A 57,671-nucleotide genomic window follows, 5' to 3' on the forward strand; every position below is an offset into this window, starting at 1 on the left:
GCTTTTTCGAGATAGCCATAAGAAGCAGAAGCGGTTAGAGCAATTATCGGAATTGCTGTATCCTTGCCTCTGATGATAGAAGTAGCTTCGTATCCGTCCATAATTGGCATAGCCAAATCCATCAAGATAACATCGTATTTATCGACCTTGAATTTTTGGGTAGCCAACAATCCATTGAGAGCAATATCTACTTTTACATTCCAATGCGATAATATTTTTTCAGCTACTTTTACGTTAATCAAGTTGTCTTCAACGAGTAAAACATGCATTCCTTCTAAATTTTCCTCTTTATAATCGTGGTATAAAACATTATTATTCAAATCGGAACTATTGGTGAAATAAGGAACTTCTAGCACAAAACTGAAAGTAGAACCCACTCCTATTTCACTTTGTAAATTAATTTCTGAATTTAATAATTGCAATAATTTTTTTGAAATGATAAGTCCTAACCCAGTACCTCCAAATTTTCTGGTAGTACTCTTTTCAGCTTGTTCAAATTGCTGAAAAATTTGTTCAAATTTTTCTCTTTCAATTCCGATTCCATTATCAATAACCTGAACAACAAACTTAGAAATATCATTAGTTTTTTCTATTTGATGCACTTTTACTTGTACCAAACCATTTTTGGTAAACTTGATAGCGTTTGAAACTAAATTGGTTATAATTTGTCCAAGTCTAAGTGGATCACTGATAATATTTGAAGTGAAATCTTTATCAATATTAATTTCAATTATATTTGAATTCTCTTGCGATTTTACTTCTAATGATTTTCCGATTTGTGTTACCAATTCATGAAAGTCGAATGGAATATGTTCGATGTCAATTTTTCCAGCTTCAATTTTATTAAAATCAAGAATGTCATTTATCAGAAGGTAAAGATTTTGAGCTGAGTGTTTTAACACATCTATATTCTCTTCAAAACTGGCAAAAGAATTTTCTTTTTCCATGATGTAAATCAAACCAATAATAGCATTTAATGGCGTTCTGATTTCATGGCTCATAACGGAAAGAAAATCTGATTTGGCGTTGTTTGCTTTTTCAGCATTCTCTTTAGCCAAAAATAATTGATCCTCAAATTCTTTTTTTGAATCAATCTCCTTATTCAAAATAGTTATTAAATCAATCAAGCTGTCATCCCTTTCGAGTTTTATTTCACCATCACTTAGTTGTTTGATGGCAAAAATTAATTCATCGTGTATTTTTCTATTCTGTTCTAACTCCTCTTTAATTTTCGAATTAATTTGAAAATATTCTTTGTCATTTAATCGAGAAGACAGCTCCGATAGCTCGGCATCACGATCAAAACTCAAATAGGATAAATTAACGGCTTTGATAAACTGCTGCAAATCTGGATTATTTTGCAACAAATCTTGAGGCAAAAATTTCGCTATTTGACGTTTTAGTTGTCTATGAATATTTTCGTTTTCCATATAATTATGATTCAAAAATGGTCGTTAGTGTCATTGTTTGATTGTACAATTCACAGGCCACTTTATTTAGATTTGGAGATATTTCGCCGTATGAATAAAAACCACAAACTAATATTTTATCTCCAAAAACTTCTTTTACCGCTTCAATTTCTTCCTCAATTCTATTGCCTAAAACAATCTTTCTACCCACACAACTCACCAAAAAAGCCAATTCTGGTTGATGAATTTGATTTGTATGAATTGCTTCCGCAGCTTGATAGGAAGCGTCAATTAATTTATCAATGTTTCCTTTCATAAATCGAACTGTAGATCCAGTTGGAATATTTCCAGCAAAAGTCATTGATTTTTTTTCTTCATCTATAGATAAAATGGTTCTTACAATCGGTTCAGAATCTTGATTTTCTTTCATTGATAAAGGAAAATACAAAGAAGAACCGGGCAATTCATCGGCATATTTCCCAAGATATTCTTTATAAATTTCCAAGGCTGATCGATTTCCTATTTTATACAAAACATTTTTGTCGGAATGGGTTACTTCCCGCTCAGGACCAAAATCACTCCAACCGCCTTCAGAACCAAAACCAAAATGCAAAGCATCTCCATAAAAACCTATGGCTACAATTTTACCTGGAGAAGCATCACGATTTAAACCTACCACTGTTTTTTCGAAGTTGTATTCATCACCAGCTAATCCTCCAAATATTGGAACTAATTTTTTTGTTTGAAAAATCAATTCATTGATGAGTTCAGTACCGTTTATAAAACTTCCTTCAGAAATAATTAAAATTGATTTTAAATCATCACTCAAAAGTTCTCCTTTAATTTTATTACCAAGTTCTTTAATATCAGGATTTAATAAAATATCTATTTCAGTAACTTTTATTGACGATTTTTCAAACTGAATCGATGTTGCTACTAAACTATTCTCTACTAAATTGGTGTTTAATATTTGACCCGATGTTGAGCAAATCACAATTTGAGCATTGGGATATAATGCTCTTAATTTTTTATACGGCGATAAAGATTCTAGAAAAGTACGTTCTCCAAAAGCTAGAACTAAATTAGATTTTTGTGAATTAAAATTGTCGGTTGAATAAAGAACTGTTTCTAAATTATCTTTATCAACAATCACTTGCTGTAGCTTCATAATGATCATATTTAATTATTATAAAGTAACGAAATTGTTTTTAAAAAAACAAAAAAAACCTACAATTAATAATTATAGGCGTTTTTTAATTTTATATGATTAATTTTTCTTACACGTTAAACCTAAAATGCATTACATCACCATCTTTAACTATGTATTCTTTACCTTCTACCTTGAATTTTCCAGCTTCTTTACATTTAACTTCAGAACCATATTGAACGAAATCTTCATACCCAATTACCTCAGCACGAATAAATCCTTTTTCAAAATCAGTATGAATAACTCCTGCCGCCTGAGGCGCAGTAGCTCCAATATTGATCGTCCAAGCACGAACTTCCTTAACTCCTGCCGTAAAATATGTTTGTTGTTTTAATAATTTATACGCGGCACGAATCAAAACCGATGCTCCTGGCTCACTCAAACCCATATCCTCCAAAAAAACTTGGCGTTCTTCGTAACTTTCTAATTCGGTAATATCGGCTTCTGCTCCTACCGAAAGTATAATCACTTCGGCGTCCTCATCTTTTACTAATTCGCGAACTTGATCTACATATTTATTTCCACTCACTGCTGAAATTTCATCTACATTACAAACATACAAAACGGGTTTTGAAGTTATTAATTGGAAGCTTTCCATCAATTCTTCTTCTTCATATCCTTTTGGGATAACTGTTCTTGCCGATTTAGCTTGAAGCAATGTTTCTCTAATTCGGTTTAACAATCCTTCTTCGAGTTGGGCTTCTTTATTGCCAGTTTTAGCAGCTCGTTTTACTTTTTCCAAACGTTTTTCAACCGTTTCTAAATCTTTTAATTGTAATTCAATATCTATAGTTTCTTTATCTCGAATTGGATTCACATTGCCATCAACATGCACAATATTATCGTTATCAAAACAACGCAAAACGTGTATAATTGCATTACATTCTCTAATGTTTCCTAAAAATTGATTTCCTAAACCCTCCCCTTTACTGGCTCCTTTTACTAATCCAGCAATATCAACAATATCTACTGTTGCCATTTGAACACGCTCAGGATTTACCAATTCTTCTAATTTTTCAATTCTGGGATCAGGCACATTAACGACACCAATATTAGGTTCAATGGTGCAAAACGGAAAGTTCGCACTTTGCGCTTTGGCATTAGATAAACAATTAAATAAGGTTGATTTTCCAACATTGGGTAATCCTACAATTCCTGCTTTCATTATAGTTTGATTTTTTAAAGTGTGCAAATATAGCTTTTATATCTATTATTTAAAATTTCAGAAATTATTGAATTTCAAAAGTTAATTTGTATCCAAATCCTGTATCAAACCAATTGATAATAGAAGCCAAAGAAGAAATTCAAAAAATCACTATTTATAATCTATTAGGAAAAGATGTATTAGCAAAAAAACAAGTAAATAAAACGACTACAATACAAACTAGCGGACTTCAAAAAGGAGTTTATATTGTTAAAATGACTATCAATGGAAAAGAATCCATTTCAAAATTTATTAAAAAATAATCAAAACAATAAGTTAACCCGTTAGGTGTAATTCAATTTTTATGATTTTTTTTACCACATAGAAACATAGATTCTGAAAATTTTGAAAGTCGTTCCACTTAATTCGAGAAAAACATAGCTATTTGGAACCAAGAATTGGTCTATCAAACTCTTTATTCTATGAATCTATGTGGTTAAATTTTTTATTTAGTCAATAATTATTTTTTTTTATTAATTACACTCAATGGGTTAAGTTAATAAATATAAAAAAAGCCTTTTTTAGCTTTTTAATAAAAATGAAGAAATAATTCTTCCGAGGCTGTCAAATATTTTAAATTTATGTTAAATTGCAGACAATTGAAAAAATTTACTAAATCAATTTACTAAATCAATTTACTAACCAATTCACTCAAATTATGAAAAAAATTACATTATTAATGCTAATTCTAAATGTTTCGTATGTTGTAGCACAAGAAGTACCAAGCACAACCAAAGAAGCTGAAATTAAAGGACAAGAACTAAAAGATGTTGTAATCGTTGGTTCTAGAAACACCAAAAGAACGGTGGTTAATTCGGCTGTTCCAATTGATATTATAGATGTAAAAGCAGTAACAACACAAAGCGGAAAATTAGAAATTAATGAACTCCTTCAATATGTTGCTCCTTCATTTAATGCTAATAAACAATCTGGTTCTGATGGTGCCGATCACGTAGATCCAGCATCATTAAGAGGAATGGGACCTGATCAAACATTAGTATTAATCAACGGAAAAAGAAGACATCAATCTTCATTAATCAATTTGTTTGGAACTCGTGGTAGAGGAAATACAGGAACCGATTTGAACGCCATTCCTGCAGCTTCGATAAAACGGATAGAAATATTAAGAGATGGCGCTGCAGCACAATATGGATCTGATGCTATTGCTGGAGTTATAAATATTGTACTCAATGATAATGTTAACGAACTGACTGGTGCGATTACTTTTGGAGCCTATAATACAGATGCTCAAGGTGATTTTCCAGAAGGAACCACCAATACAAAATGGAATTATTTAGACAAAGATGGAAATGGGAATACCACTCGTAAAGCGCCAAATTTAGACGGACTTTCAACCAAAATATCAGCAAATTATGGTGTTAAACTAGGTCAAAAAGGTGGATTTGTAAACTTTACTACCGAATTATTAAATAAAGAAAAAACATTGCGTCCAGGATTTGATTTTAGAAAAGGATTTGGCGAGGCCGAAATTACCAGTTCAAATGTCATGGCCAATTTATCACTTCCTATTACAGATAAAATCGATTTTTATGCTTTTGGAGGAAGAAATCACCGTGATACTGATGCCTATGCTTTTACAAGAAATGGTGGCGCAAGAGTGGTAGAAGATATTTATCCTGGGGGATATACACCTAGAATTACATCGGTTATTGTTGACAACTCAATTGTTGCAGGTTTTAAAACTAAAACTGCAAATGGATGGAAAATTGATTTGAGCAATGCTTTTGGTAAAAATATTTTTGACTACACCATCAAAGGAACTCTAAATGCTTCGTTAGAAGCCGCTTCGCCAACAGAATTTGATGCGGGTGGTCATAGCTTAAGTCAAAACACAACCAATTTAGATTTTTCTAAAAACTACACTGACGTTTTAGAAGGTATGAATTTAGCCTTTGGTGGCGAATATCGTACTGAAAATTTTGAGATTTTTGCAGGAGAAACAGGATCGTATGCAACTTATGATATTAATGGTAACCCAATTACCAACCCACTAACTCAATTTGCTCCAATTGATGATATTTCTGGAGATCCAAGACCCGGAGGATCACAAGGTTTTCCAGGTTACAGTACAAAAAACGAAGTTGATGAATGTCGTTCTAGTTTTGCTGCCTATTTAGATACTGAGTTTGATATTACAAAAGAATTACTTCTCAGTGGGGCGGTTCGTTTTGAAAATTACAACGATTTTGGTAGTACATTAAATGGAAAAATTGCTTCAAGATTCAAACTTACTGAGAATGTCAATTTAAGAGGTTCTTTCAGTACTGGATTTAGAGCGCCATCTTTAGCTCAAATTTATTACAACACCAGTTTTACTAATTTTAGTAGTTCTGGAGCTTCGGAAGTTTTATTGTCAGCTAATAACAGTCCTGTTACCAAAGCATTTGGTATAGGCGAATTAAACGAAGAAAAAGCATTAAATGGATCTTTGGGATTTACCATAAAAGAAGGCGCATTTACCGCTACTATTGATGGGTATTGGGTAAAAGTGAAAGACAGAATCGTTTTGACAGGTTATTTTGATGCATCAACAAAAGGTTTGGGTGTTGATAATGCTCAATTTTTCACTAATGGTGTTGATACTGAAACTAAAGGAGTTGATTTTGTTTTAGCTTGGAGAAAAAAGATTGGAGAATCAAATTTTGGAGCTTCGTTAGTAGGAAACTTTAACGAAATGAAAATCTTAAAAGTAAATAACAAAGATTTAGATGAGCAAACCTTTTTTGGAGAAAGAGACAAAGCGTTTTTATTAGCTTCAGCGCCTGCCAGTAAATATGGCTTAAACTTTAATTACAGTAAAAAAAGGTTTGATGCCGGTGTAGCTTTTACAAGATATAGTGAAGTTAAATTATTAGACTATCAGGCGTATGAAGATGATGCCGATTATGGTTCTTTTGAAAACAAAATAGCAGCCGCAACCGACACTTACACTTCAAAAATTGTAACCGATTTAACTATGGGCTATAAACTATCGAATAACGTTAAATTAAGCCTTGGGGCCAATAACTTATTCAATATTTATCCAGACCAACAGGATGACTGGGTTGAAGCAGGAGGATATTGGGATGCCGTTCAAATGGGTTTCAACGGAGCTTATTACTATGCTAGATTAGGATTTAATTTCTAATCAAGTATTTCTACAAAAACAAAAAAATCCTGTTCGCCGTGGCGAACAGGATTTTTTTATACCAAAAGGCAATTTTCATCTATTCATTATGCAAGAAAGCTTGTCTGTTCAATAAAGTTTCTTCAGTTTCTACATGATTATCATCTGGAATACAACAGTCAACAGGGCAAACCGCAGCACATTGTGGCTCATCATGAAATCCTTTACACTCTGTACATTTTCCTGGAACAATATAATAAACTTCATCAGAAATTGGTGTTTGAGCTTCATCAGCATCTACTTCTTCTCCTGAAGGCAAAATTATTTTACCTTTTACTTTGGTTCCGTCTTTATATCTCCAATCATCTGCACCTTCATAAATTGCTGTATTTGGACATTCTGGTTCACAAGCCCCACAATTAATGCATTCGTCTGTTATTATAATTGCCATTTTTATTAGTCTTAATGTCGAATATCGAATGTCGAATGTCAATTATTTTTGACTTTATGACATTTGACTATCGACGTAATTATGATTACTTTTGTGCAAAATTACAATCAAAACTCTTCATATACAAATTACTTATGACACAAAACGATAAAAAAAAATGTTTTATTGAATTAGGAATGTTTTTAAGTCAATTTTCTGAGGAAGGAAATGTTGAAAAACCGAATGTTTTGAATAATAATTTATTCTTTGATGATTTTGCAAATTTAATACTGCTCTCCCAATCACATAACGGATGGTACACTCCTGAAAACATTTATTTTTCGATTCAATCGTGGGCAAATGCATTAACCGAAGAAAATATAAATCAATGGCTTAACCCCTATAATCTTCAAGAAAATAATCCTAAAAATATAGGACTCATTTTAGCTGGAAACATTCCCTTAGTTGGATTTCACGATTTTTTATCGGTGTTAATCACTGGAAATAGTGTTTTGATAAAAACCTCCTCAAACGATCAACATTTATTGCCATTTTTGGCAAAATATAGTATTGCAATCGAACCCAAATTGGCAAAAAAAATCACATTCGTTGAAGGTAAATTGCAGAATTTTGATGCCATTATTGCAACAGGAAGTGATAATACAGCGCGCTATTTTGAGTATTACTTCAAAGACAAACCCAGCATCATTAGAAAAAATAGAAATTCGGTGGCAGTCTTGAACGGGAATGAAACTTCAGACCAATTGAAGGCCTTAGGTGAAGATATATTTCGATATTTTGGTTTAGGGTGTCGAAATGTCTCAAAACTTTTTGTTCCGAAAAACTATTCGTTTACTGCTTTTTTTGAAGCTATTTTCGAATACCAAGACGTGATTCAATATGAAAAATACGCCAATAATTATGATTATAACAAGGCTGTTTTTTTGATGAGTAATTTTAAATTATTAGATAATGGTTTTTTGACACTCAAAGAAGATGCTAGCTATTCCTCTCCTATTTCTAGTGTTTTTTATGAATTTTATGAAGATTTGACTGATTTGCAATTAAAACTAACATCAGAACAAGATAAAATTCAATGCATTGTAAGTAATAATCTTATTGAAAACAGTATTGATTTTGGTCAAACTCAAAGACCTAATTTATGGGATTATGCTGACAATGTTGATACTATTGCGTTTTTGTTAACAACATAGTAAAAAAAATATTGAATTATTTCGGATTATATAATGCTTATTCAACTGCTATTTCCGAAATTTGCATTTTTAAAAATTGAATACCATCAAAACTATGAAAATACACAATTACAGCGCAGGACCATCTATATTACCTCAAGAAGTTTTTAAAAAATCTGCAGAAGCTATTTTAGATTTTAATAATTCAGGCTTATCTATTCTAGAAATTTCACACCGAAGCAAAGATTTCGTTGCTGTTATGGACGAAGCTAGAGCTTTGGCAATTGAACTTTTAGGATTAGAAGGCAAAGGATATCAAGCTCTTTTCTTAGCAGGCGGTGCTAGTTTAGAGTTCATAATGGCACCATACAACTTAATGAAAGTAGGCGGTAAAGCGGCATATCTTGATTCAGGAACTTGGGCAAGTGCAGCTATAAAAGAAGCTCAATTTTTTGGAGAAACCGTAATAGTTGCCTCATCAAAAGAATCAAACTACAACCATATTCCAAAAGGATATACTGTTCCTAGTGATGCTGATTATTTTCATTGCACCAGTAACAACACTATTTTTGGAACCCAAATGAAAGAATTTCCAAGTTTGGATATTCCTGTAGTTTGTGATATGAGTTCTGATATATTTTCAAGAGTTTTGGATTTTTCGAAATTTGATATTATTTATGCTGGAGCCCAAAAAAATATGGGTCCTGCAGGAACCACATTAGTAGTAATAAAAGAAGAAATTCTTGGTAAAAACGGACGTGCAATTCCGAGTATGCTTGATTACACAAAACATATCAAAGCAGAAAGTATGTATAACACACCTCCTGTTTTTCCAGTTTATGCAGCTTTACTCACCTTGAAATGGATAAAAGATAAAGGTGGTGTTGCAGCAGTTGAAAAACTAAATATCGCTAAAGCAACATTGTTATATTCAGAAATTGATAGAAACCCATTATTTAAAGGAGCTTCTGTAGTTGAAGATCGTTCTACTATGAATGCAACTTTTTTATTGAATGATGAAGAACACGCTCCTATTTTTGACGCTTTATGGAAAGAAGCTGGAATCTCAGGTTTGCCAGGGCATCGTTCAGTTGGTGGATACAGAGCATCTATGTACAATGCTATGAATATCGAAAGTGTGCAAGTATTGGTTGATGTTATGAAAGCTTTGGAAGGAAAAATATAGATTGCAGGTTGCAGATTGCAGGTTGCAGTTTTGAAATACAAAATACAATTTTACAATATACAAATTATAAAAAATGAAAGTATTAGCCAATGACGGGATTTCAAAAAGTGGAATTCTAGCTTTAGAAAAAGGAGGTTACGAAGTAATAACTACTAAAGTAGCCCAAGAACAAGTTGCCAATTTCGTAAACGAAAACAACGTAAGCGTGGTATTAGTAAGAAGTGCTACCAAAGTTCGTAAAGACATTATTGATGCTTGCCCAGGCTTAAAAATTATAGGTCGCGGTGGTGTAGGTATGGATAACATCGATGTGGACTATGCAAAAAGCAAAGGGATACATGTTATCAATACTCCAGCTTCATCATCAGAATCAGTAGCAGAATTGGTATTTGGACACCTCTTTTCAGGAGTTCGTTTCTTGCACGACTCTAATAGAAATATGCCTTTAGAAGGAGATTCTAACTTTGACGGTTTGAAAAAAGCTTATGCTGATGGCGTGGAACTAAGAGGTAAAACTTTAGGAATCGTTGGTATTGGTCGTATTGGTCAAGCTACTGCAAAAATGGCACTTGGACTAGGAATGAAAGTTATTGCTGCCGATAGTTTTATTCCAACAGTAGATGTAAAAGTAGAATTTTTTGATGGACAATCGATTACTACAACTATAGTATCACAATCTTTAGAATCCTTGTTTCAGGAATCTGATTTTATAACGTTACACGTTCCTGCTCAAGATGGGTATATTATTGGCGAAAAAGAATTAGCCATCATGAAAGACGGTGTTGGAATCGTAAACTGTGCTCGTGGCGGTGTGATTGATGAAATTGCATTAATTGCCGCTTTAGACAGTGGAAAAGTTGCTTTTGCAGGTTTAGACGTTTTTGAAAGTGAACCAAAACCAGAAATGAAAATTTTGATGCATTCAAAAATTTCGTTAACACCACACATTGGTGCTGCAACTGGAGAAGCTCAAGATAGAATTGGTACCGAATTAGCTAGTCAAATTATTAGCATACTAGGATAATATTTCCTCAATTATATTTCTAAGGGTAATTTATTAACATGTTTAATAAATCACCCTTTTTTTGTAAGCTTTGATACTTAATCTAAAAATGTTATTATGTTTGAACAATTAACACAATTAGTACAACAATATGGAAATGATGCTGTTATAAAAAATGATGCCATACCCAATTAACATAACGAAGCTGTAATGAATGAAGCTAGTAGCTCTATTTTTTCGTGACTACAAGACATAGCCTCAAATGGAGTAGCTGAAGAGCTTGCAGAGTTATTACAAGGCAATAATACTGCTAACAGAAATAATCCAATAATAATACAATTAACAGAATAACTCACTAGTTCTTTGGTAGCTAAATTTGGGTTAGATCATGCTGTTAATTAGGGAGTTGCAGGGAATTTAATTCCAAAAGTGTTAAGTTCGTTGATAAAAAAGGCTAAAGACCCTAACGATTCTAGTTTTCAAGTTTCTTATTTAATCAATAACATCGGTGGTAGTGGAAATTCTTCATTAAAGGATGCTGTTTCAAAATATAGTGGCATGATCGGACTAGATCAAGATGGTGATAGAAAAGTGGGAATCGAAGATGCAATGGCAGCTGTAACTAAAAAAGTGGAGGTTTAGGAGTAAAATAAATTTTTGGTAAACAATAATACAATTCTATAAATCAAGTCGGTAACTTTTATTTACCGACTTTTTTATATCCAAAAACTAAATCAAAGCTATGTTTTTGTAACTTTATAATTATGTTTTATTTTATGAAAAATTTCATTTATATAGTAGTGCTTATTTTCATTAGTTTGATAGCTTGCAAAGGTTCAAAAAAGGCTATTACAAGTGATAAAAAACCATTGTTAATCCAAAATGACACCATTAGAATATCAAATGAGGAGCTAAAATATGAAGTTATTATTATTGATATAGGTTTTAACGCTTGGCTTAACTCTAGAGCATTCCCAAGAAATTATCACACACAATCTTTTCTTGAAAACAAAAACCTAATGTATATTAGAGAATGGAACAATCGTGTTTTACAACCTCAACTTTATGACCCAAACTTATATGAAATGAGTATTGATTATGACCCAAATATAAACTATGGATATGAAGTGAATTATTTGATTTATAATTATATGATTTTTTTTCAAAACACCTACAAACAAAATCTTTATGGTTATGTTCCTATTCGATAAAGTTTTACATTTGTAATCATTTGAAATAAAGATGGATTCATTAAAAAAACGTTGGGGAATTACTTCAAATTATCAATTTGTAATTATTTTTATTGTTTTTGCTATAAATGGTTCTTTATCAGCAAAAATATCCAGTTTTGCAATGAATTATTTTGGAGTAAATAATGAAAATACTCATTGGGTTTTCTATTACTTATTTTTATTACTTCTCGTTTTACCGGTTTACCCCTTCATGTTAATATTTTTCGGCTATCTCTTTGGGCAATCAAAATTCTTTTTCCCATTTTCTAAAAAAATGCTAAAAAGTATGGGGCTTGGTTTTATATTCAAAAATTACTAAATAAAGTTTATTATAAATCAGTAGGCAAATAAGCACAGATAATTTCATTAATCATATGAAATCTTTGTTACTTTGTCAAAACAATTCCAAAGATGATTCAAGCAAAAAACTTACATAAATATTATGATCAACTCCATGTATTAAAAGGTGTTGATTTACTTATTAAAAAAGGAGAAATTGTTTCTATAGTAGGGGCTTCTGGAGCAGGAAAAACAACGCTATTGCAAATTCTTGGAACTTTAGACAAACCCAATATTTCTGGGAAATTAAATATAGAATCCACAATTGAATTAAGAATAAATAACCAAGATATTATTTCAATGGATGATAAAACATTGTCAAAATTTAGAAACTTGAATTTAGGTTTTATCTTTCAATTTCATCAATTGTTGCCCGAATTTACAGCATTAGAAAACGTTTGTATCCCTGCATTTATAGCCAAAAAATCAAAAACTGAAACAGAAAAAGAAGCCAAAAAATTATTAGAATATCTAGGACTTTCCCATAGAATACATCATAAACCTAATGAACTTTCGGGTGGCGAACAGCAAAGAGTAGCTGTAGCTAGAGCTTTAATCAATAAACCAGCAATTATTTTTGCCGACGAACCCTCTGGGAATCTTGATACGCATGCAGCCGAAAACTTACACCAATTATTTTTTAAACTTCGCGATGAATTAGGTCAAACATTTATCATAGTAACTCACAACGAAGAATTAGCCGCAATGGCAGATAGAAAATTGGTTATGGTTGATGGAATGATTAGTGACTAAAATGTTTAAAGTTTCAGATATTAAAGTTTCCTTGAAACAACAAACGGCTTTAAACTACTAGCAAAATGAATTTTTTAGAACTCAAATATTTCCTTGACGAAAAAGTTATACAATACAATACAGTTGATTTTATCGAAAGTGATCCTGTACAAATTCCGCATTTGTTTTCTCAAAAGCAAGATATAGAAATTGCTGGTTTTTTGAGTGCAACTATAGCTTGGGGGAATCGCAAAATGATAATCAAGAATGGGTATAGAATGATGAATTTAATGGGAAATTCACCATACGATTTTGTAATGTCTCATTCAGAAAAAGATTTAGAACGACTCGAATCCTTTGTTCATCGTACTTTCAACGGACAAGATTTTGTCTGCTTTATTCTAAGTTTACAACATATTTACAAAAATCACGGTGGATTAGAAGCCGTTTTTGCACGACATCAAGAAAAAGATTCAATGCAAAAAAGCATTTCAGAATTTAAGAAAGTTTTTTTTGAAACGACTCCCAATAAAGATCAGGACGAAAAATTGTTTCAAATCCCGAATCAAAACAGAACTCATAAACACATTTCAGACCCGATGAATGGTTCCGCTGCAAAACGTATAAATATGTACCTGAGATGGATGTGCCGCCAAGATAATAAAGGAGTAGATTTAGGAATTTGGAAAAGTATTTCGCCTTCACTCCTATCCTGCCCGCTTGATGTTCATTCTGGAAATGTTGCCCGAAAACTAGGTTTGCTAACTCGAAAACAAAACGACGAGAAAGCTCTAGTAGAATTAGATTTAAATTTACGAAAATTTGACCCAAATGACCCTGTAAAATATGACTTTGCTTTATTTGGATTGGGGGTTTTTGAGGGTTTTTGAAATAATTTACTAGTGTTTTTTTTTAAGATATTTATAGAAATTGGTTTTGAAACAAAGAAATAACAATTCAAAATTGTTTTAAATTTCTATTTTGAGGTATTTTTAACTTTGATAAAACCTCCAATAAAGAAATTTTAAAATCATTAATTTAATAAAACAACAAAAAAATAATTTGTTCTTTAACTATCAAAAATAAAGTACATTTACCTAAAATAATAATTTTAAGCAAATCATTAAAATATACCTATTATGGCAAAAAGTCAAGACGCTAAGAAAACCGTAAAAAAAGAACCTTTAAAAACCGCCAAGGAAAAGAAGGAAGAGAAAAGAGAAAAGAAAAATAGTCCAAAAAGAGATTAGTTCACAGATAGCAGATAGCAGATTTCAATATTCGTTAGTCAACGAAACTGAAATCTGCTATCTGTGAACTGATTTCTATTTTTCAGGAATATTCTCTAAAATTTCGAGTACAAATTTATAGAACTTTTGAGATGATTTTATGGAAGCTCTTTCATCAGGACTATGAGCACCGCGAATAGTGGGGCCAAACGAAATCATATCCATATCAGGGTAATTTACTCCAAGTATTCCACATTCTAAGCCTGCATGACAAGCAACAACTTTGGCTTTTTCACCATTTTGTTTTTCATAAATTTCAGTCAGAACATCTAATATTTCAGATTTTACATTGGGTGTCCATCCTGGATAAGCACCTGAAAAAACAACTTCACAACCTACTAATTCAAAGGCAGAACGTAAAGAATTTGCTAAATCAAATTTAGATGTTTCAACTGATGATCTAGTTAAACAACCAATTATAATTTCGCCCTCTTTAATGATAACTCGCGCTATATTATTTGAAGTTTCAACAAGATTTTCCATATCGGCTGACATTCTGTAGACACCATTTTGTGCTGCATAAATCGCTCTTATAATTCCTTCCTGAACACCTAAATCCATTACTTTTTTTTGCAAATCAGATTTAACGATTTCTATAATTAAATTAGGTTCTGTAGTTTTAAATTCATCTTTAATATCTCTGATAATTTCTTGCATATCAAAAACAAATGCCTCATCATACATATTAGCTACAACAACTTTTGCAATACTTTCTCTCGGAATAGCATTTCGCAAACTTCCACCATTAATTTCAGACACTTGCAAACCAAAATTCTCAAATGCATCAAATAATAAACGATTCATTATTTTATTGGCATTGCCCAAACCTTTATGAATATCAATACCTGAATGTCCACCATTTAGACCTTTTACCGTAATTGTATAGCCTACAGAATTTTCAGGAGTTTCTTCTTCTGTATAACTTCTAGTTGCTGAAACATCAATTCCTCCAGCACAGCCTATATCAATCTCATCATCTTCTTCAGTATCCATATTCAAAAGTATTTCTCCTTTCAAAACACCTCCTTTTAGGTTCAAGGCACCTGTCATTCCAGTTTCTTCATCAATGGTAAACAAGGCTTCAATAGCTGGATGTGCTATATCTTTACTTTCTAAAATAGCCATAATCATGGCTACTCCTAGCCCATTATCTGCACCTAATGTTGTACCGCGAGCACGTACCCAATCTTCATCGACATACATATCGATTCCTTGTTTATCAAAATCAAAAACAGTATCCCCGTTTTTTTGATGTACCATATCTAAATGCCCTTGAAGCACAATTGGTTTACGAGTTTCCATTCCTGGAGTTGCAGGTTTACGGATAATTACATTTCGAATTTCGTCTTCAAAGGTTTCTAATCCTAGCGAATTTCCAAAGTCTTTCATGAATTGAATAACGCGATCTTCTCTTTTTGAAGGTCTTGGAACCGCATTTAAATCGGCAAATTTATTCCAAAGTGCTTTAGGTTCTAAATTTCTTATTTCTTGACTCATTTTATTTATTTTTCCACCACAGTTTTTACAGATTTTTACATATTTTTTTTAGAAAATTCATAAAAAATGAAGCTTGATTTATAGTTTTATTTTTGACCCAAAGTTACAAAGTTTAATTTCTTTACGAATTGATATTGTGATTATATTTACATTTCAAAATAAAAACTGTGAAACGCAAATACATTCTCCCACTATTTTTAGTATTTCAAATTATTTTTCTGAAAATAATAGTTTTTTTTCCTGAAGTTGTGGAGCGTTTTTACAGCAACGGGTTGTATGTTTTTATTTCTAAAACTTCACGAACTGTATTTGGTAAAATTCCGTTATCGGTTGGAGATCTTCTTTACGGAATTGTGATTATTTACATATTAATTTCTATTTGGAAAACTAGAAGATCTTGGAGGAAGATTTCTTGGAAAGACAGACTATTGAAAATAACTGGTTTTTTATCTGTTCTCTATTTTTTGTTTCATATTCTTTGGGGATTGAATTATTATCGTGTGCCACTTTTTGAGAAAATGAACATTCAACGGGAATATACGGATGCCGATTTAATTGCATTTACCGAAAGGCTAATTGCAAAAACTAACGCAGTTCAACTAGAAATCACGCAACATAAAAACAAGAAAGTTAGTAATCCGTATTCGCAGGATTCGATATTCAGGATGACTCAAAACGGTTATAACAAGTTAGCGCATGAATATCCTTTTTTTGAATACAAAACGCCAAGTATTAAGAAATCACTTTTAAGCTTACCTTTAACTTATATGGGATTTGGCGGATATTTGAATCCGTTTACCAATGAAGCGCAAGTCAATAAAAAGTTGCCTATGTATGGTTTTCCTAATATAGTTTGTCATGAAATGGCGCATCAAATAGGTTATGCCAGCGAAAGCGAATGCAATTTTATAGGTTTCTTGGCTTGTATAAAAAACGAAGATTTGTATTTTAAATATTCGGCTTATGCCAATGCGTTGCGGTATTGTATGGCAAATATTGGTAGAATAGATGAAGTGAAATTTAAACTTTTGAAAACCCAAATAAATCCTGGCATTTTAGCAAACTACGAAGAAAGTGATTTGTTTTGGGAACAATACGATAGCTTTATCGACAAAGGTTTTCATGCTTTTTATGATCAATTTTTGAAAATGAATCAGCAAGAAGACGGTATAGATAGTTACAGTAAGTTTGTGAATTTAATGGTTAATTATTATAAAGGAAAAGATTTTTGATTTTTGATTAACGATTTTTGATTTAAGAAGTGATAAACCACATAAAATATAAAATTTTGCATTTACAATCACCAAATCTTTAATCGTAACTATTCAGCCCTAATAAAAATTTGACACAGATTTCACAGATTTTTTTGTCGAAATTTTTGCGAATTACATGAATTTATTGCTTCACAATCAAAAAACAACACAAATTAGTGTAATTATTACATACATAATCTGTGGAATCTGTGAAATCTGTGTTTTTTTGACATTAAATTATAGCTTTTTAATAGTGGCTGAATAGTTACATTTAATCTTCACTCTGAAATCTATACTTCATCACTTGTAAATGTAACAAAAATTTTCTTTTTAAAAGGACGAATAATCAATCGTCCTTCCCGGTCAAAACGAATGTAATTGTACACCCAATTTAAGAAAACTACGGCTCGGTTTCTGAATCCAATGAGAAAAAATAAATGTACAAACATCCAAACAAACCATGCAAAAACACCACTAAAATGGAATTTATGTAAATCGACCACCGCTTTGTTTCGACCTATAGTTGCCATAGACCCTTTGTCATGGTATTCGAAAGGCTTCATGGGTTGCTTTTTGATTAATTTAATTAAATTTTCGCCTAGTAGTTTGCCTTGTTGCATAGCGGGTTGTGCCATCATAGGGTGCCCCAAAGGATACTCTTCTGATTCCATCATAGCAATATCGCCCATAGCAAAAACGGTATCATAACCTTTTACTTGATTGAACTCGTTTACTCGAATACGTTTTATTTTTTCTATTAATGAATTTCCGTCCAATCCTGCAACTAGAGCCCCTTGTACTCCTGCTGTCCAAATAACTGTGGCAGTATCAAAAGTTAAATCAGAATTTGTGGTTATGGTACGTCCATCATAATTGGTAACTCGGAGGTTTTTCCAAATGGTAACGCCTAATTTTTTAAGAAATTTTTCGGCTTCCTGAGATGATTTTTCACTCATTGAATCCAATATTCGATCACCTGCTTGTATGAGATGTATTCCCATTTTTGCGATGTCTAGATCAGGATAATCTTTTTGTAATATTTCCTTTTTCATTTCGGCAAGTGCACCAGCAAGCTCTACCCCTGTTGGCCCACCACCCACAAGGACAAAATTGATTAAACTATTTTTTTCGGTGTTGTCTTTTGTCAAAACTGCTTGCTCAAAATTTTCGAGAATCAGACTTCGAATATTGAGTGATTGCGGAATGGTTTTCATTGCCATCGCATTGCGTTCGATTTCTTTGTTGCCAAAATAATTGGTTTTAGAACCCGTAGCAATCACGAGATAATCATAACTCAAATCGCCAATTTCGGTAATGACTTTTTTATTTTGAGAATCAATTTCTCTTACAGAAGTTAATCGAAAATAAAAATCATGGTATTCTTGAAAAACTTTTCGAATAGGATAAGCAATGGAACCTGCTTCGAGTCCGCCTGTGGCAACTTGGTACAAAAGCGGTTGAAAAGTGTGGTAATTGTGTTTGTCGAGCAGTACTACTTGAACTTTTTTATTTCTGAGTTGTTTGGCTAATGCAATTCCTGCAAATCCACCACCAATGATGACTATTCTTGGGTTTTTAGATTTTGGAATGTTCATAGTAAAGTGTTGATTTACAAAGGTACGAAGTTAAATGTTTTTGAAACATATAAGGAATTTAAGGAAATATAAGTTTTGAATTTTTAAAAATTAAAACTCCTATTTTCAAGGGAAGTTTATTATAAGAATAAAAGTTATGAAATAGCCCCGATTGCAGCGGCATCCTTTTATAAAGCTTTTAGCCTTTTGAAGGCTGAATGCTTTATAAAAGATATAGCGAAAAGCGGGACGACTGCTGATTGAAATGCAATAGGTTTGTGCTCCTGATTAAAATGACTTTCTTTGTAACAAAATCAATTTTTTGTCCACTAACTTAAATATGAGCGAAAATCTAGAGCAATCTTTTGTGCAGCAATTAAAGACGAATCAGAATATAATCCACAAGATTTGTAGGTTATATACTAATGATGCTGATGCGCATAAAGACTTGTTTCAAGAAATTACAATTCAATTATGGAAGGCTTTCCCAAAGTTTCGTGGCGATAGTAAATTCTCCACTTGGGCTTATCGTGTGGCATTAAATACGGCTATTACCTTATATCGAAAAAGTACCCGAACCGTAAAAACAACTGACTATGAAAAACATTCTTTTTATATTAGTCAAGAGGACTACAATCAAGAAGAAGAAGATCAATTAAAACTAATGTATCAAGCTGTTTTTCAACTCAATGATATAGAAAAAGCCTTAGTTTATATGTATCTCGAAGACAAGGATTATCGAGAAATATCTGAAACATTAGGGATTAGCGAAATAAATGCAAGGGTGAAAATGAATAGAATAAAAGGAAAATTAAAAAAAATAGTAAAACCTTAAAACATTATGAAAGAGTTGGATTTACTTAAAAAAGATTGGCAAAAGAATGAGGATATATATCCCTCTATTCAAGAAGTAGAATTATACAAAATGCTGCATCAAAAATCGTCTTCAATCGTAAAGCGTATATTTATTATTAGTGTTTTGGAAATTTTGCTATGGACCACGATTAGCATTGTTTGGAATACCGATGACTATATAAAAAACATGAGATTTCAATTGTTTTTTGAAATTTTCAATTATTTTAATTATGCAATAACAATCATTTTTATTGTTTTATTTTACAAAAATTATGTTGCCATTTCTACTACAGTTTCTACAAAAAAATTAATGAATTCTATTTTAAAAACACGAAAAACGGTTCAATATTATGTTTTGTATAATCTGATTATTGTTGTTATCAGTATGATTATTGGGTTTTATATTGGTATTGTGAATAATAATAAATCCTTAATTTTAAAAGATGATTTTACTATTAATAACGTAAATATCTTGCTTTTTGTTGCTTTGATTCTAGTTACTATTGGGGTAATATTTGGATTATTTTGGTTGTTTTACAGACTGCTTTACGGAATTTTACTCCGAAAATTATATGCAAATTACAAGGAGTTAAAAAAGATGGAAGAATAAAGAATTTTAAACCCTTTGTACATTTTTTAATACTCCCACTTTCTTAAAGTATTAAGTGCCTCTTGGGCTTCAATCACCTCGGCAGGAATTACTTTTAGAAAAGATGAATGTTGCTCAATAGCATACTCCACTTTTTCGACTATTTCTTCTATAGTTTCGTTATCATAATCTATTACTAGGGGTTCTTTGATTATAAACGATTGCAAAATCCCCTTCTTTTTTGGGCGAAGCCCTTTTTTATCAAACGACCTACGAAAGCCATCAATTACAATTGGCACTACAATTGGCCTATGTTGCTTAATGATATGAGCTGTTCCTTTACGAACCGGTTTAAAAGATTTTGTAGTTCCTTGTGGAAATGTAATTACCCATCCATCGGCTAATGCTATTTTTATGTTTTCTGTATCATTGGGGTTCACCTCTCTTTTTTCGATAACGTCTTTCCCCTTGGAACGCCATGTTCTTTCTACAGTAATGGCTCCAACGTAAGACAGAATTCTTGGTAGTAATCCTGCTTGCATGGTTTCTTTTGCAGCAACATAATAAATATTCATTTTGGGTTGCCAAATATATCCTACGTTTTTTATCGAATCTTGGCGACCGCTCAAACTAGCATTAAAAACATGAAACATAGCAACAACATCGGCAAAATACGTTTGATGATTGGAGATGAATAAAACATTGGTGTCTGGTAAATTCTTAATTATTTCCGAACCTTCAATTTGCATATCATTAAAACCGCGATAGCGCCTGTGGGTTAAAACCGCGAAAATTCGAATTAAAAATTTCTTTATAAAAAGAATATGACCAAACGGATTTCTTCTAAATATTCCCATGAATTGAATTCTATTAATTATTTAAAATTGGATTGCTAATTTACAAAAACTTATATTTCATATTACTATTTTCAATACATCTTTCAACTCACTCAACATCATAGCAGTAGCCCCCCATACAATATGGTCTTTGATTTTAAAAGCTGGTGTATTAATCAATTCGGCATAAGAGGTTTTAATCTCGGTACTAATCACTAACTCATCACTCAGTAGCTCCATCAATGGCAATTCGATAATAGAAACTACTTCTTTTGGATCGGGAATGAATTCAATTTCCTCTTTACAAATTCCCAAAAATGGATAGACCATAAAATTACTTGGAGGAATATACAAATGGGTAAAGGACTTTATAACCTTCATTTTGTCAGGATGAATCCCTATTTCTTCGTGTGTTTCTCGAATAGCTGTGGCTTCAAAATTAGAATCAAAAGATTCATGTTTACCCCCAGGAAATGCAACTTGAGACGAGTGGACTCCGTTGTAGGCATTTCTAACAATAAGCGCTAAATGTGAATCATTATCTTTTGGATAGATTAACATCAGTACTGCAGCAATTTTAGGCTTTAGACTTTCTTTATCTAAATTTTCTAGAAATTGAATTCTTTCTAAGGGAGCCATTTTAAAATGGGCTTCGGTAGCAGGAAGCGAAACAGCAACCAATTTTGGAACAAATTCTAAAAACTCTTGAAAATTCAACATCAAAGCCTATTTTTGCACAAGATACAAATTTACAAACAAAAACAGACCCAAAGAGATGTATAGCAAAGAAGAAACTCAAAAATTAAAACGGGAATTTTGGGTAGCATTTGCTGAAAAATTTCCTAGAAAATGGGTTTTATACGATACTAAAATCAAGGATTTTTCTTTTAAATTTTATGTTGATAATAAAAAAGCACAAGTACTCGTTGACATTGAAAATCGCAATGATGAAAAACGAATTGGTTATTTTGAAAAATTGGAATCTTTAAAAACCATTTTAGAAGAAGAATTTATTAAAGATTTGGTTTTTGAAAAAAACTTTGTTTTAGAAAATGGCAAAACCATCAGCCGGATTTGGGTCGAAAAATCAGGAGTTGGCTTTAGCAATAAAAATCATTGGGATGCTATTTTTAATTTTTACTATGAAAAAATGAATGCCCTTGAGCTATTTTATTTAGAGTATGACGAGGTAATCAAAGATATCTAGATTGGTTTTGGATACTGCTTTTTGATATTTCTAATTAATTCTTCAAGTCCGTTCAATTTCAATTCATAAATAAGTTGCAATTGCTCCCCTAATTCTCCTTTAGGAAAACCTTTATTACTATACCAAACAACATAATATTCTGGTAAATCAATAAGATATCTACCCTCATATTTTCCAAAAGGCATTTTGGTATGAGCTAATTTGATGAGTTTTTTTTGATCTGGATTCAAGGAGAAAAAGTTTAAAAGTATAAGAATTTAAGGGTTTATCAATCTAACTTAAAAACTAAAATTGCAAATCTAATGTGATATTGCTTAAGCCATGGCGGACAAGTCGTTACTTGTAATGACTTACAACCAATTAAAGCTAATTTTCTTCTCAATATCTGGATTTAAACTCAAAAAAACTGGACAGGTCATTGCTGTTCTTTCGAGTATTGTTTTTGTTTTATCGTCAGTAATAATATTCATGTAAAAAACAATTTCGATACTACTAATTCTCCTTGGTTCAGCTTGCATGATTTTGCTAACTGCAGCTGTCGAACCTACGAAATCAACATTCAAATCTCTTGCCTTGATTCCCATTACAGTCATCATACAACTTGCCAAAGCATTGGCTACAGTATCTGTTGGTGAAAAAGCTTCTCCTTTACCGTTATTATCTAATGGCGCATCAGATATGATTTCTGAACCAGATTGCAAATGGATGGATGATGTTCTTAAATCTCCTAGATAAGTTACTTTTGATGTCATTATCTTGCTTCTTTTATTTGAAAATCGGTATCATAATATAATATATATATACCATTATTAATATAACTGCCTACTTCATTTTTATAATATTCAAAACGATTGATTATTTGTTCTGTTGCATATGAATCCGCAGTTTCTTGATATTTGTTATCTTGCGCTAAACGCATCAAGGTATCAAAAGTCAAATCAAAGCCACGATAGGCATAATTTGTGGGTTCAATTTTATTTTTTTTCTTATATTCTTTTACGAAAATTTGAGCGCCATAAGAATCATTTTCACGAGTAATAGAGGGATACATTAAATTTAATTTCGTCAAGTTATCAAAATTAATTTCATCCGTATCTAAGGTTTCGTTAGGTTCTAAAATCACCAATTGCACTTTATAATTGGCCATAGCATTAATCATGGTTTGCATGGTCCATTTAATCATTCCTGTATTACTGGTTTCTAAAACCACGTAGTTTATTTTTCCTTTCACAAATAAACTTTTGAGACTTTCCACCGACAAACTGCCGTTTTCATTGAGGGCAGCAAAGCGTACATTTTTTTGAAATAGTTGCAAATATTGTCTTGCTGATTCTTTTTTCTTATCAACAACTGCTATAATATTGCCTTCTTTTTTAAGCATAAAATCAAACATAGCTGATTTTAAAGTTTCATTAGAAGGTATTGATTTATATAAATTAGGAAAAGGATTTCCTAAATCTTTTGAAAGTGGAGAGATAATTGGAACATTTTGCCCAATTAGCAAATCAGAGGCATTTTCAATATTATTTTGATAAAAAGGACCAATGATAGCATCAGAATCTTGAAGTTCATTTTTAATAATTACATTCAAAACATTAGAAGTAAGTTTTGATTCTTGTGAATCAAAAACAGAAACGTCTACTGGAATACCAATTATTTTTGCAGAATCTATCGCTATCAATGCTCCTGAATAAAAGTCTAATGTCATATTTAGAAATTTATCTTTTTTCAAACGCATCGGTAACGTATTGATGGTGTCAGCATCAATCACAACTAAATTAAAAGGCAGTAAAATTGCTAGTTTTTTTCTTTTACTAAACTCACTATTATTGGTTAACGTAACATAAGGTTTTAATTGGTTAACACTATATTGTTCCTTTACTAGAGCCTTGTCTTGAATTTGTGCAAATAGCGAACTAGCCTCTAGTAGCACTAGAAAATAAAACAAGCTTTTTTTCATCTTATCAATCATTAATTAGGAAATAGTGTAAAATCAATTTTTAAAAAGTCATTAAAAATACAAAAATCAATTTCATAATCGCTATTGAAATTGATTTTTGCATATTATTTAAAATACATTTTTACTCCCACTCAATAGTTGCAGGTGGTTTGGAGCTAATATCATATACTACACGGTTTACTCCTTTTACTTTATTAATAATGTCATTTGAGATCTTCATCAAAAATTCATAAGGTAAATGTACCCAATCAGCTGTCATACCATCAGTCGATTGAACTGCACGAAGCGCTACTACTTTTTCGTAAGTTCGCTCATCGCCCATAACTCCTACACTATTTACAGGAAGTAATATTGCTCCCGCCTGCCATACCTTATCGTATAATCCCCAAGATTTTAATCCGTCGATGAATACCTTATCTACATCTTGTAAAATTTGCACTTTTTCTAATGTTATATCACCTAAAATTCGAATCGATAATCCAGGACCTGGAAAAGGATGTCTTCCTAATAATTCAGGATCTATTCCTAATGTTGCTCCTACTCTACGCACTTCATCTTTAAAAAGCATGCGTAAAGGTTCCACAATTTTCAATTTCATATAATCAGGCAAACCACCCACATTATGATGTGATTTGATGGTTGCCGAAGGGCCTTTGACCGATACTGATTCAATAACGTCAGGATAAATAGTTCCTTGAGCTAACCAGGTTACATCTTCTATTAGATGTGATTCTGCATCAAAAACTTCGATGAAGGCATTACCGATGGCTTTTCTTTTTAACTCAGGGTCAGTAACTCCAGCCAAGGCATCATAAAAACGTTGAGAAGCATCAACTCCTTTTACGTTTAATCCCATTCCTTCATATTGATCTAAAACAGATTGAAACTCATTTTTGCGCAATAAACCATTGTTTACGAAAATGCAATACAAATTTTCACCAATGGCTTTGTGTAATAAAACTGCTGCTACTGTCGAATCTACACCACCAGAAAGTCCAAGAACTACTTTGTCATTACCAATTTTTTCTTTCATTTCGGCAACAATTTCTTCAACGAAAGCACCTGGTGTAAAATTTTGGGGAACATCGGCAATTTTTACTAAGAAATTCTCTAGCATTTTGGATCCATCTGTCGAATGAAATACTTCGGGATGGTATTGAATAGCATAGGTTGTTTCTCCCTCAATTTTATAAGCTGCAAATTCAACATCGTGAGTACTGGCTAATTTAACACCCTGAGCTGGTAATGCCTTAATACTATCGCTATGACTCATCCAAACTTGACTATTCTCTGAAACACCCTCAAAGAAAATTTCGTTTTCTTTTATAAAGGATAAATTGGCTCTACCATATTCTCTTGTATTAGAAGCCGCTACTTCTCCACCACTAAAATGAGCAAGATATTGCGCTCCGTAACATACGGCAAGCAAAGGAAGTTTTCCTCTAATTTGAGATAAATCAGGGTGTGGCGCATCTTCTCCGCGAACAGAGAAAGGGCTTCCGCCCATAATTACCGCTTTGTAACTGGATAAATCACTCGGAAAATGATTGTAGGGAAAAATTTCGCAGAAAATATTTAATTCGCGAACTCTTCGTGCAATAAGTTGAGTGTATTGCGATCCGAAATCTAAAATAAGTACGTTGTGTTGCATGGCGCAAAAATACTTTTTATAATTGGGATTGAAAAATTGATTTTTGGAAAATTTTAAAATTTTAAAATAGTCTAAAAATTATTCTTTAATAATTATCAGTTTACCTTTAAACCCTGTTGCTAAGTTATCCCAATAATAGGAGTTAAAAAGATTGCCTTGGTCATCATAGATTTGAAACTCCGCTGTATTTCCTCCAGAAGTTCCCGTATTCATGGCAACAAATTCTATTTTATTAATTCCTTCCACCAGATTGATTTTAAACTCATTATAAAAACTATCCATTGCTATGGCGTTCATAATGACTTTGTCGTTTTGATATACACGAACTAAATCACCATCTACAGCAATAAAATCGCGGTATTTAACAATGTAAAATTTAGACTTGGTTTTAAATTCGCCAAAATATTTATCCTCTCTTACTAAAGAAACATCATTTTCATGTAGCGTATTATCCAAATCCTTTTGCATTTTATCCTGATAAACATCGCCTAATTTGTGCGTAAAAATAACCTTAGGAATTAATGAAAAATTTGGTTCAGGTACACCTATGGTAAAGTCTTTATTCTCCTTGGGTTTGGTACCAAAAATATTGGTTTCCTTGAAAATATTAGGTGCTACAATTTTTGGGACATCAAATTTCGAGACTTTGGTTTGTGGCACAACTTCTTTCTTAGGCTTTACTTTTAAAGGATTGAATTTTATTGGTTTAGCACTAAATTCAACCTGTCCAAAAACATTTGAACTTAATACTAATACTAATAATAAAAAGAATTGTTTCATTAAACTCGAAAATTGTTATTTGTTCATTCCTGTAAGAAGTCAAATTAATTTAAAGTTTTGACTGCCAAAAAATGTAATTCTTGTAAATTTAAACTAAGTTTGATTATGGTGCAATCAAGCATAAAATTCAAAAATAATTGAAATACACGGCAAGATTCACAAAAATAACTTAAAATAAAATTAAGTTTTAGCATTAGAATTTAACAATTGCAAAATAATTTGAATTGTGATTCAATTTCCTTGGTATTTTTATAAATTGCGAACTTAAAATAATTTTCGAGTTAATCCTTAACTCCTTTAAAATCAATATCAGAATTAAAATGAAAAGACAAAACATCTTAACAGGTTCTCCATGGGAAGACAAAATGGGCTATTGTCGTGCTGTCCGCATAGGCAATTTTATAGAAGTATCAGGAACCGTAGCGATTGTAGATGGCGATAAAGTAAAAGCCAACGATGCACATGCGCAAACCCTAAACATTCTAGAAAGAATAGAAAAAGTACTCGAAGAACTTAATGCGGGAATGAAAGATGTGATTCGCACCCGGATATTTGTTACCGATGTGAGCACTTTTGAAGCTGTAGCTACAGCCCACGCTGGGTTTTTTAAGGACATTAAACCAACTACTGGTTTTTATGAAGTAAGCAAATTAGTAGCTCCTGAATATATGGTCGAAATAGAGTTTACTGCTATTATAGCTGAATAATAAATACAATTATTCCAAAATTATTGCCACGAATTCACGAATTTTAAACTTTATTCAAGAAAAAATTCGTGAATTCGTGGCTCATAAAACTCAATTCTTATATTTCCGAAATGAACCTTAAAAAAAACACCCTTTTCATAGCCAAATGGATTCTCATTTGTGTTTTGATAGGTTTTTTTTCAGGTTCTGCTTCGGCTTTTTTTTTAGTGGCCCTTGAACAAGTCACCCAAATCAGAGAACATAACCATTTCATAATTTGGTTTTTACCACTAGGTGGTCTCGGTATAGGGTTTCTATATCATTATCTTGGCAAAGAAGTGGTAAAAGGCAATAATATATTATTAGAGGAGTACGAAAATCCACAAAAAACTATTCCGTTCAAAATGGCACCATTAGTTCTTTTAGGAACTTTAATTACTCATCTTTTTGGGGGTTCGGCTGGACGTGAAGGAACAGCAGTACAAATGGGAGGAGCAATTGCCGACCAATTCACGAAATTTTTCAAACTCAATACATCCGAAAGAAAGACATTACTCGTTCTAGGAATTAGTGCTGGATTTGCTTCTGTTTTCGGCACACCACTGGCAGGTGCTTTGTTTGCTCTAGAAGTTTTAAGAGGTAGTAAAACAAGACTTAAAAGTGTAATTTTATCTTTTTTAATTGCCTATATTGCTTATTACACTGTTGCTTTTTGGCAAGTAAAACATACACATTATCACATCCCTATTGTTCCAGAAATTACTGTAAACAATTTGGGCTGGGTCGTTTTGGTTGGAATTTTATTTGGTTTAACCGCGATGTTATTTTCTAGAACTACCCATTTATGGGGACAATTATTTTCAAAAACTATCGCTTTTGCCCCAATTCGGCCCTTTTTAGGAGGACTTATATTAGTTATTGTCATTTACTATATTGGCACTACAAAATATATTGGTTTAGGAATTCCGACAATCATTGAATCTTTTACTACTCCTAACCCTTGGCAAGATTTCTTACTGAAAATTCTATTTACTGGTTTTACACTTGGTGCAGGGTTTAAAGGTGGCGAGGTAACACCACTTTTTTTTATTGGCGCCACCTTAGGCAGTGCTTTATCGCTATTTGTTCCTTTGCCAATTGCCCTTTTGGCTGGATTGGGATTTGTAGCCGTATTTTCGGGAGCTACTCACACACCAATTGCCTGTAGCGTAATGGGAATCGAACTTTTTGGACTAGAAAGTGGACTATTTATAGTGGTTGCTTGTACACTTGCTTATTTTTTCTCGGGTTCAGTAGGCATATACCAGTCTCAAATAGTAAAAGGAACAAAATACCATTTGTACCAGCGTTTAAAAAGAAAAAACCTAACAGATTTATAGAGTTGTAAAAGTTTGTTAAATCTTTAAATGTTTCGAACTTTACAGCAAAAAAATGTAAATTCGCAATCTATGAGAGAAAAAAATATACAGGTAATACAGCAATTGTTGTCCGCTCCAAAAAAAATTGCCATCATACCGCACCGAAATCCTGATGGAGATGCAATGGGTTCTACTCTTGGATTGTATCATTTTTTACTTAAAAACAATCATTTTCCGACAGTGATTTCTCCTAACGAATATCCTGATTTTTTGGCATGGATGCCCGGTTCAGAAACCATTAAAATATACGAAAAAGACAAAATAAGTTGTACTCAATTACTTCATGAAGCAGAGCTTGTTTTTACACTCGATTTCAATGCTTTACATCGGGTAGGTGAAATGGAAAATGTTCTCAATACCCTTACTGCCCCTTTTGTGATGATCGATCATCATCAATCACCTGATGAGTATGCTTTAATAAGCTTTTCGGATGTAGCTTATGGTTCAACCTGCGAAATGGTTTATAATTTCATTGCTGCACTTGGCAAAAAATCAGAAATTGATAAAACAATTGGGACTTGTATTTATACTGGAATTTTGACAGATTCAGGTTCGTTTCGTTTTCCGAAAACTACCGGAAACACCCATAGAATTGTGGCTGATTTAATAGATTTAGGGGTCGAAAATACTGAAATTCCAAACCTACTTTTTGACAACAGTTCCTTTGGAAGTCTCCAATTATTGGGCAAAGCACTCCAAAACATGAAAATATTTTATACTAACAAAACATCATATACAACCTTAACCCAAGACGAATTGGACTGCTTTAACTATGTAAAAGGCGATACAGAAGGAATTGTTAATTATGGATTAAGTATTAAAGGAATAGACTTTTCGGCTATTTTTATAGAAAACAAAGAAGACAAAATCATTAAAATTTCATTTCGATCACAAGGTGATTTTGATGTTAATCAATTTGCTAGAGACTATTTTAATGGTGGTGGGCATCGCAATGCTGCTGGAGGAAAATCAGAGGTTTCGATGGAAGAAACCATCCGAAAATTTGAAGAATTAATACCTACTTTAAAAATTTAACTGATGATAAAAAAAAGCTTAAAATACTTCGTTATTTTATTATTATCAATTTTTATTTCTTGCAAACAAGATCAAGAAGCGCGAAGACCAATTTCGCAAGCATCAGGAAGTTTCATGAAAAAATCTATTGAAAGAAACAAAAAACTCATCTCGACTGAAGAAGAAAGAATTGATTCAATTATCAAAAGTCAGCCTAAAAATAAATATTATACTTCTAAAAAAGGATTTTGGTATACTTACAAAACTCAAAACAAGCTTGATAGTCTCTGTCCTAAAAGAGGAGATGTCGCCATTTTTAACTACGAAATAAAAGATTTGAAAGGAGAAATTATTTATTCTGAAGCAGAACTTAATACGCAAACCTATTTAGTTGACAAACAAAATATAATGACTGGTTTACGCGAAGGAATCAAACTCATGCATAAATCAGAGAAAGTAATTTTTCTCTTTCCATCGCACGCTGCATATGGTTTTCATGGAGATAATAAAAAAATAGGAACCAATCAACCCTTAATTTGTACCGTAAAACTTCATAGTTTTGCTCCCGAAAAAAAAATCAATAAGGAAATTCAATTAAAAAATACCGACAGTTTAAATTAATAAAAAAATGAAAAAGAACATTTTATTTGCTTTAATGATATTTACATTTTTCCTAGGTTGTAGAGATGATAGCGACAATCTACCTGATGGTTTGTATGCAAAAATAGAAACAAACAAAGGGATTATAATAGTTCAATTAGAGTATGAAAAAGCACCTATTACTGTTGCTAATTTTGTAAGCTTGGCTGAGGGCAATAACGAATTCATCACTGATGAAAACCTGAAAAATAAACCTTTTTATGATGGCTTAAAATTTCATCGTGTTATAAAAGATTTTATGATACAAACTGGAGATCCATTAGGCACTGGATCGGGAGATACAGGTTATAAATTTAAAGATGAAATAAACGATTTTCGTTTTGATAAAGGAGGAGTATTAGCAATGGCTAATAGTGGTCCTGCAACCAACAGTAGTCAGTTTTTTATTACTCATCTCGAAACACCATGGCTAGATGTTAAACACACCATTTTTGGTCATGTTGTTGAAAAAGGCATGGAAGCTGTAAACCTAATAGAACAGGATGATTATATCAAGAAAATAACTATAATTAGAAATGGAGAAGCTGCTAAAAAATTCGACGCCTTGGGGACTTTTCGCAATTATTTCAAGGTGGAGTCTGAAAACCAAAAAAAAATAATGGCAGAAGCAACACTTTTAGATGCAAAATATAAACTTATTCGCGATGAAAAAGCTGCTTATTTTGAAAGCATCAAAACAAAATCAACCAAAACAGCTTCGGGACTTCAATACTATATTACGAAGAAAGCTAGAGGGGAAAAACCAGAAAATGGTTCTAATGTAAATATTGATTATGCAGGGTTTTTAGAGAATGGTAGTTTATTTGATTCTAGCATAGAAAAAGTATCAAAAGATTTTGGAAAATATGATCCTAATAGAGCAGCACAAAACGGATACCAACCTATTCCTTTTGTGGCAGGTAATAAACAAGGCATGATTCCTGGTTTTATTGAAGGAATTGAAAAATTATCTTTTGGGGATAAAGCTGTTATTATTATACCGTCAAAACTGGGATATGGCGAAGCTGGAGCAGGTGGAGTGATTCCTCCTAACACCACAATTATATTTGAAATCGAATTATTAAAATAACAAACTATTAATTACAAATCAAACCTAAACTTAAAAAAAATGAAATCAAAAATTGTATTATTCTTATTCTTGGGAATGCTTCATATGCAGGCTCAAACTACAAAAAAAGCAGTCGCTAAAAGTAAATTAGCAACTATTGCTGTAAAACCAGTAACCAAAAAACCTGTAGATAACGAAGGTATTTTTGCAACAATAAGTACTTCAAAAGGAGATATCGTTGTTCAATTAGAATATGTTAAAACACCTATTACAGTTGCTAACTTTATTTCGTTGGCAGAAGGAAAAAATGCTTTTGTAGCCAATGAAAAATCAATTGGAAAACCGTTTTATGATGGGCTAAAATTTCACAGAGTGATTAAGGATTTTATGATTCAAGCAGGTGATCCAGAAGGCAATGGGTCGGGAGGTACTGGTTATGCTTTTAAGGATGAATTTACCGATTTAAAACACGATAAACCTGGAATTCTTTCCATGGCTAACTCTGGTCCTAAAACCAACAGCAGTCAGTTTTTTATTACGCACAAAGAAACCCCATGGTTAGACGGAAAACATACCATTTTTGGGCACGTTACTCAGGGTATGAATATTGTAAATTTAGTCGCTCAAGATGACATCATAAAAAAGGTCACCATTGCTAGAAAAGGAGCTGCTGCTAAGGCATTTAACGCTTCAAAAATATTTTCGGATTACTATTTTAACAAGGCTGATGACGATAAAAAAGAAGCTTTGATTGATGCTGAAAATAAAAGAAAACAGGACTCAATTATGGCTGCTGCCAAAAAAGAGTATCTTGAGAAATTTGCTGGAGTAATATCGGCAAAAAAAATCTATTTTGATGCTACAAAACCATCTGCTACTGTAACTGAATCGGGCTTAGCCTATAAAATATCTAATAAAGGTACTGGAATTAAGCCCGCAAATGGGACCACTTTTAATTTTAACTATGCGGGTTATTTCGAAGATGGAACCTTATTTGACAGTAGTTATCCTGATGTTTGTAAAGATTATGGGACTTTTAATCCAAAAAGAGCAGAACAAAACGGCTACCGACCTATTCCTTTTGAAGCAGGGAAAAAGGAAGGCTTAATTCCCGGATTTATCGAAGGTTTAGAACAAATGACTTATGGGGATAAAGCAATTGTTTTTATTCCTTCAAAATTAGCCTACGGAGAAAGAGGTGCTGGTGGTGTAATACCACCCAATACCAATATTATATTTGAATTAGAAATGATTGAAGTAATACCAGAAGTTGTAAAAAAACCAGAAGAGGTTAAACCAAAAGAGCCTAAAACAGAATTAAAAAAATAAAATTTATCAATCTTATTTACAACACCGAATTCAATTCTATTGATTTCGGTGTTTTTTTTATGATTTAAACTTCCAGTCAAATTCGTCTTTATCATTGATTATAGCTCCTATTTCAAATTTAACTACCTCTTCAAATTCAGTTTGCAGTATAAACCAATTGTCTTCATTGAAATAATTTTCATAAGTATCAAAATCTTCTTTGGTAAACTTAACGATTCCCTTTGGGGACAATTCTTTTTTAGCTTCTAAAATTTTTATACCAATAATTTTATTTTCAAATAACTCCAGTTCAGTACTTGAGGCCACAATATAGCCAAGTTTAAATTCTTCTTCTATATAGAAAGTCAAACGCATCTTTAAGAAATTATAGGCGAAAATGGTATTGTCATCTTCGTCTTTATACTCTTTATCCGGAGTTCCATAAATAGCCAAAACATCCTTTGGCTTCATTCCGAAAAGGAGCTTGTCTATTCCGTTTTTAAGGTTTATTTTCATATAGTTCTATTAAACTACAAAGTTCGTGAAGTTTTTTGATAATTTTCATAAAGTATTTAATTTTAAAAAAATTGGTTACTAAAATAATAAAAAAGTAAATCGGTTTATTTTGAAATAAATACATAAAACAATACTCAAATTAAACAAATTGGATATGGAAAATGAAATTGATATTAAGTCGTTTGACTTATAACAAGTAAGCGAATTTTGACGCAATTCTCAATTCTCAACCTATAATATTCAATTATATTTACTAAAAAATGGAATCAAAGTTTAACTATTTTCATAACTATTAATTACATATTTCCTTTGTAACTTTACAGTTCAGAAAAGTAGTAAATGAATTTTCAAATTGTATCCGATTATCAACCTAGAGGTGACCAACCACAAGCAATCGAGAAGTTATCGCAAGGTATTATTACCGATGAACGCTATCAAACTTTATTGGGCGTAACAGGTTCTGGTAAAACGTTTACTGTGGCAAATGTCATTCAAGAAGTTCAAAAACCTACTCTTGTTTTAGCACATAACAAAACTTTGGCAGCGCAATTGTACTCGGAGTTTAAACAATTTTTTCCGAATAATGCCGTAGAATATTTTGTCTCTTACTACGATTATTACCAGCCCGAAGCCTTTATGCCAGTATCAGGTGTCTTTATCGAAAAGGATTTATCCATCAACGAAGAACTAGAAAAAATGCGTTTGAGCACCACCTCGTCCCTACTTTCTGGACGACGTGATATTATTGTGGTTGCCTCAGTTTCCTGTATTTATGGAATAGGGAATCCTGTTGAATTTCAGAAGAATGTTATTGCTATTGCCAAAAACCAAATCATCTCCCGAACCAAATTGTTACACAGTCTAGTCCAAAGTTTATATTCTAGAACCGAAGCCGATTTCAGTCCAGGAAATTTCAGAATCAAAGGCGACACCCTCGAAGTGTATCCGAGTTATGCTGATGATGCCTATCGAATCCATTTTTTTGGTGATGAAATCGAAGAAATCGAAAGCTTTGATTTGAAAACTTCTAGAGTCATTGAACGATTTGAACAGCTGACGATTTATCCCGCCAATATGTTTGTGACTTCACCTGATGTATTGCAAAATGCCATTTGGGAAATCCAACAGGATTTGGTCAAGCAAGTAGATTATTTCAAAGAAATTGGTAAACACCTCGAAGCCAAAAGGCTTGAGGAAAGAACCAATTTTGATCTAGAAATGATTCGAGAATTGGGTTATTGCTCTGGAATTGAAAATTATTCTCGGTATTTGGATCAAAGAGAACCTGGCACTAGACCATTCTGTTTATTAGATTATTTTCCGAATGATTATTTGATGGTAGTTGACGAAAGTCATGTAACGCTATCACAGGTTCATGCCATGTATGGAGGAGATCGAAGCCGAAAAGAAAATTTGGTAGAGTATGGTTTTCGATTACCCGCAGCAATGGATAATCGCCCCTTAAAGTTTGAAGAATTTGAAGCCATGCAAAATCAGGTGATTTATGTTTCGGCTACGCCAGCTGATTATGAATTACAAAAATGCGATGGGGTGTATGTAGAACAAGTCATTCGCCCAACGGGATTATTAGATCCCATTATTGAAATTCGTCCGAGTTTGAATCAAATTGATGATTTGATAGAAGAAATACAAACCCGAGCCGAAATTGACGAACGCGTTTTGGTCACCACATTGACTAAAAGAATGGCAGAAGAATTAGCAAAATATCTAGATAAAGTTTCCATTCGTTGTCGCTATATTCATTCAGATGTAGATACCCTAGACCGAATTGAAATCATGCAAGATTTACGAAAAGGAATTTTTGACGTATTGATAGGTGTAAATTTACTCCGTGAAGGATTAGATTTACCTGAAGTATCATTGGTTGCGATTCTTGATGCCGACAAAGAAGGTTTTTTAAGAAGCCATCGTTCACTAACTCAAACCATAGGACGTGCTGCTAGAAACCTAAACGGAAAAGCAATTATGTATGCCGATAAAATTACGGCAAGTATGCAAAAAACCATTGATGAAACCAATTACCGCAGAACCAAACAAATTAATTTCAATACGGAGAACAATGTTGTTCCAATGGCACTGAACAAAAAAATCGAAAGTGCTTTTTCCAAAAATCCATTAGTAGATTATGAGTTAGGCCATACTACGACTATGGCGGCGGAGCCCGTTACTGAATACCTTTCGAAACCTGAAATCGAAAAACGTATTCGTGAAAAACGAAAAGCCATGGAAAAAGCCGCTAAAGATTTAGACTTTATGCAAGCGGCAAAACTGCGTGACGAAATTAAGCTGTTGCAAGAAAAGATTTAAAACACAAATTTTGCAAAATGTACACAGATTATTATGTGAAAATTGTAATGTCTGGGTCAAAAAACAAGAGTGTTTTTTTAATATTATTTATTTTATTTGTACATTCGAACTTTATAATTAACTCTAACAAATTGTAAATCATGAAATTAAATCATCTATTTAGACTTTTTATGGTCACTTTATCATTAATTATCTTTTCTTGTACAAACGATAGTAAGCTCTCACAAGAATCTGATCAAAATACTACACAAATGAAGTTTGTGCCTGGCGAAATTCTTATTAAGATCAAAAATGGTAATAGCATAACTTACGGAAGGACAAAATCAAATATTTTGTCTCTTATTGGTGGAAATGTTATTGAAACTATAAAAACAAGCAACGTAAAAACTTTAAATGCAAAAACTATTGGAAGTGTAAATGAGCTAATCTTGGTTTCTACAAAACTAGGCACAATGGAATCTATTGAACTGCTTAAAAACTCAACTGAAATTGAGTATGCAGAGCCAAACTGGATTTATCAACATTATGCTGTTTCAAATGATACCTATTATAAAAATGGTTCTCTATGGGGAATGTATGGTGATACCACAAGTCCAGCTAATGCATTCGGCTCACAAGCAGGCAAAGCATGGGCAGCAGGAAATACTGGTTTATCTACAGTTTATATAGGCATAATAGACGAAGGTTATATGTATACTCATGAAGATTTAGCTGCAAATGCAGGTAATAGTATTCGAGAAATCGCCGATGGCATTGATAATGATGGCAATGGTTATGTTGATGATGTATACGGATGGGATTTTGATGGAAACAACAATACTGTTTTTGACGGAACAGGTGATGATCATGGAACTCATGTGGCTGGAACAATTGGTGCAGTTGGAGGTAACGGAAAAGGAGTTGCTGGTATGTGCTGGTCAGTAAAAATATTGAATGCTAAATTTTTAGGTCGAAATGGAGGGACCACTGCAAACGCAATTAAAGCAGTAGATTATTTCACGGATTTGAAAAACAATCGTGGAATTAATATCGTAGCAACCAACAACTCATGGGGAGGTGGTGGATTTTCTCAAGGATTATATGATGCTATAGAAAGGGCCAATGCAGCAGGTATTCTTTTTGTTGCCGCTGCTGGTAATTCAACCAGTAATAATGATGTTACTGCTTCTTATCCAGGATCATATACTAACAGCAATATTATTGCAGTAGCTTCAATTACAAGTACTGGGGGTTTAAGTAGCTTTTCTAATTTTGGCGGAACTACTGTAGATTTAGGCGCTCCTGGATCTGGGATATATTCATCAGTTCCTTTAAGTTCAAAAGGTAAAATTGTATCGGGTTATGCCAGCTACAACGGAACCTCTATGGCTACTCCACATGTAACTGGCGCCTGTGCTTTATATGCTGCAACACATTCTAGCGCAACGGCAAGCGAAATAAAATCAGCTATTTTAAGTAGCGCAGTTGCTACACCTTCATTAAGTGGAAAATGTATGACAGGTGGCCGACTAAATGTTAGTAGTTTTTAATTTTAAAACCTATAAAAAATATTTTTTTGTTAATTTCCAACTACTTTTAACTACACTAGGACGTTAGGCAAAAAAGCTGATTTTTTCGATTATTATCAAAAAGGCATAAAAAAAACAGTTCAATGAACTGTTTTTTTTATGGTAGAAAACCCTAATTGAGTTGTTCTTGGAAAATTTTCAATAAGACTCCGGGTTCAATAATTGGTGTAGAATCGCTTTTCATCATTTTAAGAATCCTCATGATGACATTAGGGTTTAATCCCATATTTAGCGAAATTTGTTTAATAGCGTTTTCTTCTTTTCTGTGCAAAACCCCATCGCAATGCATCAATAAAGCCAAACGATAAAACTGTTGAATACGTTCAAAATCGGATTTTATTGGTGTTTGAGGGATTTCTTGATGAAACAAATCGTTAAATGTTTCTTTTTCTATTTGTAGTTCTTTGGCAACAAGTAACAGAAAATCATATTCTCTTTTATGTAGTTGACCATCTACTGTAGAAAAAGCAATCATTTCTAACAATAAATTTCTTTTCTCCTCAAAACTATTCATAAGGCAACTATTTTTGGTAAAAATACAAAATTCGATTTAGATTTTTTAAAAAGACGAATACGTCCCAAAAAAATATTGAGAGAAGGTTTTGTAAAACTGTATCTTTGCAATCTAATTCAGATTTAAAAAATAAAAATGACAAACAACGATATTTTCAAAAAACTCAGAGTAGCATTAATGCTTCGTGACGATCAAATAGTTGAAATTTTAGAATTGGTAGATTTTAGAATTTCTAAAACAGAATTAAGTGCATTTTTTCGTGCAGAAAATCATGAAAATTATGTAGAATGTGGTGACCAAGTGTTGCGCAATTTCTTGAACGGATTAGTGATTCACCTTCGTGGCACAAAGGAAAACCCTAAGAATCCAACCGCGGTTTTGGCGAAACATAAAGCTGAAATCCCAGCAAAAGAAGGACAGAAAGAAAGACCCGAATTTAAGGCAAAACCAAAAGATGAAGATAAAGCAAGAGGTGATCAAAGCCCATCTAAATCAAAACCTGCTACAAAAAGAACTTCCAAAAAAGAATTCCCAAAAGGGAATAATAAAACACAAGTAGTAGAGAAAGTAAAATTCAATTTCGGTAAGAATAAGAAATCCTAAGTTCTTACCCAAAAAGTAAAAAAAAAAATAAATTCCATAAAAAAATCCTGTTTGCCGTGGCGAACAGGATTTTCTACTTTATAACTATTTTTCTAATTAAGAAAGTGCTTTTTGAACTTGATCAGCCGCTTCTTGAAACTGAACTGCAGATAAAATTGGCATTCCTGAACTATCAATTAATTCTTTTGCAATTTCTGCATTTGTTCCTTGTAAACGAACAATGATAGGTACTTTAATAGCGTCTCCCATATTTTTGTAAGCGTCAACTACACCTTGAGCCACACGATCACAACGAACGATTCCACCAAAAATATTGATTAAAATTGCTTTAACATTAGGGTCTTTTAAAATAATGCGGAACGCTAATTCTACCCGTTTTGCATCAGCTGTACCTCCAACGTCAAGGAAATTTGCTGGTTCAAAACCGGCATATTTTATTAAATCCATCGTTGCCATTGCTAAACCAGCTCCGTTAACCATACAACCTACTGTTCCATCAAGATCAACATAATTTAACCCTGCTTCTTTTGCTTCAACCTCAATTGGGTTTTCTTCACGAACATCACGCATTTCGGCTAATTTTGGATGACGGTATAAAGCATTATCATCTAAATTAACTTTTGCATCAACAGCTATAATTTTGTTGTCCGAAGTTTTCAAAACTGGGTTAATTTCAAACATAGAAGCGTCAGAACCGATATACGCTTTGTACAAAGCATCTACAAATTGCACCATTTCTTTAAAAGCATTTCCTGAAAGTCCAAGATTAAAAGCAATTCTTCTGGCTTGAAAACCTTGCAAACCAACAGTTGGGTCAATTTCTTCCGTAAAAATTAAATGAGGAGTATGTTCCGCAACTTCTTCGATATCCATTCCACCTTCTGTAGAATACATAATCATATTTCGACCTATACTTCTATTTAAAACAACTGACATATAAAATTCGGAAGTTTCACTTTCACCTGGATAATAAACATCTTCAGCAACCAAAACTTTATGTACTTTTTTTCCTTCGGCAGAAGTTTGAGGAGTAATCAATTGCATTCCAATTATTTGACTAGAAATTTCTTCTACTTGTTGCAAGTTTTTCGCCAATTTTACTCCACCACCTTTTCCTCTTCCACCCGCGTGAACTTGAGCTTTAATAACATGCCATCCAGTACCTGTTTCAGCTGTTAATTGTTTTGCAGCTGCAACTGCTTCTTGTGGGTTATTAGCAACATAACCACGTTGCACTTTTACGCCATAACTGGCAAGAATTTCTTTTCCTTGATATTCGTGTATATCCATATTGAAGTTTTTGACATGATTCTGGATTTATTCCAGAAATTAAGTGTCGCAAAAATAACAAATTCAAGTTTAATTTAAAATCTTTTTTAGAATTAAATTATCGTAAAAAAATAACAAAAAATTATGTTTCGTTTGAAATATTTAATGCGGTACAAGTTTTAAATTGCATTATAAATTGGTTTGAATATTATTATCTCAATATTAGACATCAATTAGGTTGATTTTTTATTGATTTAAAGCCATTAAAACCAAAAAAATTATTAATTTATCAATAGTAATCAAAAAGAATGTTTTATTGTTAATTTATTTACACTTTTCTAACATTACTGTAAAAATATATTTCTTAAGTTGTTTTCAATTCATTATATTTAATGAAATCTTTATTTTTGCATAAAAATTATTAAGCATGAAAATTAAAGAACAAGGTCTTTATTTACCAGAATTTGAACATGAAAATTGTGGAGCTGGTTTTATTTGCAATCTTAAAGGAGAAAAAACAAATCAAATCATACACGATGCACTTGAAATTCTAGTTCGATTAGAACATCGTGGAGGAGTTAGTGCTGACGGAAAAACCGGAGATGGAGCAGGGTTAATGATAGACATACCTTATGAGTATTTTAATAGGGTTTGTAAATTCAAATTACCAGCTGCAAGAGAATATGCTGTTGGGATGGTTTTTTTGCCTAAAACAGATAATCAATATGTTTTTTGTAAAGAAGTGTTTGAAAAGGAAATACTAGCTCAAGGACTTTCTGTTTTAGGATGGAGAGAAGTACCTGTTGATTCTTCTCAATTGGGACCAATCGCTTTGGCTTCTGAGCCAAAAATTGAGCAAATATTTATAGGTAAAAAAGATCCTATAGAGGAAGTTGTTTTTAAAGCTAAGCTCTATGCTGCGCGTAAAATTACCGAGCATTTCATTGCAAATTCTAAAATTTCGGAATCTTCGTATTTTTATGTTCCTAGCTTGTCTACTACAACCCTGATATATAAGGGTATAATTATGCCCGAAGATATTGGTCCTTATTATACTGATTTACAACAAACCGATTTGGTTACTCGTTTAGCCTTGGTACACCAACGTTTCTCAACCAATACAATGCCTACTTGGGAATTGTCTCAACCTTTTAGATACATGTGTCAAAATGGTGAGATTAACACCTTGAGAGGTAACGTAAGTAGAATGAGAGTTCGTGAGGAAATCATGAAAAGTGAAATTTTCGGGCCTCAAATAGATAAATTATTCCCAATTATCTTACCTGGAAAATCAGATTCGGCTTCTATGGATATGGTTGTTGAATTATTGATGCATACCGGAAGGACTCTTCCAGAGGTAATGATGATGATGATTCCTGAAGCATGGGAGAAACACAAAACCATGTCTGAAGATAGAAAGGCATTCTATGAATATAATGCTTGTATCATGGAGCCTTGGGATGGTCCTGCATCTGTACCATTTTGTGATGGAGATTATGTTGGTGCATTACTAGATCGTAATGGTTTAAGACCTTCTCGTTATACTGTGACAAAAAGCGGCAAACTAATTATGGCATCTGAAATTGGAGTAGTCGAAGTTGCCCCTGAGGATGTTGAAAGTCATGGTAGATTAGAACCAGGAAAAATGTTCTTGGTCGATATGAACGAAGGACGTATAATCAATGATGAGGAAATAAAAAGTAAAATTGTTTCTGAACGCCCTTATAAAGAATGGTTAAAACAATACCGATTGAACCTTAAAGATGTTCCGGCAACTTCTGAGGTTTGTCCTATTGAGACTATCGATTTAAAAACAAGAGAGCGTTTATTTAATTATACCTTAGAGGATATTCAAGATATGATTACCCCTATGGCTCAAACGAGTAAGGAAGCGCTAGGTTCAATGGGAACTGATACTCCTTTAGCCGTTTTATCAGACAGACCTCAATTAATAGCAAACTATTTTAAACAACTTTTCGCACAAGTTACCAATCCCCCATTAGATGGAATTCGGGAAGAAATTGTTACTGATATTAGCCTTGCATTAGGACAAGACAGAAACATATTTGACATTACAAGCAAACAATGTCGAAAACTACGAATTCAAAATCCTGTTATTTCTAATAATGATTTAGAGAAAATTAGAAATATTTCTATCGATAATTTCAAAGCAGAAACTATCGAAATATTATATCCTAAAGCAAAAGGATTAAATGGTCTTGAAGATGCTTTAGAGAACATAATTGTTCAAATTACCAAAGCCTTAGATAAAGGAAACAATATCATTATCCTCTCGGATAGAGGTGTTAATAAAGATTTTGCACCAATCCCTTCTTTATTAGCTTGTTCTTATGTGAATCACCAGATGAATCGTTTGCGCAAGCGTTCGTATTTCGATATTATTATTGAATCTGCTGAACCACGTGAACCACACCATTTTGCTACATTATTTGGATATGGTGCAAGTGCTATCAATCCGTATATGGTTAATGAAATTATTCGTGTACAAGTGCAAGAAGGCTTTATTACAGGAATTAGCGAACAAAAAGCAGTTGATAATTTCAATAAAGCTATTGGTTCTGGAATTCTAAAAATCATGAATAAAATTGGAATCTCGACATTACATTCTTACAGAGGTTCACAAATTTTTGAAATCGTTGGTTTCAATTCTAAATTTGTACAAAAATATTTCCCTTACACTACATCAAGAATTGAAGGTATTGGATTGTACGAAATTGAGAAAGAAATTAGCGAAAGATACAAATACGCTTATCCAGATAATTTAATACCTAATAGATTAGGACTGAATATTGGTGGAGACTACAGATGGAGACGTAATGGCGAAAGACACATGTTTAATCCGTTAACCATTTCAAAATTACAACAAGCGGTACGATTAAGTGATCAAGATAGTTATGATGTTTATGCTAAAGCAGTAAATGATCAAGCTGAAAATCTGATGACCATTCGTGGTTTGTTTGAATTTGATAATTTAAATCCAATTCCGTTAGAAGAAGTAGAGCCTTGGACAGAAATTGTAAAACGTTTCAAAACTGGAGCCATGTCATATGGGTCTATTTCGAGAGAAGCGCATGAAAACTTAGCTATCGCGATGAACCGAATAGGTGGTAAATCGAATTCAGGTGAAGGTGGAGAAAACAGAACGCGTTTTCAGCCAGACATCAATGGCGATAGTCGTAACTCAGCTATCAAACAAGTAGCATCAGGGCGTTTTGGTGTAACATCCCATTATTTATCAAGTGCTAAAGAAATACAAATAAAAATGGCTCAAGGTGCAAAACCTGGAGAAGGAGGACAATTACCGGGCGAAAAAGTGTTGCCTTGGATTGCCGAAGCTAGAAATTCAACTCCTTTTGTAGGATTGATTTCACCTCCACCACACCATGATATTTATTCCATTGAGGATTTAGCACAATTAATTTTCGATTTAAAAAATGCCAATAGAGAAGCTAGAATTAATGTTAAATTAGTTTCAGAAGTTGGTGTTGGAACCATTGCCGCTGGTGTTGCTAAAGCAAAAGCTGATGTGGTTTTAATTGCAGGTTATGATGGTGGAACAGGAGCATCTCCGTTAACATCATTAAAACATGCAGGACTTCCTTGGGAGCTTGGATTGGCCGAAGCGCAACAAACATTAGTATTAAACAACCTAAGAAGCAGAATTGTTGTAGAATGTGATGGCCAGTTAAAAACAGGTCGTGACGTAGCAATTGCCGCTTTATTAGGAGCGGAGGAATTTGGTTTTGCCACTGCTCCTCTTGTTGCTTCTGGATGTATTATGATGCGTAAATGTCATTTAAACACTTGTCCTGTAGGTATTGCAACTCAGGATAAAGAGTTGCGCAAAAACTTCAAAGGAACACCAGAACATGTAATTAATTTCTTCTTTTATGTTGCCGAAGAATTAAGAGGAATCATGGCGCAACTAGGGTTTAGAACTTTAGAAGAAATGGTGGGACAAACGCATAAAATAAATTCGAATAAAGCAATTACGCATTACAAAGCGAAAGGTTTAGATTTATCATCTATCCTATACAGACCGGCTGCCTATAGAAATATGGTAGTTAGAAATACCGAAAAGCAAGATCATGGTTTAGACGGTGTTTTAGATTTTCAGATATTAAAAGACTCTCACAGAGCTTTATACAGAAAAGAAAAAACAACTTTAAATTATAATATAAACAATGTAAACCGCTCTGTTGGAGCAATTGTAAGTAATGAAATATCTAAAATTTATGGACATCTTGGTTTACCTGAAGATACACTGAACATTAATTTTACAGGTTCTGCTGGTCAAAGTTTTGGAGCTTTTAGTGCTCATGGATTAACTTTTACTGTTGATGGAAATACGAACGATTATTTAGGTAAAGGATTGTCTGGAGCTAAATTAATTGTCAAAAAACCAGCTACTGCAACATTTATTGCCGAAAACAATGTTATTGTTGGTAACGTTTGTTTATTTGGTGCAATCGAGGGCGAAGCCTACATCAATGGAATTGCGGGTGAGCGTTTTGCTGTTCGTAATTCTGGAGCCATAGCAGTGGTTGAAGGAGTTGGAGATCATGGTTGTGAATATATGACTGGCGGAAAAGTAGTTGTTCTAGGTAAAACTGGAAGAAATTTTGCAGCTGGTATGAGTGGTGGTATCGCCTACATCTATGATCCAGAAAATAAATTTACCAACGGATTGTGTAATACAGAATCAATAGAATTTGAAGAGATTGAAGCAGAAGAAGCACAAGAATTGAAAGCATTAATCGAAAAACACGTAAGCTATACCAACAGTACAAAAGGGACTAAATTATTAGCCGAATGGGCTGATAGTTTGAGCAAATTTGTAAAAGTAATGCCTACAGAGTACAAAAAAGCATTGAAACGTCTGGAAACAGAAGAACAAATGGTAGAAGAATTAACAGCATAACATATAATGGGAAAAGTTACAGGTTTTAAAGAATTTGAAAGAGAAGACGAGTCGTACACGCCAGTAAAAGAGCGTGTTGCACATTATAATGAATTTACGATTCCATTAAGTGAAACTGAAATTACCAAACAAGGATCTCGTTGTATGGATTGCGGTATTCCATTTTGCCATAGCGGATGCCCTCTAGGAAATTTAATTCCAGATTTTAATCACATGGTTCATCAAGGCGAATGGCAAAAAGCATCTTGGATATTACATTCAACTAATAATTTTCCTGAATTTACAGGGCGATTGTGTCCAGCACCTTGCGAAAAAGCATGTGTATTAGGACTAATTGAAGAACCGGTTTCGATAGAAAATATTGAGAAAAACATTGTGGAACGAGCCTTTGCAGAAGGCTGGATTAAACCACAACCTCCAAAAACAAGAACAGGTAAAACAATAGCCGTAATAGGCTCAGGACCTGCAGGATTAGCTGCTGCACAGCAACTAAACAGAGCTGGACATTTAGTAACAGTTTTCGAAAGAGACGATGCTATAGGTGGATTATTGCGTTATGGAATTCCTAATTTCAAAATGGAAAAAGGAATTATAGAACGTCGTTTAGCGATTTTAAAGGCAGAAGGAATTGAATTTAAAGTAAATACCAATGTTGGTGTCAATTATGACATTAACGACTTAAAAGCTTTTGATTCAATTGTACTTTGCGGTGGAGCTACGGAAAGAAGAGGTTTACCAACTCTTGGAGCAGATGCCGATGGTGTTGTTCAAGCTATGGATTTCTTAACCCAACAAACAAAAGTTGTTTTTGGACAAAAAGTAGAAAACCAAGTCATGGCTACTGGTAAAGATGTTATCGTAATTGGTGGTGGAGATACTGGTTCAGACTGTGTGGGTACATCAAATCGTCATGGTGCAAAATCGGTAACCAATTTTGAAATTATGCCAAAACCTCCAGTAGGAAGAAGCGAAACTACACCTTGGCCATTTTGGCCTTTACAACTTAAAACATCTTCATCACATAAAGAAGGTGCGGAAAGAAACTGGTTGATTAATACTAAAGAATTTATTAAAGATAAAAACGGAAAATTAATCGCTCTTAAAACAGTAAATGTTGAATGGAAAATCGTTCCTGGACAACGCCCTGAATTAATTGAGGTAGCTGGTTCTGAGAAAACATGGCCTTGTGATTTAGCCTTATTAGCTTTAGGTTTTACTGGACCTGAAAAAACATTGAGCAGCCAATTAGGTTTAGAACTTGATTTCAGAAGCAATTATAAAGCGGAATATGGTAAATACCAAACCAATGTTCCTAATATTTTTACTGCTGGCGATATGCGTCGTGGACAGTCTTTAATAGTTTGGGCGATTTCTGAAGGTAGAGAAGCTGCGAGACAAGTAGATATTTACTTAATGGGCTCCAGTAATTTACCATCAAAAGAAGGTGGAGATTTAGCAGGAGTTTAATAGTTACTAAATATTTTTAGAAGCCCTTGAATTTTTTCAGGGGCTTTTTTGTTTAAAAAACCACAATATAATACTTAATGTTTGTTTTAAAACAATTTGTTATAATTTGTTATTTTTAATTTTTCCCCTTGTGAGTATCGATAAAGAATAATAAATTTGCATAAAAATATTACAATGCAACCTAAAGAATTAGTACAATTAGCAGAACAATTTGGAAGTCCATTATATGTATATGATGCGGCAAAAATCCAGTCTCAATATAAAAGATTAACCAATGCTTTTTCTAAGGTAGAAAAATTGCGAATCAATTACGCGATGAAGGCACTATCAAACGTTGCTATTCTTCAATTGTTGAGAGAATGCGGTTCTTGTTTAGATGCTGTTTCAATTCAGGAGGTACAATTAGGACTGCACGCAGGTTATTCTCCAGATCAGATATTTTTCACGCCAAATGGTGTTTCTCTAGAAGAAATCGAAGAGGTATCGGCAATGGGAGTACAAATCAATATTGACAATTTATCCATATTGGAACAATTTGGAGCAAAACACCCACACGTTCCTGTTTGCATTCGGATTAACCCACACGTAATGGCTGGTGGTAATGCCAACATTTCGGTAGGTCATATCGATAGTAAATTTGGTATTTCAGTTCATCAATTACCACATTTAGTGCGTATTGTCGAAAATACAAAAATGCATATCGTTGGAATTCACATGCATACGGGTTCTGATATTCTAGATATTGAAGTGTTTTTATATGCAGCAGAAATTTTGTTTGATGCAGCTAGAAGTTTTAAAAACCTTGAGTTTTTAGATTTCGGAAGTGGTTTTAAAGTACCCTACAAAAAAGATGATGTCGAAACAGATATCGAAGAATTAGGTAGAAAATTATCAAAAAGATTCAATGCCTTCTGTAAAGAATATGGCAAAGATTTGACCTTAATTTTCGAACCTGGAAAATTCTTGGTAAGCGAAGCTGGGTATTTCTTGGCTAAAGTAAATGTTGTAAAGCAAACTACTTCAACCGTTTTTGCTGGAATTGACAGTGGTTTCAACCACTTAATAAGACCCATGTTTTATGGTTCTCAACATCATATAGAAAATATTTCAAACCCAAAAGCGAAAGAACGTTTCTACTCAGTTGTAGGGTATATTTGCGAAACAGATACTTTTGCCAATAACCGCAGAATATCCGAAATCAATGAAGGCGATATTCTTAGTTTTAGAAATGCTGGAGCCTATTGTTTTTCGATGGCATCAAACTATAACTCTCGTTACAAACCTGCAGAAGTACTTTGGCTCAATGGCGAAGGACATTTAATTAGAGCTCACGAGACTTTTGAAGATTTGCTCAAAAATCAAATTCCTTTGCCGGTAGAAGCTACAGTCTAATAAATACCAAATCCCATTTCAATAAAAAATGAAATGGGATTTTTTTGTGGTTATTTTAAAAACAAGGCTATTTTCCACCCAAAACTTCTTCCAAAACTTGAGATTCCGTTCCGTTAGGAAATGTAATTCTGAGCATTTGAGATAGTGTTGGTGCTATTTGTGTAATTTGTTTTTTAGCAAACGACTCCCCTTTTGGTATATGCCAACCATAAAATAGCAATGGTACATGAGTGTCATAGCTATTTGGTGAGCCATGTGTTGTACCTGTTGCTTTGTATGATGTATAGGCCAACTTATCCAATACAACTAAATCCCCAGATTGTTTAGGATCATACCCTTTAGCAATAAAACTTAAATAATAATCAGATTCTGATGAGGTTAAAATTTCCTCCTCGTCATATACTCTTCTTACATGATCTTGTAGCTTAATATAATCCTTAAAAAAAATTTTAATTTTATCGAAATCTAAATTTCTTTCTTTAATAACCTTTCTATCAAAATACAGGTTAAAATTTGAGTAATCTAAAACCAAATTTACTCCAAAAGTATCTAATGAAAATTGCTTTAATCCTTCTACAAATTCTTTTATTACAATGGTTTTAACATTGTATTTATTATCTTTCAAATAATTAAGATTTTCTGCTCCAGCATGATCTGCAGTTAAAAAAAGTAAATAATTATCTTTCCCAACTGTTGTATCTAAATAGTTTAAGAACTTTGCCAAAGTTTCATCCAAGCGCAAATAAGTATCCTGTATTTCCATGGAACGGGGTCCAAATTCATGACCAATATAATCTGTTGAAGAGAAACTTATAGTTATAAAATCAGTTATATCATCCTTTCCTAAATTCTCGTTTTGTATTGCTTTAATTGCAAAATCAGCTAAATAATCATTCCCATAAGGAGTTACTCTTAGTGTTTCTGCACCTTTGCTAGCATATAACTTAGCTAAATCATAAGGAAAAACAGGACCTTTCGTTTTGTCAATTTTACTCTCATAAGGATTATCATCTATTAAACTTTCATTATATGTAGCTAATGGTTTAAGCAAATCCCACCCCTTATTGATGTAGTTCATGTACTTTTTTTCATTGTTAAATTCAGTAACCCAATCTGGTAATGCTACACCATAAAAAGAACTAGAAATAAAAGCTCCTGTATTACTATACCAAAAAGCCCAATTAGCAAAATGACCCGCGGGTAAAATAGCGCCACGATCTTTCAAACTTATTCCAATAACTTTTCCTTTAAAATTGGTTGCCATTCTTAACTCATCAGTAATCGTAGTGCTTAATAAATTTTTAGGCGACATCAAACCTTCTTTTAAGGAACCATCACCTAAGGTTTTAACATCAACATCATCTGTACAATACATATCTTTACCTAAAGAACGATTGAACCAATCATTTGCAATAATTCCATGAGTTGATGGAGTTGCACCAGTATAAATCGAGGCATGCCCAGGCGCTGTGTACGTTGGCATATAATTAAAATGCATGTTGTTGAAAGTGTATCCGTTATTCATCAATCGCTTGAAACCATTGGGGGAAAAATCATCCGAAAAACGATATAAATACTCCATTTTCATCTGATCAACTACAATTCCAACCACTAGTTTAGGTCTTTGTTGTGCTTGAATATTTGCAATGAAAATAATAAAAATTAAAAAAAAATACTTTCTCATGTGCTGTTTTGGTTTATTAATTAAACCCTAAAATGGATTAATAATTTGAAACATTATAAACAATAACACGATTGTCATAATTGATATATAACTGTTTGCGATTGTCTTGATTTTTTCGAATGATTATCGACAAAGTACATTCCTCGCCTAAATTATCAATACAAGTAAATGAATGTGAATTATCTGTTTTCCCCTCAACGAAGGGAAAATAATCTACTATTTCAAAGACTTGAATAGCCTCAGAATAAATTAATATTCTATTTTTATCCGTATCTAATTTAATTAAAATATTTACTAATTCTAAATCAGACCAAGTACCCCACTTCCCATTTTGTTTTTTTTCTAAAACACTTAATCCAGAAGTTTTAAATTTATACGTTTGACCAAAAGTGAATTGGGAATTTAAACCAAAAAATAGCAGTATTATAAAAATTTTAATTTTTGACATCATATTATTTTTGAAAGCAATCAAATGTAATAAAAATAAGATTCTAGAAATTAAATTTAGTGAGATCATTTTTAGCCAAATTAAAATCATGCATTATTTCATTAATGATCTCAACAGCTGGTTTTATCTCATGAATTATTCCTGCAATCTGACCTATTTCGAGTTCTCCTTCTATTAAATCCCCTTCAAACATACCACGTTTTGCTCTTGATCTACCTAATAGCTCAGCTAATTCTTCTTTCGTTGGACATTGTGCATATAATTGTTGAACGTCATCATAAAATTTATTTTTGATTAAACGTACGGGTGCTAATTCTTTTAAAGTTAGCTGGGTATCACCATCATTAGTTTCTATAATTTTATTTTTAAAATTCATGTGAGCAGAAGATTCAACCGAAGCTGCAAACCGACTTCCTATTTGTACGCCATCGGCACCAAGAACTAGTGCAGCAAGCATTCCCCTTCCTGTGGCAATTCCTCCAGCAGCGATAAGTGGAATGTTTATTTTTTCTTTCACCATCGGAATCAAGGTGAATGTTGTTGTTTCTTCTCTCCCGTTGTGACCACCAGCTTCAAATCCTTCGGCAACTATGGCATCTACTCCTGCTTCTTGTGCATTTAATGCAAAGACCGAACTACTCACTACATGAACTACCGTTATTCCTTTTTCTTTTAAAAAAGAAGTCCAAGTTTTAGGATTTCCAGCCGATGTAAAAACTATTTTCACGCCTTCTTCGACGATAATAGTCATTAATTCTTCAATGTTTGGATACAACATTGGAATGTTAACACCAAAAGGTTTATCAGTAGCTTTTTTACATTTTTGAATATGTTCTCGTAGTACTTCAGGATACATAGAACCCGCACCTATCAAACCCAAACCGCCAGCATTACTAACGGCACTTGCTAATTTATACCCCGAATTCCAAACCATACCTGCCTGAATAATGGGGTATTTGATATTGAAAAGTTGGGTTATTTTATTCATTAATCAAAAATTACTGTTTTATAATTTTTCCACTTTTATAAAAACCATAACCTTCGATTTTATAAAAATACACTCCATTTTCTAATGACTTTAAAGTAACATTTGATGATTGATTAAACACTTCTTTTTCTAGTACTTTTTGACCTAAAACAGAATAAATATAAAGTTTTTTTGGACTCGAATTTTCCGGTAAATTTACCTTAATTAAATCTTTTGTCGGATTGGGATAAATCACTAAATCGGATTCTGAAAAAGATATTATTGACAATCCATTGGCGAAAGCCAAATTAAAATCTGGAATTCCATATCCTAATTGGTTTGTGGGAGTAGAAAATTTATCAGCAGATTGGATAATTAATTCTTTAATTTGTTTATTGGTCATCGTTGGTAAAGCCTGCCACAAACAAGCAATTAACCCAGCTGTTATGGGGCAGGAAAAAGAAGTTCCGCTACTATTATTAACTATATTCCCTGAAGTGTCTGAAAAATAAGGATTTTGTCCTTGAGCCATTACATCAGGTTTTACACGACCATCAAAACTTGGACCAATAGAACTAAACGAAGCATAAGTTTTATCGGATTTTACAGCACCAACTGCAATTACATTTAGAGCTTCAGCCGGAACACCAATATGTTTTTCTGTTGGATTATTCCCTTCATTTCCTGCACTTGCAACAACAATAATTCCTTTGCTAAAAGCAATGTTTGCACCTTGAGAAGCAAAAGCAACATTTCCAGTCATATCGGAATAAGTATGGCTATAAGCTGGATAATTTGGTCCATAATCAAAATACCCCAAAGAAGTAGTAATAATATCCACTCCCACTCTATCTGCTTCTTCTGCGGCCTCAACCCAATAAGATTCTTCTACAGGATTTTCATCCGCATTATCTTCCGTAATGTATAAATAATACTTCGCATCTGGTGCTGTTCCAATTAATTGCCCATCTTTATAACCTCCCATTAATGAAAGTACTAATGTTCCATGTGAATTTCCAGTATAAAAATTTGAATTTTTATTTACATAATCATAACCCCCTAAAATTAAACCATTACTAATTAATCTTTGGAAAGGCTGAGCGGTATTAACATTTGGAAAACCCGAATCCAAAACAGCAATGACCTTTCCTGATCCCGTATAATTTAATTGATGTAATAAATGTCCGTTGAGCATCTGAATTTGATTTGCGGAATTTCCATAATCGTAATTGCCTGCTGTTGCTACTGTTTTGTTTACTGGTAAATTCTTTGTTTTTTTTGCTGTACCTATTTTAGCAGTATTAAGAGCATGATTTGCAAAATCTAAATGATCTACAAAAGAAAATAATTTTAATGCATTGATATTTGCTAGCGAACCACGAACGTGAGCACAGTTCAACCACTTTGACTTGGCTTTAACTGTAACTCCAATAGAAGCCGTAATCTGATTAATATAGGATTGTTCAATTGGGACATCTAAAATATCAAATGGAATATTTTGAGCAATTCTTCTATCAATTGCCTTTTGGGTTAGCATTGTCGAAGGGGTAGTAAGATAGGCTTCAGAATTTCGTTTATCTTTAAAATAAACCCAAGCATCTTCTACCTGAGAAAAAGTAGCAGTGTAAACAAACAAGAAAAAAAGAAAGTATATGATTTTCATATTTATTTGGTTAATAAACTAATAATTTAAGATATTACTCCGGAACCAATTAATTCGCTTTCAATATACCAAGCTACAAATTGTCCTTCTGTAATTGCCGATTGTGATTCTTCAAAAGAAACATACATACCGTTTTCAAATTGATGTAAAGTGGCTTTTTGCAAAGGTTGTCTGTAACGGATTCTTGCCATAACCTGCATAGCTTCTCCATTAGCCAAAACCATATCATTTCGAATCCAATGTATTTCAGATTTTTCTATAAACAAAGCTTTTTTGAATAATCCCGGATGCTGACTTCCTAGTCCTGTATAAATTGTATTCGTTTCAACATTTGTTGCAATAATAAACAAAGGATCAGTTGTACCTCCTACATTAAGTCCTTTTCGTTGACCAATTGTAAAATAATGAGCACCTTGATGTTTACCAACTACTTTGCCCATCTCTGGCGTATAACCTATTTTTTTTGCCTCAAAAGACAATTTTTCTTCAGTTGAAAGTCCTTCTTCTTTTTCTAAATTATATACAGGATTATTTTCATCAATCTGGTAAATCAAACCCTCTTTGGATTTTAATTTTTGTTGTAAAAATTCAGGTAATCTTACTTTTCCAATGAAACACAACCCTTGAGAATCTCTTTTCTCGGCAGTAACTAAGTCAAGTTCCATTGCAATTTCACGGACTTCAGGTTTGGTTAATTCTCCAATTGGAAATAATGATTTAGCCAGTTGCTCTTGAGATAATTGACAAAGAAAATAAGATTGATCTTTGTTGTTATCGGCTCCAGCCAAAAGTTGGTAAACTGTTTTTCCATCAACATCAATTTCCCCTTTTCGACAATAATGCCCCGTTGCCACATAATCGGCGCCAAGACTTAAAGCGATTTTCATAAAAACATCAAATTTTATTTCGCGGTTACAAAGCACATCGGGATTTGGAGTCCTCCCTTTTTCATATTCGTTAAACATGTAGTCTACGATTTTCTCTTTATAAGCTTCGCTTAAATCAACTGTTTGGAAAGGAATACCTAGTTTTTCTGCAACCAATAAAGCATCATTACTATCTTCTAACCAAGGGCATTCATTAGAAATTGTTACCGAATCATCATGCCAGTTTTTCATAAATAACCCAATAACCTCAAAGCCTTGCTCTTGCAATAAATAAGCTGCAACACTTGAATCGACACCTCCAGAAAGTCCTACAACTACACGTTTCATTTAAAAACAATTACAATTTGACAAGGAAACAAAGTTACGAAGATTTATATCAGTTTTATCTATAGAAAAACGAATACTATTTAGTTTTTGTTTTTCTTTCAGGATAACTCATATTGGTTTGTTTTACTAATTTTCCTTTTTCGTAAAATTGCCAAATTCCAGATTTTTTTCCATTAACAAAGTCACCTTTTGATACAAGATTCCCATCTGTATCTCTAAAAATAGAAATTCCATTATAATTGTTATTCTCATAATTAGATTCTTCAATTACAACTCCATTTTGAGCATATATTTTACAAAGCCCGTTTTTGCTATTATTCTTGTAATTTACTTCTTCCGCTATCTTTCCATTAGGATAAAAAACAGTTCGTAAAACTTCGAGTTTGCCATTTACGTAATTTTCAATAGTCATTACAACTTTGGATGCTTTGTGATAAAATTTCCATTGCCCTTCGAATAATTTATTAACTACTTTACCCTCACTCACTATATTTTTATTTTGATCATAAAAAATGGTGTAAGCTTCGTTAGTTTGAAGTTTAAATTCTCTGGTAGCAATAACTGTCTTTAGTTTTGTATTGTCATAAAAAACAAAAAGTCCTACTTCTTTTCCATGCTCAAATTTACCTTCAAATCTAGGGTTTTTGGTGTCATCATAAACCCCTTTCCAAAGCCCTTGTTTATTTCCATTGTCATCTAGTTTATTGAATTCATTTTGAGAATGAAGATTCAAAAAATTGAAAAGCAACACAATTAAAAAGATTATTTTATAAAAGGTTTTCATAAGTATTATTTCAAAATAAACGTATTCTTTCTGAAAAAATTATTCTAACAAAAAAATCCCGATAAATCGGGATTTTAAAAAACATATTATTTTTTATTTTTAGCTTTCTGAGCTTCTGCCTGTTCCATTGCTACTTGCAATCTTTGTTGAAACTTACCTTGTTTTTTAGGTTCTTTTAATTTATTTTCTTGTATTTGAGCATGTATTTTATCACTATCAACAATGTAGTTTTTGATAACAAACATAATTCCAATAGTAATTAAGTTTGAAATGAAATTATACAAACTTAATCCTGCTCCATAACTATTAAAGAAAATTAACATCATAATAGGCGAAACATAAATCATAATCTTCATCATTTTAGCCATATCTGGCATACCTTCTTGCTGAGGAGCAGCCATTTGTTGATCACCAGAAGTCATTTTCATATAAAAGAAAATAGCTATTGATGCCAAAATTGGAAACAAACTAACATGATCACCATACAAAGGAATATGAAAAGGCAATTTGAAAATTTGGTCAAAAGAAGATAAATCATCCGCCCATAGAAAACCTTTTTGCCTTAACTCAAATGCTGATGGAAAAAACTGAAACGAAGCATACATAAACGGAATTTGAATTAATGCCGGAATACAACCAGCCATAGGATTCACTCCAGCTTTATTATATAATTTCATTGTTTCTTGTTGCTTCTTCATTGGGTCTTTTTTGAATTTTTCACCCAATTCAGTAATTTCAGGTCTAAGCACTTTCATCTTTGCCTGTGATAAAAATGACTTATAGGTAATAGGCGACATGGCAATTTTAATTAATATAGTAAATATTATAATTGCAATTCCATAAGCAATATAAGAACTTAAAAAGCCAAATAATGGAATAAAAATAAAAATATTAATCCATCCAAAAATCCCCCAACCTAATGGAATAATTTTTTCTAAATTTTTATCATACTTTTTTAAAGTTTTATAATCTGATGGTCCAAAATACCATTTCATTTTATAATCTATTTCTCCATTTGTAAAAGCCAATGGAACATTAGCCTTAAATTGCTTCGTAAAAGTAGTATCTATGGTTTCATCTAAAACAAGATTGTCCGATTTTAATTTTGAGGTTTCAAATGGTTTGTCCGTCAATAATATAGAAGTAAAAAAATGTTGTTTAAAGGCAATATAATTTACTTTTATTGGAGATTCTACTTTATCATTTCCTTGCCCTACATAATCTGTTTTCCCTTCTTCATATTCAAAATGGACTTCGGCATACCTATTTTCATAAGAAACACTTTTTTCATTTCTGTAAGATTTAAAATTCCATTCTAGATCCAAGGGTTTAGCAATATTTAATACTTTATTCAATCCTTGAGACCTAAGATCAAAGCCAACCATATAATCATTAGGCTTTAAAATGTATTTGTATTCTAAAAATTCATTATCACCCGCTTTCAATTTCATAGACAGTATTTGATCCGTTCCTACTTTTGATAAAGTAGGTTCAAAATACAAGTTTTTGGTATTTAAAGTACGATTATCCGCCGTTAGGAATTGAATATTCAAATCAGAATTATTGTCTTTAATTAGTTCTACTAATTGACCCGAACCCTTTTTAAATTTTTCGAAATTTTTCAGCGAAGCTTCCACAATAAAACCTCCTTTGTTGGCTATCTTAAGTTTTAACACCTCGTTTTCAATAGTAGTAAAACTAACTTTTGCCGATGGAAGCGAAGCAGAATATGCAAAACCACCTAAAGTTTTTTGAGCATTAGCCAATTGTGTTGAATCTCCAGCTACTATAGTTAAAGGCGCTACAGGGTTTAGATTTACAACAACTTGATTTACTTTTTCTTGTTTTTTAACCTGTTCTTTCTTTGCTTTTTCGGCTGCAATTTTCGCCTCTGAAGGTTGATTTTGGTATATAATCCAAATTAAAATTCCAAATATTAATATGAAACCAATTATCGAATTAAGATCTAATTTTTTTTCTTCCATTTTGTATCGTATCAATCTCTAAATTCACTATTAATGCAAAGTCAAAGATTTGAATATTATTTTTAAATTAATAAAACTGGTTGTTATTTCTTCTTCGCTTTAACTGTAGCAGCAACAAAACTTACAAAAAGCGGATGTGGATTTTCAACAGTGCTTTTGTATTCTGGGTGATATTGTACTCCTATATAAAAAGGGTGGTTTTCTAATTCTACAATCTCTACTAAACCTGTTTCTGGATTAAATCCCGATGCCTTTAGACCAGCTTTTTCTAATTCCTTCAAATACTGGCTATTAAATTCATAGCGGTGACGATGACGCTCAGAAATAGTAGTAGTGCCATAAATATTATGAGCCAATGTATTAGGTTTAATGTCACATTTCCAAGCTCCTAGACGCATTGTTCCTCCTTTATCAGTAACCGTTTTTTGATTTTCCATTAAATTCACAACAGGATGCTTCGTTTTAGGATTCATTTCAGTAGAATTAGCATCGACATAACCCAAAACATTTCTAGAATATTCGATAGTAGCCATTTGCATCCCCAAACAAATTCCAAAAAAGGGCATGTTATTTTCACGAGCATAACGTACCGCTTCAATTTTTCCTTCAATACCTCTTTCTCCAAAACCTGGAGCAACAAGGATCCCATCAAGTCCTGCAAATTTTTCGGCTACATCAGTAACATCTAAAAATTCTGAATGTATCGAAATCACATTTACTTTAGTTTCATTTGCAGCACCTGCATGAATGAAAGCCTCCAAAATAGATTTGTAACAATCTTGCATTTCTACATATTTTCCTATCAAACCAATGTTTACAGTGTGTTTTGGATGCTTTAATCTACGTAAAAAAGTATTCCAATGTTTTAAATCTGGAGCTGCCTTTTTAGGTAAATCTAATTTCTTTAAAGCAACAACATCAAGACCTTCTTCTAGCATCAAATTAGGTACTTCATAAATAGTAGAAGCGTCAATAGATTGAATTACAGCTTCCCGTTTTACATTGCAAAATAAGGCTAGTTTATTCCGAATTTCATCTGAAATTTCATGTTCTGTTCTACAAACCAAAATATCGGCTTTGATACCACTTTCCATCAAAGTTTTAACAGAATGTTGTGTTGGTTTTGTTTTCAATTCCCCAGCTGCAGCCAAATAAGGAATCAAAGTCAAGTGAATTACGATAGCATTAGTATCACCCAAATCCCAAACTAATTGACGAACAGATTCAATGTACGGTAAGGATTCAATATCACCAACAGTACCCCCTATTTCGGTAATTATAATATCAAAATCACCAGATTGCCCTAGCAATTGCATTCTTTCCTTAATTTCATTAGTTATATGAGGAACAACCTGAACCGTTTTACCTAGAAACTCCCCTCTACGTTCCTTTTCAATAACCGAAAGGTAAATTCTACCAGTAGTCACATTATTAGCCTGCGAAGTAGGAACATTCAAAAAACGCTCATAATGTCCTAAATCCAAATCCGTCTCTGCCCCATCATCTGTTACATAACATTCTCCATGTTCATAAGGATTTAAAGTACCAGGATCAACATTAAGGTATGGATCAAACTTTTGAATTGTTGTGCTATATCCTCTTCCTTGTAATAATTTTGCTAATGATGCCGCAATAATTCC

Annotated in this window: 50 protein-coding genes (1 of these 50 running past the window's edge); 26 read left to right on the top strand and 24 right to left on the bottom strand. The window is 32.8% G+C overall.

The window, feature by feature from the left end; all coding sequences use genetic code 11:
• From ACKVOD_RS01200 to ychF, 3 genes are all read right to left on the bottom strand, one after another.
• Window positions 1-1,430: ATP-binding protein (locus ACKVOD_RS01200; RefSeq protein WP_409207656.1), on the bottom strand; the 1,430-nt coding region annotated here is incomplete at its 3' end.
• 4 nt (window positions 1,431-1,434) lie between these two features.
• Window positions 1,435-2,577: an FIST signal transduction protein gene (locus ACKVOD_RS01205; RefSeq protein ID WP_409207657.1), complete on the bottom strand. Its 1,143-nt coding sequence runs from the start codon at window positions 2,575-2,577 to the stop codon at window positions 1,435-1,437.
• A 109-nt stretch (window positions 2,578-2,686) separates the two neighbouring features.
• Entirely contained in the window at window positions 2,687-3,781 is a 1,095-nt protein-coding gene (gene ychF / locus ACKVOD_RS01210; RefSeq protein ID WP_409207658.1) for a redox-regulated ATPase YchF, read from the bottom strand.
• 86 nt (window positions 3,782-3,867) lie between these two features.
• Between ychF and ACKVOD_RS01215 the strand changes: the two genes are divergently transcribed.
• Together ACKVOD_RS01215 and ACKVOD_RS01220 are read left to right on the top strand one after the other, a co-directional pair.
• Window positions 3,868-4,083, top strand: coding sequence for a T9SS type A sorting domain-containing protein (locus tag ACKVOD_RS01215; protein ID WP_409207659.1), 216 nt, complete (start codon window positions 3,868-3,870; stop codon window positions 4,081-4,083).
• Window positions 4,084-4,478: 395 nt separating this feature from the next.
• A complete protein-coding gene (locus tag ACKVOD_RS01220) occupies window positions 4,479-6,968 on the top strand; it encodes a TonB-dependent receptor plug domain-containing protein (protein ID WP_409207660.1) in 2,490 nt (829 codons plus the stop codon).
• A 79-nt stretch (window positions 6,969-7,047) separates the two neighbouring features.
• Here the strand turns inward: ACKVOD_RS01220 and ACKVOD_RS01225 are convergent, their stop codons facing one another.
• A complete protein-coding gene (locus ACKVOD_RS01225) occupies window positions 7,048-7,398 on the bottom strand; it encodes a 4Fe-4S dicluster domain-containing protein (RefSeq protein ID WP_409207661.1) in 351 nt (116 codons plus the stop codon).
• A 134-nt stretch (window positions 7,399-7,532) separates the two neighbouring features.
• On the opposite strand from ACKVOD_RS01225, the gene ACKVOD_RS01230 reads away from it, so the two are divergent.
• The 8 genes from ACKVOD_RS01230 to ACKVOD_RS01265 all read left to right on the top strand — a co-directional run bounded on the left by ACKVOD_RS01230 (window position 7,533) and on the right by ACKVOD_RS01265 (window position 13,952).
• Window positions 7,533-8,591, top strand: coding sequence for an acyl-CoA reductase (locus ACKVOD_RS01230; RefSeq protein ID WP_409207662.1), 1,059 nt, complete (start codon window positions 7,533-7,535; stop codon window positions 8,589-8,591).
• Between the two features lie 94 nt (window positions 8,592-8,685).
• Window positions 8,686-9,756, top strand: coding sequence for a 3-phosphoserine/phosphohydroxythreonine transaminase (gene serC / locus ACKVOD_RS01235; RefSeq protein ID WP_409207663.1), 1,071 nt, complete (start codon window positions 8,686-8,688; stop codon window positions 9,754-9,756).
• 73 nt (window positions 9,757-9,829) lie between these two features.
• Entirely contained in the window at window positions 9,830-10,780 is a 951-nt protein-coding gene (locus ACKVOD_RS01240; protein ID WP_409207664.1) for a D-2-hydroxyacid dehydrogenase, read from the top strand.
• A gap of 408 nt (window positions 10,781-11,188) precedes the next feature.
• A complete protein-coding gene (locus ACKVOD_RS01245; protein ID WP_409207665.1) occupies window positions 11,189-11,401 on the top strand; it encodes a hypothetical protein in 213 nt (70 codons plus the stop codon).
• A gap of 134 nt (window positions 11,402-11,535) precedes the next feature.
• A complete protein-coding gene (locus ACKVOD_RS01250) occupies window positions 11,536-11,970 on the top strand; it encodes a DUF6146 family protein (RefSeq protein WP_409207666.1) in 435 nt (144 codons plus the stop codon).
• A 31-nt stretch (window positions 11,971-12,001) separates the two neighbouring features.
• The gene (locus tag ACKVOD_RS01255; protein WP_409207667.1) at window positions 12,002-12,310 is read left to right on the top strand and encodes a DUF6787 family protein; all 309 of its coding nucleotides are present in this window, start codon (window positions 12,002-12,004) and stop codon (window positions 12,308-12,310) included.
• A 92-nt stretch (window positions 12,311-12,402) separates the two neighbouring features.
• Window positions 12,403-13,083, top strand: coding sequence for an ABC transporter ATP-binding protein (locus ACKVOD_RS01260; RefSeq protein WP_409207668.1), 681 nt, complete (start codon window positions 12,403-12,405; stop codon window positions 13,081-13,083).
• Window positions 13,084-13,148: 65 nt separating this feature from the next.
• A complete protein-coding gene (locus ACKVOD_RS01265; RefSeq protein WP_409207669.1) occupies window positions 13,149-13,952 on the top strand; it encodes a TIGR02757 family protein in 804 nt (267 codons plus the stop codon).
• Between the two features lie 435 nt (window positions 13,953-14,387).
• On the opposite strand, the gene ACKVOD_RS01270 is transcribed toward ACKVOD_RS01265, so the two are convergent.
• Window positions 14,388-15,848 (bottom strand): aminoacyl-histidine dipeptidase, encoded by a 1,461-nt coding sequence (locus ACKVOD_RS01270; RefSeq protein ID WP_409207670.1) that lies wholly within the window; start codon window positions 15,846-15,848, stop codon window positions 14,388-14,390.
• Between the two features lie 167 nt (window positions 15,849-16,015).
• On the opposite strand from ACKVOD_RS01270, the gene ACKVOD_RS01275 reads away from it, so the two are divergent.
• Window positions 16,016-17,080 carry a DUF3810 domain-containing protein gene (locus ACKVOD_RS01275; protein ID WP_409207671.1) on the top strand — a complete coding sequence of 355 codons (1,065 nt, stop codon included), beginning with the start codon at window positions 16,016-16,018 and terminating at the stop codon, window positions 17,078-17,080.
• 311 nt (window positions 17,081-17,391) lie between these two features.
• Here the strand turns inward: ACKVOD_RS01275 and ACKVOD_RS01280 are convergent, their stop codons facing one another.
• On the bottom strand, window positions 17,392-18,696 hold the full coding sequence (locus ACKVOD_RS01280) for an NAD(P)/FAD-dependent oxidoreductase (protein ID WP_409207672.1): 1,305 nt from the start codon (window positions 18,694-18,696) through the stop codon (window positions 17,392-17,394).
• Between the two features lie 319 nt (window positions 18,697-19,015).
• On the opposite strand from ACKVOD_RS01280, the gene ACKVOD_RS01285 reads away from it, so the two are divergent.
• Together ACKVOD_RS01285 and ACKVOD_RS01290 are read left to right on the top strand one after the other, a co-directional pair.
• Entirely contained in the window at window positions 19,016-19,510 is a 495-nt protein-coding gene (locus tag ACKVOD_RS01285) for an RNA polymerase sigma factor (protein ID WP_409207673.1), read from the top strand.
• A 6-nt stretch (window positions 19,511-19,516) separates the two neighbouring features.
• Window positions 19,517-20,140 carry a hypothetical protein gene (locus ACKVOD_RS01290; RefSeq protein WP_409207674.1) on the top strand — a complete coding sequence of 208 codons (624 nt, stop codon included), beginning with the start codon at window positions 19,517-19,519 and terminating at the stop codon, window positions 20,138-20,140.
• 26 nt (window positions 20,141-20,166) lie between these two features.
• On the opposite strand, the gene ACKVOD_RS01295 is transcribed toward ACKVOD_RS01290, so the two are convergent.
• Both ACKVOD_RS01295 and ACKVOD_RS01300 read right to left on the bottom strand, forming a co-directional pair.
• Entirely contained in the window at window positions 20,167-20,976 is an 810-nt protein-coding gene (locus ACKVOD_RS01295) for a lysophospholipid acyltransferase family protein (protein ID WP_409207675.1), read from the bottom strand.
• 57 nt (window positions 20,977-21,033) lie between these two features.
• Window positions 21,034-21,675 carry an NUDIX hydrolase gene (locus ACKVOD_RS01300; RefSeq protein WP_409207676.1) on the bottom strand — a complete coding sequence of 214 codons (642 nt, stop codon included), beginning with the start codon at window positions 21,673-21,675 and terminating at the stop codon, window positions 21,034-21,036.
• Between the two features lie 55 nt (window positions 21,676-21,730).
• On the opposite strand from ACKVOD_RS01300, the gene ACKVOD_RS01305 reads away from it, so the two are divergent.
• On the top strand, window positions 21,731-22,162 hold the full coding sequence (locus ACKVOD_RS01305) for a DUF4268 domain-containing protein (RefSeq protein ID WP_409207677.1): 432 nt from the start codon (window positions 21,731-21,733) through the stop codon (window positions 22,160-22,162).
• Here the strand turns inward: ACKVOD_RS01305 and ACKVOD_RS01310 are convergent.
• The 5 genes from ACKVOD_RS01310 to ACKVOD_RS01330 all read right to left on the bottom strand — a co-directional run bounded on the left by ACKVOD_RS01310 (window position 22,159) and on the right by ACKVOD_RS01330 (window position 26,553).
• Window positions 22,159-22,392 (bottom strand): DUF3820 family protein, encoded by a 234-nt coding sequence (locus tag ACKVOD_RS01310; protein WP_409207678.1) that lies wholly within the window; start codon window positions 22,390-22,392, stop codon window positions 22,159-22,161. The two genes, ACKVOD_RS01305 and ACKVOD_RS01310, sit on opposite strands and share 4 nt — an antisense overlap.
• Before the next feature lie 120 nt (window positions 22,393-22,512).
• Window positions 22,513-22,914 (bottom strand): OsmC family protein, encoded by a 402-nt coding sequence (locus ACKVOD_RS01315; RefSeq protein ID WP_409207679.1) that lies wholly within the window; start codon window positions 22,912-22,914, stop codon window positions 22,513-22,515.
• Window positions 22,914-24,122 (bottom strand): ABC transporter substrate-binding protein, encoded by a 1,209-nt coding sequence (locus ACKVOD_RS01320; protein ID WP_409207680.1) that lies wholly within the window; start codon window positions 24,120-24,122, stop codon window positions 22,914-22,916. The genes ACKVOD_RS01315 and ACKVOD_RS01320 overlap by 1 nt, the downstream gene beginning before the upstream one ends.
• A gap of 121 nt (window positions 24,123-24,243) precedes the next feature.
• On the bottom strand, window positions 24,244-25,773 hold the full coding sequence (gene guaA, locus ACKVOD_RS01325; RefSeq protein WP_409207681.1) for a glutamine-hydrolyzing GMP synthase: 1,530 nt from the start codon (window positions 25,771-25,773) through the stop codon (window positions 24,244-24,246).
• A gap of 78 nt (window positions 25,774-25,851) precedes the next feature.
• Complete coding sequence (locus ACKVOD_RS01330; protein WP_409207682.1) at window positions 25,852-26,553, bottom strand: hypothetical protein; 702 nt, start codon at window positions 26,551-26,553, stop codon at window positions 25,852-25,854.
• Between the two features lie 320 nt (window positions 26,554-26,873).
• Between ACKVOD_RS01330 and ACKVOD_RS01335 the strand changes: the two genes are divergently transcribed.
• The 6 genes from ACKVOD_RS01335 to ACKVOD_RS01360 all read left to right on the top strand — a co-directional run bounded on the left by ACKVOD_RS01335 (window position 26,874) and on the right by ACKVOD_RS01360 (window position 32,708).
• The gene (locus ACKVOD_RS01335; RefSeq protein ID WP_409207683.1) at window positions 26,874-27,260 is read left to right on the top strand and encodes a RidA family protein; all 387 of its coding nucleotides are present in this window, start codon (window positions 26,874-26,876) and stop codon (window positions 27,258-27,260) included.
• A 110-nt stretch (window positions 27,261-27,370) separates the two neighbouring features.
• The gene (locus tag ACKVOD_RS01340) at window positions 27,371-28,618 is read left to right on the top strand and encodes a voltage-gated chloride channel family protein (protein WP_409207684.1); all 1,248 of its coding nucleotides are present in this window, start codon (window positions 27,371-27,373) and stop codon (window positions 28,616-28,618) included.
• 69 nt (window positions 28,619-28,687) lie between these two features.
• A complete protein-coding gene (locus ACKVOD_RS01345; protein ID WP_409207685.1) occupies window positions 28,688-29,692 on the top strand; it encodes a DHH family phosphoesterase in 1,005 nt (334 codons plus the stop codon).
• A gap of 3 nt (window positions 29,693-29,695) precedes the next feature.
• Complete coding sequence (gldI, locus tag ACKVOD_RS01350) at window positions 29,696-30,292, top strand: gliding motility-associated peptidyl-prolyl isomerase GldI (protein ID WP_409207686.1); 597 nt, start codon at window positions 29,696-29,698, stop codon at window positions 30,290-30,292.
• 7 nt (window positions 30,293-30,299) lie between these two features.
• On the top strand, window positions 30,300-31,400 hold the full coding sequence (locus ACKVOD_RS01355) for a peptidylprolyl isomerase (protein WP_409207687.1): 1,101 nt from the start codon (window positions 30,300-30,302) through the stop codon (window positions 31,398-31,400).
• A 39-nt stretch (window positions 31,401-31,439) separates the two neighbouring features.
• The gene (locus ACKVOD_RS01360) at window positions 31,440-32,708 is read left to right on the top strand and encodes a peptidylprolyl isomerase (protein WP_409207688.1); all 1,269 of its coding nucleotides are present in this window, start codon (window positions 31,440-31,442) and stop codon (window positions 32,706-32,708) included.
• Between the two features lie 57 nt (window positions 32,709-32,765).
• Here ACKVOD_RS01360 and ACKVOD_RS01365 read toward each other — a convergent pair whose 3' ends face one another.
• Window positions 32,766-33,203, bottom strand: a complete 438-nt coding sequence (locus ACKVOD_RS01365) for a hypothetical protein (protein ID WP_409207689.1) — start codon at window positions 33,201-33,203, stop codon at window positions 32,766-32,768.
• A gap of 339 nt (window positions 33,204-33,542) precedes the next feature.
• Here ACKVOD_RS01365 and uvrB point away from each other — a divergent pair, with 339 nt between their 5' ends.
• Both uvrB and ACKVOD_RS01375 read left to right on the top strand, forming a co-directional pair.
• Window positions 33,543-35,531, top strand: a complete 1,989-nt coding sequence (uvrB, locus tag ACKVOD_RS01370) for an excinuclease ABC subunit UvrB (RefSeq protein ID WP_409207690.1) — start codon at window positions 33,543-33,545, stop codon at window positions 35,529-35,531.
• Window positions 35,532-35,671: 140 nt separating this feature from the next.
• Window positions 35,672-37,060 (top strand): S8 family peptidase, encoded by a 1,389-nt coding sequence (locus tag ACKVOD_RS01375; protein WP_409207691.1) that lies wholly within the window; start codon window positions 35,672-35,674, stop codon window positions 37,058-37,060.
• A 151-nt stretch (window positions 37,061-37,211) separates the two neighbouring features.
• Here the strand turns inward: ACKVOD_RS01375 and ACKVOD_RS01380 are convergent, their stop codons facing one another.
• A complete protein-coding gene (locus ACKVOD_RS01380; protein WP_409207692.1) occupies window positions 37,212-37,613 on the bottom strand; it encodes an excinuclease ABC subunit B in 402 nt (133 codons plus the stop codon).
• Between the two features lie 135 nt (window positions 37,614-37,748).
• Between ACKVOD_RS01380 and ACKVOD_RS01385 the strand changes: the two genes are divergently transcribed.
• Window positions 37,749-38,216, top strand: coding sequence for a DUF1456 family protein (locus ACKVOD_RS01385; protein WP_409207693.1), 468 nt, complete (start codon window positions 37,749-37,751; stop codon window positions 38,214-38,216).
• Between the two features lie 96 nt (window positions 38,217-38,312).
• Here the strand turns inward: ACKVOD_RS01385 and sucC are convergent, their stop codons facing one another.
• Window positions 38,313-39,506, bottom strand: coding sequence for an ADP-forming succinate--CoA ligase subunit beta (gene sucC, locus ACKVOD_RS01390; protein ID WP_409207694.1), 1,194 nt, complete (start codon window positions 39,504-39,506; stop codon window positions 38,313-38,315).
• A gap of 406 nt (window positions 39,507-39,912) precedes the next feature.
• Between sucC and gltB the strand changes: the two genes are divergently transcribed.
• The 3 genes from gltB to lysA all read left to right on the top strand — a co-directional run bounded on the left by gltB (window position 39,913) and on the right by lysA (window position 47,286).
• Entirely contained in the window at window positions 39,913-44,427 is a 4,515-nt protein-coding gene (gene gltB / locus ACKVOD_RS01395; protein ID WP_409207695.1) for a glutamate synthase large subunit, read from the top strand.
• Window positions 44,428-44,433: 6 nt separating this feature from the next.
• Window positions 44,434-45,894 (top strand): glutamate synthase subunit beta, encoded by a 1,461-nt coding sequence (locus tag ACKVOD_RS01400; RefSeq protein WP_409207696.1) that lies wholly within the window; start codon window positions 44,434-44,436, stop codon window positions 45,892-45,894.
• A gap of 174 nt (window positions 45,895-46,068) precedes the next feature.
• On the top strand, window positions 46,069-47,286 hold the full coding sequence (gene lysA, locus ACKVOD_RS01405) for a diaminopimelate decarboxylase (RefSeq protein ID WP_409207697.1): 1,218 nt from the start codon (window positions 46,069-46,071) through the stop codon (window positions 47,284-47,286).
• 67 nt (window positions 47,287-47,353) lie between these two features.
• Here the strand turns inward: lysA and pafA are convergent, their stop codons facing one another.
• The 8 genes from pafA to ACKVOD_RS01445 all read right to left on the bottom strand — a co-directional run.
• A complete protein-coding gene (gene pafA / locus ACKVOD_RS01410; RefSeq protein WP_409207698.1) occupies window positions 47,354-48,970 on the bottom strand; it encodes an alkaline phosphatase PafA in 1,617 nt (538 codons plus the stop codon).
• A gap of 37 nt (window positions 48,971-49,007) precedes the next feature.
• Window positions 49,008-49,418, bottom strand: coding sequence for a hypothetical protein (locus ACKVOD_RS01415; RefSeq protein WP_409207699.1), 411 nt, complete (start codon window positions 49,416-49,418; stop codon window positions 49,008-49,010).
• Between the two features lie 43 nt (window positions 49,419-49,461).
• Complete coding sequence (locus ACKVOD_RS01420; RefSeq protein WP_409207700.1) at window positions 49,462-50,406, bottom strand: NAD(P)H-dependent flavin oxidoreductase; 945 nt, start codon at window positions 50,404-50,406, stop codon at window positions 49,462-49,464.
• Between the two features lie 10 nt (window positions 50,407-50,416).
• Window positions 50,417-52,048: a S8 family serine peptidase gene (locus ACKVOD_RS01425; RefSeq protein WP_409207701.1), complete on the bottom strand. Its 1,632-nt coding sequence runs from the start codon at window positions 52,046-52,048 to the stop codon at window positions 50,417-50,419.
• A 26-nt stretch (window positions 52,049-52,074) separates the two neighbouring features.
• Window positions 52,075-53,262 (bottom strand): tRNA 2-thiouridine(34) synthase MnmA, encoded by a 1,188-nt coding sequence (gene mnmA, locus ACKVOD_RS01430; RefSeq protein ID WP_409207702.1) that lies wholly within the window; start codon window positions 53,260-53,262, stop codon window positions 52,075-52,077.
• A gap of 76 nt (window positions 53,263-53,338) precedes the next feature.
• Complete coding sequence (locus ACKVOD_RS01435; protein WP_409207703.1) at window positions 53,339-54,046, bottom strand: toxin-antitoxin system YwqK family antitoxin; 708 nt, start codon at window positions 54,044-54,046, stop codon at window positions 53,339-53,341.
• An 86-nt stretch (window positions 54,047-54,132) separates the two neighbouring features.
• Window positions 54,133-56,031 (bottom strand): membrane protein insertase YidC, encoded by a 1,899-nt coding sequence (gene yidC, locus ACKVOD_RS01440; protein WP_409207704.1) that lies wholly within the window; start codon window positions 56,029-56,031, stop codon window positions 54,133-54,135.
• Between the two features lie 83 nt (window positions 56,032-56,114).
• Window positions 56,115-57,671 carry the 3' portion of a CTP synthase gene (locus ACKVOD_RS01445; protein ID WP_409207705.1) on the bottom strand. Its footprint extends 57 nt past the window's final position, so only the last 1,557 of its 1,614 coding nucleotides appear in the window; its start codon lies off the right edge, out of view; it ends in the stop codon at window positions 56,115-56,117.

Origin of the sequence: Flavobacterium sp. (genome assembly GCF_046155325.1) — a bacterium.
In the GTDB taxonomy this organism is placed as follows: Bacteria; Bacteroidota; Bacteroidia; order Flavobacteriales; family Flavobacteriaceae; genus Flavobacterium.

Coding starts and splice junctions, on each gene's coding strand:
- ACKVOD_RS01205 (WP_409207657.1), bottom strand. CDS start 2,577: ATGAAGCTACAGCAAGTGATTGTTGATAAAGATAATTTAGAAACAGTT.
- ychF (WP_409207658.1), bottom strand. CDS start 3,781: ATGAAAGCAGGAATTGTAGGATTACCCAATGTTGGAAAATCAACCTTA.
- ACKVOD_RS01220 (WP_409207660.1), top strand. CDS start 4,479: ATGAAAAAAATTACATTATTAATGCTAATTCTAAATGTTTCGTATGTT.
- ACKVOD_RS01225 (WP_409207661.1), bottom strand. CDS start 7,398: ATGGCAATTATAATAACAGACGAATGCATTAATTGTGGGGCTTGTGAA.
- ACKVOD_RS01230 (WP_409207662.1), top strand. CDS start 7,533: ATGACACAAAACGATAAAAAAAAATGTTTTATTGAATTAGGAATGTTT.
- serC (WP_409207663.1), top strand. CDS start 8,686: ATGAAAATACACAATTACAGCGCAGGACCATCTATATTACCTCAAGAA.
- ACKVOD_RS01240 (WP_409207664.1), top strand. CDS start 9,830: ATGAAAGTATTAGCCAATGACGGGATTTCAAAAAGTGGAATTCTAGCT.
- ACKVOD_RS01250 (WP_409207666.1), top strand. CDS start 11,536: ATGAAAAATTTCATTTATATAGTAGTGCTTATTTTCATTAGTTTGATA.
- ACKVOD_RS01255 (WP_409207667.1), top strand. CDS start 12,002: ATGGATTCATTAAAAAAACGTTGGGGAATTACTTCAAATTATCAATTT.
- ACKVOD_RS01260 (WP_409207668.1), top strand. CDS start 12,403: ATGATTCAAGCAAAAAACTTACATAAATATTATGATCAACTCCATGTA.
- ACKVOD_RS01265 (WP_409207669.1), top strand. CDS start 13,149: ATGAATTTTTTAGAACTCAAATATTTCCTTGACGAAAAAGTTATACAA.
- ACKVOD_RS01270 (WP_409207670.1), bottom strand. CDS start 15,848: ATGAGTCAAGAAATAAGAAATTTAGAACCTAAAGCACTTTGGAATAAA.
- ACKVOD_RS01280 (WP_409207672.1), bottom strand. CDS start 18,696: ATGAACATTCCAAAATCTAAAAACCCAAGAATAGTCATCATTGGTGGT.
- ACKVOD_RS01285 (WP_409207673.1), top strand. CDS start 19,016: ATGAGCGAAAATCTAGAGCAATCTTTTGTGCAGCAATTAAAGACGAAT.
- ACKVOD_RS01290 (WP_409207674.1), top strand. CDS start 19,517: ATGAAAGAGTTGGATTTACTTAAAAAAGATTGGCAAAAGAATGAGGAT.
- ACKVOD_RS01295 (WP_409207675.1), bottom strand. CDS start 20,976: ATGGGAATATTTAGAAGAAATCCGTTTGGTCATATTCTTTTTATAAAG.
- ACKVOD_RS01300 (WP_409207676.1), bottom strand. CDS start 21,675: ATGTTGAATTTTCAAGAGTTTTTAGAATTTGTTCCAAAATTGGTTGCT.
- ACKVOD_RS01305 (WP_409207677.1), top strand. CDS start 21,731: ATGTATAGCAAAGAAGAAACTCAAAAATTAAAACGGGAATTTTGGGTA.
- ACKVOD_RS01315 (WP_409207679.1), bottom strand. CDS start 22,914: ATGACATCAAAAGTAACTTATCTAGGAGATTTAAGAACATCATCCATC.
- ACKVOD_RS01320 (WP_409207680.1), bottom strand. CDS start 24,122: ATGAAAAAAAGCTTGTTTTATTTTCTAGTGCTACTAGAGGCTAGTTCG.
- guaA (WP_409207681.1), bottom strand. CDS start 25,773: ATGCAACACAACGTACTTATTTTAGATTTCGGATCGCAATACACTCAA.
- ACKVOD_RS01330 (WP_409207682.1), bottom strand. CDS start 26,553: ATGAAACAATTCTTTTTATTATTAGTATTAGTATTAAGTTCAAATGTT.
- ACKVOD_RS01335 (WP_409207683.1), top strand. CDS start 26,874: ATGAAAAGACAAAACATCTTAACAGGTTCTCCATGGGAAGACAAAATG.
- ACKVOD_RS01340 (WP_409207684.1), top strand. CDS start 27,371: ATGAACCTTAAAAAAAACACCCTTTTCATAGCCAAATGGATTCTCATT.
- ACKVOD_RS01345 (WP_409207685.1), top strand. CDS start 28,688: ATGAGAGAAAAAAATATACAGGTAATACAGCAATTGTTGTCCGCTCCA.
- gldI (WP_409207686.1), top strand. CDS start 29,696: ATGATAAAAAAAAGCTTAAAATACTTCGTTATTTTATTATTATCAATT.
- ACKVOD_RS01355 (WP_409207687.1), top strand. CDS start 30,300: ATGAAAAAGAACATTTTATTTGCTTTAATGATATTTACATTTTTCCTA.
- ACKVOD_RS01360 (WP_409207688.1), top strand. CDS start 31,440: ATGAAATCAAAAATTGTATTATTCTTATTCTTGGGAATGCTTCATATG.
- ACKVOD_RS01365 (WP_409207689.1), bottom strand. CDS start 33,203: ATGAAAATAAACCTTAAAAACGGAATAGACAAGCTCCTTTTCGGAATG.
- uvrB (WP_409207690.1), top strand. CDS start 33,543: ATGAATTTTCAAATTGTATCCGATTATCAACCTAGAGGTGACCAACCA.
- ACKVOD_RS01375 (WP_409207691.1), top strand. CDS start 35,672: ATGAAATTAAATCATCTATTTAGACTTTTTATGGTCACTTTATCATTA.
- ACKVOD_RS01380 (WP_409207692.1), bottom strand. CDS start 37,613: ATGAATAGTTTTGAGGAGAAAAGAAATTTATTGTTAGAAATGATTGCT.
- ACKVOD_RS01385 (WP_409207693.1), top strand. CDS start 37,749: ATGACAAACAACGATATTTTCAAAAAACTCAGAGTAGCATTAATGCTT.
- sucC (WP_409207694.1), bottom strand. CDS start 39,506: ATGGATATACACGAATATCAAGGAAAAGAAATTCTTGCCAGTTATGGC.
- gltB (WP_409207695.1), top strand. CDS start 39,913: ATGAAAATTAAAGAACAAGGTCTTTATTTACCAGAATTTGAACATGAA.
- ACKVOD_RS01400 (WP_409207696.1), top strand. CDS start 44,434: ATGGGAAAAGTTACAGGTTTTAAAGAATTTGAAAGAGAAGACGAGTCG.
- lysA (WP_409207697.1), top strand. CDS start 46,069: ATGCAACCTAAAGAATTAGTACAATTAGCAGAACAATTTGGAAGTCCA.
- pafA (WP_409207698.1), bottom strand. CDS start 48,970: ATGAGAAAGTATTTTTTTTTAATTTTTATTATTTTCATTGCAAATATT.
- ACKVOD_RS01415 (WP_409207699.1), bottom strand. CDS start 49,418: ATGTCAAAAATTAAAATTTTTATAATACTGCTATTTTTTGGTTTAAAT.
- ACKVOD_RS01420 (WP_409207700.1), bottom strand. CDS start 50,406: ATGAATAAAATAACCCAACTTTTCAATATCAAATACCCCATTATTCAG.
- ACKVOD_RS01425 (WP_409207701.1), bottom strand. CDS start 52,048: ATGAAAATCATATACTTTCTTTTTTTCTTGTTTGTTTACACTGCTACT.
- mnmA (WP_409207702.1), bottom strand. CDS start 53,262: ATGAAACGTGTAGTTGTAGGACTTTCTGGAGGTGTCGATTCAAGTGTT.
- ACKVOD_RS01435 (WP_409207703.1), bottom strand. CDS start 54,046: ATGAAAACCTTTTATAAAATAATCTTTTTAATTGTGTTGCTTTTCAAT.
- yidC (WP_409207704.1), bottom strand. CDS start 56,031: ATGGAAGAAAAAAAATTAGATCTTAATTCGATAATTGGTTTCATATTA.